The organism is Gottfriedia luciferensis (assembly GCF_001712755.1).
GTDB classification, from domain to species: domain Bacteria; phylum Bacillota; class Bacilli; order Bacillales; family Bacillaceae_G; genus Gottfriedia; species Gottfriedia luciferensis_B.
In genome coordinates this window covers 230,685-288,355 of the sequence record NZ_MDKC01000033.1, presented here as the reverse complement: position 1 = coordinate 288,355, position 57,671 = coordinate 230,685, and the positions used below count along the sequence as shown (strand labels likewise).

The following is a 57,671-nucleotide window of genomic DNA, read 5'->3' as shown; positions in this document are numbered from 1 at the left end:
GTGCCACTTCGAGAACCACTAGTTCCAAATTTTTCGATTGATGACTTATTCTCAGCAGGAAAGCGTAAAAATTCTGCTCACACAATACTTACTGAAACTCTAGCGACAATTTCAAATGAAACAAGTAATGAGTTTACCAAGCTTTTTCAATCAAAAAGAAAAGGCTTATTAGTTTGTGGACCTTATGTTGAAGAAGGCGCTTTAAAGAAGATTAAATCTTTAGGGAATTTATTAGACTACCCAGTTCTATGTGATCCTCTTTCAAATGGAAGAACGATTAATGGTAATGAAGACTCGAATGTAATTGATACATATGATACATTTCTTCGATTTGAAGACATTGTTGATTCGCTTGATTCCGAAGTTATCGTACGATTCGGGGCAATGCCTGTGTCTAAAACGTTTAGCCAATATATACAAAAGCAAAAAGATTGCGAGCTAATTGTAATTGATGAAGGAGACTTATGGAGGGATCCGACGTTAAAAGCAACGCAAATGATTTCTTGTGATGATATCCAATTTTGTAATGCAATTTTGGAGTCATATCAGAAGACAAATAATCAAGAATTAGATTGGTTGAATAAATGGAAAACAATTAATGAAAAAACAAAAAGTGGACTACAACAAGCAGAACAGTTTGATGAACTTTTTGAAGGGAAAATCGTTCAAGTATTAGCAAAAAATCTAATTGAAGAAAGTACATTGTTTGTTTCAAACAGTATGCCTATTCGTGATGTGGATACGTTTTTACATAATCAATCTAAAAAGTTAAAAATTGATTGTAATCGAGGGGTAAATGGAATAGATGGGACAATTGCAACCGCATTAGGGATGGCAGCAGCTGGAGAGAGTGTCACATTATTAATTGGAGATTTATCTTTCTATCATGATTTAAATAGTCTAGTCCTTTCAAAACTACATCATTTACCTTTAAGAGTGATTCTTGTTAATAATGATGGGGGTGGAATCTTCTCATTTTTACCTCAATCTAAAGAAGAAAAACATTTTGAAGACTTATTCGGAACTCCTTTAGGATTGGAATTCGAGCATGCAACTGCCCTTTTTGGTGGTGTTCATACAAAAATTCATAATTGGTTTGAACTTGAAGATGAATTAGCTAAAAAGAATAATGGATTACATGTAATTGAAATTCAGACAAATCGGAAAGAAAATTATGATCTTCATCAAAAAGTTTGGAGCATTGTAAAAGCAGAATACGAGAAATGAAATTAGGTGTTCTTGTTCATGGAAATTAAAATAAATGAGGTCACATATTCATACATTGAATCTGGCCAAGGGCAAACTATATTATTATTGCATGGTTTTACAGGTTCAAAGGAGACATGGGGAAGTTTAATAAGTAAACTAGAACGAAACTATCATGTAATAGCAATTGATTTATTAGGACATGGAAAGACAGATTGTCCGAAAAATGATGAGCGGTACAGAATGGAATTTGCTGCTAAAGATTTACATGATTTTTTAGAACAAAAGCAAATTGATTCTGTGCATCTATTAGGCTATTCAATGGGTGGTAGACTAGCCCTCTATTTCGCTTTAGCCTATCCAACAAAAATTAAATCGCTTATTTTAGAAAGCTGTACGGCTGGTCTTAAAACTGAAAGTGAAAGATTAGCTCGAATCGAACAAGACAATCATTTATCTTCAATGATCCTAAATGAAGGTATTGAAGTATTTGTTAATTATTGGGAAAACATTCCGTTATTTTCAACTCAAAAGAATTTGCCATCAGATTCACAACAAAAGATTAAACAAGGAAGATTAAATCAGTCACCAATTGGCTTAAGTAATAGTCTAAAAGGGATGGGAACGGGCATTCAACCATCTCTATGGGGTGACTTGAAGCAATTTAAAAAACCGACTTTATTAGTTTGTGGAGAATATGATGAAAAGTTTTGTTTAATAATGGGGAAAATGAACGAGAGGCTAGAAAATAGCGAAATTATTAAAATTCCACATGCAGGCCATGCAATTCATGTGGAACATTCGAAAAAATTTGCTACAATAGTAATTGGGTTTTTATTGAAAAGTGAAAAGGAGGAAATTTCATGACTATTGAATGGGTACAAGAAAGAAAATATGAAGAAATTTTATATTCTACATATAATGGAATTGCTAAAATTTCAATCAATCGTCCACACGTACATAACGCATTTACACCATTAACAGTATCAGAAATGATTGATGCTTTTGCTTATGCAAGAGACGACGAAAAAATTGGTGTTATTATTTTAACAGGTGAAGGTGGAAAAGCATTCTGTTCTGGAGGAGACCAAAGTGTTCGCGGACACGGTGGTTATGTTGGACAAGACCGCATTCCTCGCCTGAATGTATTAGATTTACAACGCTTAATTCGCGTTATTCCAAAACCTGTAATTGCAATGGTAGCTGGTTATGCAATTGGTGGAGGTAACGTATTAAACGTAGTATGTGACTTAACAATCGCAGCTGAAAACGCTAAATTTGGACAAACTGGTCCTAAGGTTGGTAGCTTTGATGCTGGTTATGGCTCTGGCTATTTAGCTCGTATTGTTGGGCACAAAAAAGCTCGTGAAATTTGGTACCTATGCCGTCAATATAATGCACAAGAAGCATTAGATATGGGCTTAGTTAACAAAGTAGTACCATTAGAAGAATTAGAAGCTGAAACAGTTAAATGGGCTGAAGAAATGCTTGAAAAAAGTCCAACTGCACTTCGCTTCTTAAAAGCAGCAATGAATGCAGATACAGACGGTTTAGCTGGACTTCAACAGCTAGCTGGAGATGCTACACTTCTTTACTACACAACTGAGGAAGCAAAAGAAGGCCGCGATGCATTTAAAGAAAAACGTACACCTGATTTCGATAAATTCCCACGTTTTCCTTGATTTGAAAGAAGATAGAAGCTTGATGAGAAATCATCAAGCTTTTTTTGCACATTAAATTTGCAACGGAGAAGAAACCTTAATGTAGTTGCTCATTTTATGAATTAAGTATAAGTATAACTACGCATCTCTCCGTCTAAATGCTCACCAATAGGAGAGCGTTTTTAAAATAAACTTTTGTAAATTTTGATAATAGTCAGGAAGTGTTTTTGATGAATCAAATTCCGAATTTTTTGCTTGAGAGAGTCAGATTAACTCCTAATCGAATAGCAATTGCAACAGATGGGGAAGAAATTACGTTTAAGGATTTACATAATCGAGTTATAAATCTTGCTTATAAATTTCACCATCTTGGCATAAAAGACGGATCCCACGTTTCGGTTTTAATGAATAATTCCATTGAATTTATAGAAGTTGTTTATGCACTTCATTATATCGGGGCAACATCAATTTTACTGAATATAAGATTAAGTGATGACGAAATAGTCTATCAATTAGAAAATAGTGATTCTGAATTTTTGATCGTAGCCAAATCAAATACGGTGAAGATTCCTGAAAATATAAAACTGTTAAATATAAATGAAATAGAGAACAGTAAATCAAAGGAATTTCCGATTAAGTCTAATTTTGATGGTGATAAAATCGCAACTATGATGTACACCTCTGGTACAACAGGTTTCCCAAAAGCAGTTTTACAAACTTATTTTAATCATTGGAGCAGCGCAATTGCCTCAGTATTAAATTTAGGATTAGATCATAAGGATGTATGGCTAGTCTGTTTGCCAATGTTCCATGTAGGTGGTTTATCTACTGTATATAAAAGTGCGATTTATGGCATGAAAATTGTGTTAACGAATAAAGCAGATGCACATACCATTAAGGACTGTGTCAAAAAGCATAATGTAACAATTCTATCTGTCGTAACAAAAGTATTAAATGACATTTTGACAATTGTTGAGGGTACAAATGAATTAAACAATGTAAGGGCAGCTTTACTTGGTGGAGGACCTGCTCCGTTACCTCTTTTACAAAAGGCAAGAGCATTAAATGTGCCAGTCTATCAAACATACGGCATGACTGAAACTTGTTCACAAATTGCAACGCTTTCTCCTGAATATATGCTTTCTAAAATTGGTTCGGCTGGTAAAGCTTTATTTGGATGTACGCTAGAAATAAGAGACGATCAACGAACTTGTTTACCAAAAGAAGTAGGAGAAATTGTAGTGAAGGGACCGAACGTGAGCAAAGGTTATTATAAACTTACTAAGTTAACTGATTCATCTGAGTATCTATATACGGGTGATTTGGGTTATGTAGATGAGGATGGTTTTTTATTTGTAGTTGACCGTCGAAGTGACTTAATTATTTCCGGTGGAGAGAATATATATCCAGCAGAGATTGAATCAGTATTATTATCGCATCCAGATATCATTGAAGCTGGTGTAACAGGCAAAGAAGACCCAAATTGGGGAAAAGTACCTGTTGGATTTGTTGTAAGTAAATCCTCTAATCCTCCGTCACAAGAAGAACTAATCGAGTTTTGTCGAGATAAAATCGCAGGGTATAAAATTCCAAAAGAAATATTTTATGTAGACAACTTACCAAGAAATGCAACAAACAAGTTAGTTAGAAGAGAGCTACTTAAGCTTCTATAAGGGGAATAAACATGTTGATAAGGCAAATTGAATTATTTTTAATAGAACAGCCTCTAAAAGTACCTTTTAAAACAAGCTATGGTACATATGAAAAACGTGAAAGTATTATTGTTAAAATTTTAGATGCTAATGGAATATGTGGTTACGGAGAAGTCGTTGCTTTTTCAGAGCCTTGGTATACAGAGGAAACGATTCAAACTGCACTTCATACTTTACAGGATTTCTTTATACCGATCTTATTTAAAAAACAGTTTAATCATCCAAGTGATGTCGCTACACGATTCAATCAATTTAAAGGCAATCAAATGGCTAAATCTGGGCTTGAAGGTGCAGTTTGGGATTTGTATAGTAAACTAAATTCAATCAGTTTAGCACAAGCTTTAGGGGGCAATAAGGCAGAGATACCAGTTGGGGTTGTAATTAGTATAGACGAGCCAATAAAAATGTTGAAACAAATTAGTGCATATATAACAGAAGGCTATGAACGATTTAAAATTAAAGTTTCAAAGGAAAATGATTACGAAATTGTCTCAACTATACGAAATAGCTATCCAACAATCCCTCTAATGATTGATGCCAATTCAGATTATTCAATTGAAGACATTCCGAAACTAAAAAAATTAGATGAATTTAATCTGTTAATGATAGAACAGCCCTTCGGCGACCGACAATTCATCGAGCACGCCATTCTTCAAAAGGAAATTTCTACTCCAGTTTGTTTAGACGAAAGTATTTGTTCATTAGAGGATATTCAAATAGCATATGAATTAAACGCTTGCAAAATTATTACCGTAAAGCCTGGAAGAGTCGGGGGATTAACTAAATCAATTGAAATTCATGATTATTGTGTTGAAAAGAATATTCCAATTTGGGTTGGAGGCATGATTGAAACCGGGATTTCAAGAATTCAAAACGTTGCATTAGCATCTCTTCCCGGATTTACAATACCTGGAGATATTTCGGCTTCATCTAGACATTGGGAGCATGATCTCATTTTTCCAGAGGTAGCTTTAATAAATGGAAAAGTTAAAGTACCAGTTGGCCCTGGTTTAGGGGTAGAAGTGGATGAAGAGAGAATCCGAAGCATTTCTAAAAAGATTTATAAATATACTTCTTTAGTTGAAATAACTAAGTAAAAAAATACGATCAAATTAAACTTGTTATTCATTTCAAGTTTCTTTGACCGTATCTTTTTTTGTTTCTTTATTTATTTTATCAGGTACTGGATCATATCCACCTGGATGTAGTGGGTGACACTTAAGTATTCTTTTAGTCGTTAAATAAGATCCTTTAAGTGCACCATGGGTTTGTATTGCCTCTAGTCCATAACTAGAGCAAGTAGGATAGAATCTACATGATGGTGGCGTTGCAGGTGAAATCCATTTTTGATAAAATCTAATGATTCCAATTAAAATTTTATTCATATACAAACCTTTCGTCTGCTAGAATTATTTCTCATCATGGTTATTTTTCATTTTTACGTCTTCTAGCTTATCGACTTTATGTTGGACACCATAGCCTTTATTTACAGTTAGAACGAAAGCACCGAATACAACAACGATAATAATTCCACTAACAACAAATACTCCAGTCATACTATATCCTCCTAAATAGTTATACTACTATGATATAGTATACTGTCCAATTTGCAAGGCAATCAAATATTTTCATAAAGTTTCAGGAATATTATTTCAATAATGATGAAACATTTTAATAGAAATAGTACAATGGAAAAACAAGTATGAATGTAGGAAGGTTAAAATGTACATATTTAAAGATTTTTACCATAATACAGTTGAATTATCGTTTGAGAAACATCCATTTTCACCCGCTCCAAAACATGTTTGGGTTATTTGTAAATACAATGACCAATGGTTACTTACAGACCATCAAAGAAGAGGATACGAATTCCCAGGCGGAAAAGTCGAGGAAGGTGAATCACCTGAAGAAGCAGCTAAACGTGAAGTTTTAGAAGAAACAGGTGGAAATGTATCTAAAATTAATTATTTAGGGCAATACCGTGTTACAGGTAAGGATAAAATTATCATAAAAAATATTTATTTTGCCGAAATAGGAGAACTTTTAACACAAAAGCACTATTTTGAAACAAACGGCCCTGTATTGTTAGACGAATTTCCACCAAACATAAAAAAAGATCGCCGATTTAGTTTTATCATGCGCGACGAAGTATTTTCACAAAGTTTAAGTTACTTAAATACTAAGAAAAGCTCACTTTTATAAGTGAGCTTTTTTAGTGTTTCATTATAAATTTTACATCGTAATATAAGATTCATGAGTAATCAATTATCATAATTTTGCTTTTGTACTTACTCATGAAGCCTTTATGAGTAACCAATTATCATGTTTTTGTTAATATAGATACTCATGAAGTCCTTATGAGTAACCAAATATCAAGTTTGTGCTAATATACATACTCATGAAGCCCTTATGAGTAACCAATTATCATGTTTTTGCCTTTGTACATACTCATGAAGCCCTTATGAGTAACCAATTATCATGTTTTTGCCTTTGTACATTCTCATGAAGCTCTTATGAGTAACCAAATATCAAGTTTGTGCTAATTACTTACTCATTGAGCCCTTACGAGTAACCAAATATCAAGTTTGTGCTAATATACATACTCATGAAGTCCTTATGAGAAGCCAATTTATCTTTTTTGTTTTTTAAGTTGATGTTCAATCTTAATTAACTTACAAACTGATTAAAAAATTACTGTTAGTGTACTCTAAGTAAAGGCTATTTGATTATTTTTTATTGCAGACTTCTTTTTGATGAATAAGTTGATTGGAACGGAGGGGTGCTCGACTCCTATGGGATAAGCGGGAAGGCTGAGACCCCGCAGGCTCGCCGAGGAGGCTCAGGTCTCGCCCCATGGAAAGCGAGCATCCTGTAGTGGAAATCAACATCACTCTACTCCTTTATGAAAATTTGGTAAGTTAATTGACAAGGTTGTTTTTCAACAGCGTGGAAAAAAGCTCACTAAATTAAGTGAGCTTTTTTATGTTCCTATACTTTTTCTCATATTACTCCAAATTACTTCTTTATTGTTTTTCTCTCAATATATTCAACAATAATATACATCAAAGCAGCACATACACTTATGATTAATACGCTCATTAGAACAAGAGTGAAATTAAATACTTGGAAGCCATATACGATTAAATAGCCAAGACCGTTTTTTGAAACTAAGAACTCTCCGACAATCACTCCTACCCAAGCTAATCCGACATTTACTTTTAATGTTGAAATGACGGTAGGTATACTAGCAGGAAAGATGACATTTTTAAAGATTTGAGTTTTTGTAGCACCAAAACTTTTAATCACTTTTACGTAATTTTCATCTACCTGTAAAAAGGCTTGATAAATTACCAGCGCTGTTATGACAAAGCTTATAATGATCCCCATTGCGATTATGGACGAATATGAGGGGCCAAAAATGACGATAATGATTGGACCAAGAGCGACTTTTGGCATGGCATTAAAGACTACTAAGAATGGATCAAGTACCTTTGAGGCAAATGGATACCACCAAAGTATGATTGCCAGAATGATCCCAAGAATTGTTCCTAAAATAAATCCAACGAGTGTTTCAGTGATAGTTGTCATAGCATCATGATAAATAGAGCCATCTCCTAATTTTGCACGGAGTAAATCGAAAATTTTAGTAGGTGAACTAAACAATAATGGATCAATTATTTTTCGATGACTTAAAAGCTCCCAAGCTATAAAAAAGATAATTATAATTAATAGTTGGACGAAAAATATGAGTAGCTTTTTGCGTCGATTTTTTTTGATGATACTGGCGTGATAAGATTTTAGTTCGTCATTTACTTTATCCACGTTTCTCCAACTCCTTCCAAATCGCAGAAACATAAGAAGAAAAGAGTGATTGGTGTCGTGTTTCAAAAGGAGAGCGAATACGTAATTCTTCTGGTAAATTGAAAATTTTTGATATTTTTGTAGGAGCATTTGTTAGTGTAATAACCCGATCACACATAGCTACCGCTTCTTCAATATCGTGAGTTACTAAGATAGCAGTAGTATTTAACTTCTTAAATAAATTGAAAACTAATTCTTCAAGCTTTACTTTATTCTGATAGTCTAGAGCGGAAAATGGTTCATCTAATAATACAATTGATGGGCTTGTAGAAAGAGTTCTCACTAATGCAACGCGTTGTCTCATCCCACCAGATAATTCTCTTGGATACGCATTTTCATAATCCTTTAATCCAACTTCCTTTAGCAATTCTAGCGTTCGATTTTTATTTTCTTCGGTATCCTTATCTAGAATCTGAAGACCTAGAAATATATTTTCTTTAATTGTTTTCCAAGGGAATAAATAGTCATGCTGAAGCATGTAACCAATTTCTCCCGATTTTATATCATAAGGCTTACCTTTAAACTTTACTGAACCGTCATATGGTGTAAGTAATGAAGAAATGATCGATAAAAGTGTGCTTTTTCCACAGCCACTTGGACCTAATACAGATACAAATTCACCTTTTTCAACTTCAAATGTTAAGCCATCCAATATTTTAATTGCCTTTTCCTTCGATAAAAATACATGAGAAATATCATTAACTGTTAGATAACTCATTTTGTTAACCTACTACTTCTCCGTAGATTTTTCGGCAAATTTTGTATCAACTAAAACTGAGTGTGGAACTTCTTTTGGTAATACACCAGAGTTCTTCATAATCTTTTGAAGATTATTCCACTCATCTTCTTCTAATATTGGATTTGTTGAATAAGAATTTTGAGACTTATAACGATCGATAACTTTAATTGAAATGTCTAAAGGTGTATCTTTAAAGAATGGTGCAACGCTTTTTGCAATCTCTTCTGCAGAATGAGTATCAACCCATTGTTCAGCTTCATAAATTGCATCTGTAAATTTTTGAGCTGTTTTAGCATTCTTCTTCAAATAACTTTCTTTTGCGATAAAAGCAGTGTAAGGAACTTTTCCAGACTCCAAGCCGAATGAAGCAACAATTTTACCTCTTCCTTCTTTTTCCATAATACTTGCTGTAGGTTCAAACAATTGAACATACTCACCAGTACCTGAAGCGTATGCATTCGCAATATTTGCGAAGTCAATATTCTGAATAAGGTTCAAATCTTTATGTGGATCGATCCCATGTTTACTTAAGACATATTCGCCAACCATTTGTGGCATTCCACCTTTTCTTTGACCTAAAAATGTTTTGCCTTTTAGTTGATCCCAATTAAATGGTACAGTTTGATTTCTAGCTACTAGAAATGTTCCATCAGTTTGAGTCAATTGGGCAAAGCTTTTTACTGGATCATTTGCGCCTTGAGCGTATACATAGATAGTTGTTTCTGGCCCAACTAATCCGATATCTGCACCGTTTGACAATACAGCAGTCATCGTTTTATCTCCACCAGCAGTAGTTGTTATTTCAACATCCAATCCATGCTTTTTGAAGATGCCTTCACTAATGGCCACATATTGAGGTGCATAAAATAATGAATGCGTTACTTCTGCAACTCTCACTTTTGTGGTACCATCTTTAGGTTTATCTTTCGAACATCCACCTAAAATAGAAGCAACTAATAAAAACAAAATAACGAGCCATTTGATTTTCATTTAATCCCTCCTAATCGAAAATATACAATTAGCCTATGCAATAGGAGAAAATGGGTGAATGCGGAGTACTGACTGTGCTAAAATCGCCCGGTTATCTAGGGTGTACAGGATAAGCTGGTTAAAAAAGAAAAACCGCTCTTACTTCCTTTTTAGGAAATTAGAGAGGTTTTTATCTACTCTTTGAAAAATAGTTTCTAGTATCTTCACGTATTTCGTTAGGCAAAACACTTTCTAATTCTTTGTTTAACCATGACAGTGTTTTACTGCGTAAATACTCATGCATTTTTTCTTCGGCAGAGAGCATGACTAAATTAATTGTGCAGGTGGCACTAGGAGTGCAACCTTTTTCTCTAAAAAGATAGCCGTTATCTTTAATATTTTTACATTGAAATATAGGCTTAGAACCTTCAATTGCTTCAATTACATCCCAAAAAGAAATTTCTTCTGGAGATTTAGCTAGTTTAAATCCACCTTTAACTCCTGGAACTGAACTGACAATACCAGCCTTAGATAGCTTGCTAAAAATCTTTGAAAGATATGTATCTGAAACACCTTGAAAGAAGGAAAGGTCTTTTATTCCAATCGGAGAATCTTCTGGAGTGTCAATTAGATAAACAAGGCAATGAAGTGCATACTCAACTCCAACGCTATACTGCATTAAAACACCTTCTTCATAAATGAGATTATTTTTAATTAATCTTAGAAATGTTTTATTTCTTTGTCAAACATTTACTTTTTAGGAGCAATTCTAAGTTAAAAGAAGTTTGACAGAATGAAATAAACGTTTTAATATGGATAATATAAATCGGCGATTAAATTTGTCGCTAATTTATGTATTTCCAAAAACGACATTTAATTTAATTATTTTTAGAATTTACTTTTTTAGGGGGAATTAAAATGGAAAAACAAATTAATTATTCAAAATTAGCACCAGAAGCACTTAAAATAATGATGGAAATGGAAAAATTTATTAAAGCAACTGGTATAGACCATAAACTTCGTGAACTTATTAAAATTCGCGCTTCACAAATAAATGGTTGTGCATTTTGCCTTGACATGCATACTTCTGAAGCGAGAGAAATAGGAGAAACTGAACAACGTTTATACTGTATTAGTGCATGGAAAGATTGCGATTTTTACACAGATGCAGAAAAAGCAGCTTTAGAGTTAACTGAGCATATTACACAAATTTCGAATAAAGGTGTATCTGAAGAACTATATAATCGTGTAAGTAAACACTTTAACGAAGCAGAATATGTAAATCTTGTATTCATAATCAATCAAATTAACAGTTGGAACCGTATCTCTATTTCTATGGGGAATAGACCAGCTGAAAAATAAGAATCTAATGAAAAAATAAAAAATGAGCCGAAGATTGGCTCATTTTTTTCAATTCTTATTAATATTTTGTACTTTTAAAACATCGCTTTTTATTAATTTATTTTTATTAGAATAAATTTTTATAGTGTAGAGACCATTGTTATTTTTAAGATAATTTTTCTGATTTATTGTCATATTTGAGGTAGCTATAGAACTAGAGATATTAAAAACCGCTCTACCATTTATAATTTCGTATACTTCATTATGATTTATTTCTTCAATATTGATTCCAAATATTGATTGGACTTTTTTAGGTAGTAGGATTTCTATTCGAGCATTTTTTATATCGTTTTTATAACGATCTGGTACTGATAAGGCCAAATAATATTCAACTCCATAAAGTAATTGATTATTCGTAGAATCTTTGATTTCATAATACCTTTTGGATAATGATTCAATAATGGGTTCACTTTCTTTAGAAGATAGTGAATCATGCTTATCTAATTTTTTAGAAGAAGAACTAGTATTATATAAAAAAAAGGTAGTTAATAAAATTGCAGTAAATGAAAAAATCAGGGTTAATATCTTTAAGGATCTCATTTTAATCCTCCATTTAATTCGATTAATAACTGGTGATTATTAATGATGTTCAGTTAAATTTAATGATACTTTAATCTTATTCTTTAAATGTAATGAATTTCCTTTTAATTAGTTATTTGAAGATTGTTAAATAAAAAAGGCTGCCAAAAAGTCATAATGATGACTTTTTGGACAGCCCTTACATTTTACATTATTAGATTATTTTAAAGGTCCACCAAGTTCAGCTAATTTTGCATCAAAGCCTTCAAATTTTTTGAAGTTTTCTTTGAATTTAGTTACTAATTCAAGAGCTTTTTGATCATAAGCTGATTTGTCTTCCCAAGTTGTTGAAGGAACTAATACGCTATCAGGTACACCAGGTACATGGGTTGGAATTGCTAAACCGAAAAACTCATCTTGTGTAGTTTCAATGTTGTTTAAATCACCTTCAAGTGCAGCGTGAACCATTGCTCTTGTGTAAGAAAGATTCATACGTTTACCAACGCCGTATTCTCCACCAGTCCAACCAGTGTTTACTAAGAATACATTTACATTATGTTTTTCAATTTTTTCACCAAGCATTTTTGCATATTCTACAGCTGGAAGCGGTAAGAATGGTGATCCGAAACATGTTGAGAATGTTACTTGTGGAGAAGTAACACCACGCTCAGTACCTGCTAATTTACTAGTAAATCCACTTAAGAAGTGGTACATAGCTTGCTCTTTTGTTAATTTACTGATTGGAGGTAATACTCCAAATGCATCAGCAGTTAAAAAGATAATTGCATGTGGATGTCCAGCAACGCTCGGCTCAATGATATTTTGAATTGCTTGCATTGGGTATGCAGCACGAGTATTTTCTGTTAAAGTTGTATCATCATAGTCAGCTAAACGGCTATCAGATTTAACAACAACATTTTCTAAAACTGTACCAAATTTAATTGCAGAGAAAATTTGTGGCTCTTTTTCAAATGTTAAATTGATACATTTAGCGTAGCAACCGCCTTCAATATTGAATACACCATTATCTGACCAACCGTGCTCATCATCACCGATTAGCTTACGATCTGCATCTGCAGATAATGTTGTTTTACCAGTTCCTGAAAGTCCAAAGAATAATGCTACATCGCCTTCACTACCAACGTTAGCAGAACAGTGCATTGGTAATACATTATTTTGTGGTAATAGGAAATTCATGATTGAGAAGATAGATTTTTTCATTTCTCCAGCATATTCCGTACCACCAATTAAGATAATTTTCTTTTCAAATGATACAATAACAAATGCCTCTGAATTTGTTCCATCAACTACAGGGTCTGCTTTAAATGTCGGAGCAGAAACAATTGTAAATTCTGCTTCATGCGTTTGAAGCTCTTGCTCAGTTGGGCGAATAAATAATTGATGAGCAAATAAGTTGTGCCATGCAAATTCGTTAATTACTTGGATAGGTAAACGATATTCAGTGTCAGCACCAGCAAATCCTTTAAATAAGAATAATTCGTTACGATCTTTTAAGTAGTTAAGTACTTTGCTATATAATTTTTCGAATACGTCAGCAGAGATTGGTTGATTTACTGAACCCCAATCGATTAAACTTTCAACAGATGCCTCTTTAACAATAAATTTATCTTTAGGTGAACGTCCAGTATATTTGCCTGTTGAAACGCTAACTGCTCCTGTTGACGTTAAAATTCCTTCTTGTCTTGTTAGGACTTTTTCAACTAACTCAGAAACGCTTAGTTGGTTATACATTTGATTACTAATAAGTAATTCGTTTAATTCAAAGTTTACATCAACTGTCTTCATATACTAATACCATCCTTTAAATATAATTTGTCTGCCATGTAGGTATCTCGATAAATAGTATAACACATTTATTTTAATAGTGTATACTATTAGTTAGCAAAATGTGTTATGAATTTGATTAAAAAATAAATTTGAGTAAAATTTACTTATTAAATGAAGTAAGTTATTTAAATGTAAATATAATAATTAGTAATTTCCCATTAAATAGAAATGAATGTAGAGATAAAGTTATTGTAGAATTATGTCTATGTTATGATGAAAATTGTTGACAAGAAAGTGAAATTTTAATATGATACTTTTCATACGGATACTCTCTTATCCCGAGTAGGTGGAGGGATACAGGCCCTACGAAGCCCAGCAACCTCACTTTTAGTGAAAGGTGCTGAACCTGATGCAAGACTTTTTTTTATGTCTTGGACGATAAGAGCGAAAGGCAAATAACCAAGAAACCTTTCCTCATGTAATATTTGATAAGAGGAAGGCTTTTTTTTTGCTCAAAACTTAAATACAGTGGCAATTTCGTAATTTACACTGAGTTATCTTTATCTTAAATGGGAAACATAGGAATAGGAACAAACTTTTTATTCTTATGTTGAGAAAAAAGAGATCCGTCAATTCAATTTAGGAGGGGACTCAATGTCACAACGTCGTTTATTTACTTCAGAATCAGTTACAGAAGGACATCCAGATAAAATCTGTGACCAAATCTCAGATTCAATTCTTGATGCAATTTTAGCAAATGATCCGAATGCTCGTGTAGCAGCGGAAACTTCAGTTACAACAGGTTTAGTACTTGTTGCAGGTGAAATTACAACTTCTACTTATGTAGATATCCCAAAAATCGTTCGCGAAACAATCCGTGAAATCGGTTATGACCGTGCAAAATACGGATTTGATGCAGATACATGTGCAGTTTTAACTTCTATCGATGAGCAATCAGCAGATATCGCTCTAGGTGTAGACCAAGCGTTAGAAGCTCGTGAAGGTAGCATGACAGATGAAGAAATTGAAGCAATCGGTGCAGGAGACCAAGGTTTAATGTTCGGTTTTGCAGTTAATGAAACACCTGAATTAATGCCACTTCCAATTTCATTATCTCACAAAATTGCTCGCCGTTTAACTGAAGTTAGAAAAAATGAAACAGTTTCTTACTTACGTCCAGACGGTAAAACTCAAGTAACAGTTGAGTATGATGAAAACAACAAACCAGTTCGTATTGATGCTATTGTTGTATCAACACAACATGGTCCAGAAGCTACTCAAGATCAAATTGAAAATGATATTAAAGAACTTGTAATTAAACCAGTTGTACCAGCTGAGTTAATTGATGAAAACACAAAATTCTTTATCAACCCAACAGGTCGTTTCGTTATCGGTGGACCTCAAGGGGATGCTGGTTTAACAGGTCGTAAAATTATTGTTGATACTTACGGTGGATATGCTCGTCACGGTGGTGGCGCATTCTCTGGTAAGGATGCAACTAAAGTTGACCGTTCTGCTGCTTACGCTGCACGTTACGTTGCGAAAAACATCGTAGCTGCTGGCTTAGCTGATAAAGCTGAAGTTCAATTAGCATATGCAATTGGTGTAGCTAAACCAGTTTCAATCGCTATTGATACTTTTGGTACAGGTAAAGTTTCAGAAGAAAAATTAGTTGAAGTAATTCGCAACAACTTCGACCTACGTCCAGCTGGAATTATTAAAATGCTTGACCTACGTCGTCCGATTTACAAACAAACTGCTGCTTATGGTCACTTTGGCCGTACAGATATCGATCTTCCTTGGGAGCGTACTGATAAAGCAGAAGTTTTAAAAACTGAAGCAGGTCTATAATAAAATGATTAAGGCTGAATATGGCATATGCTATATTCAGTCTTTTTTGTTTTGGTTCGAATCACACTGTTTTATTCTACATATAGGTATACTTAAAAATCATTTTTCATAGGTTTAAATGACTAAATTAAAGTTTGTAATGGAGGAACCTATGAAAGCGATTATATGTACAAAATATGGTCCACCAGAAGTTCTTCAAATAACAGAAGTTGAAAAACCAAAAATAAAAGATGATGAAGTATTAATAAAAATACATGCAACAACTGTGACCGCAGGAGATGTAAAACTACGAAGTTCCGATTTTCCGTATATGTATTGGCTACCTTCACGTCTTATGTTTGGCCTTACTAAGCCGAAAAATAAAATACCAGGTTGTGAACTTGCAGGAGAAATAGTCACGATTGGTAAAAACGTAAAAAATTTTAAATCAGGTGATCAAGTTTTTGGATATAGTGGATTTACTTTTGGGGCAAATGCTGAATATATCTCTTTACATGAAGAAGGTGTTCTAGCTAAAAAACCAATAAATATGTCGTTTGAGCAAGCTGCAGCTGTTCCAGTTGGGGCGCTTACTGCATTACACTTTCTAAGGAGAAGTATTATTCAAAATGGACAAAAAGTACTCATTTATGGTGCTTCAGGAAGTGTTGGAACATATGCAATTCAGCTAGCTAAATATTTTGGTACAGAAGTTACCGCATTATGTAGTACATCAAATTTAGAATTTGTAAGGGCTTTAGGGGCAAATGAAGTAATTGATTATACAAATGAAGATCTGGCTAAGTGTAAGAAAACCTATGATATTATTTTTGATACTGTAGGTAAAAGCTCCTTTTCTAATTGTAAAAGATTGCTTAACAAAGATGCGTCTATTTATTAAGTGCTGTATGGAAGCTTTCAGTTTATTTCCAAGCAATTTGGAGTAATTTGATTGGTAATAAAAAAGCCATATTTGGTGTAGCAAATATGAACTATGAAGATTTAAACTATATAAAAGCACTTATTGAAGCGGATAAGTTAAAAGCTGTTATTGATCGACAGTACCCGCTTGAACAATTTGTTGAAGCACATCGATACGTAGAAAAAGGGCATAAGAAGGGGAATGTCGTTATTAATATTAGAGGGAGTTAAGACTGTTGACAAATTCTCTCTTTCTTAGTTGCTGTGGCTTTATGTGCTTTACTATTACCATAAAGAAATCCCTCAAAATGACCTTTTGAGGGATTTCTTTTATAGATTTTCATTTTGTTGTCTGATTTCTTCTCCAGCTAATATTATATTGGCTGTTTCAATTTTACGGTGCTCATCCACGGAATGGCCTGGATCGAGATTATTAAGGTCTGCTTGTATTTTCATTTGCTCTTCGTTTCTGATGGGGTTATTTTTTTTGCTCAATTTTATTACCTCCATTTAGATAGTAGAAAGTAGGTGAAACTCTCGTTGTTTTAGTCTTAACGAAATGACTAACTTCATTCAAATTTATAGAAGTAATCGATTTACTCGCTTAATTCATTTATTAATTTTTTAAAAGTGAGATAAGCAGGCTTAATAGTATAATCATCCTTCATAATACCAAATTGATGAAATAGGTCGTCTTTTGAACTATTGGCATCCCTTAAACCAAAAAATTCATAATGAGTAATATTTAGTTCCTGACGCAAAGAATAGACTGTTCGAATAATTACCTCAAGTACGTTCGATTGTTGCTCATATGACCTTTCGATTTGTATAAATGGATTTTTCCCGGTAGGCCACCCATTCTCTGTAATGTGGATTGGAAGAGTGGAAGGGAAACCATTACAATCCAATGTTTTTCGAAATTTACGAAGTATGTTTTCTACTGAAACAGCAACTTCCTCTATTTTTAATGGTTCCTCAAATACATCCACATAAAAATTATGCCCTACATAATCAATTGAATGAATTAATTCATCCCCACCCATTTTTATTAACTTTTCCCAAAAAAGTGGAACTGTCTTTTCTCCCTCAGGAACCGAGCCGAATCCAACTTTGATCGGTAAATTACTTTTTTCAATTTCTTCTTTTACAGTTAGAACCCCTTGTACAAGCGCTTCTAATACATATGGTTTGGAACCATCCATAAACGATAAATTAGGCTCATTCGTGATTTGAATTGAATCAAGGAAGGTGCCATATTCTTTAATTACTTTACGAACAAAATGTAACCAATAGTCCAGTGATAGGCTTGGATCCATAAGACAGCCAATTGTTAAATCGCCTAATAAACCTGCGTTTTTATATCGATTTAAAGCGTTAAATACTCTTTCCTCTGTTTCAGGTCCCATATAGACAGCATACATTCTTGGTAAAAGTTGAGTAACATTACCCTTTAGCTCTTTAAGAGCAGATGCTATTTTTTCATAATTATCATCAGGACCTGTAGCTAATCCTATAGGTGTACCAGCTACACTAAGGGGATAGATACCAAAAGTTAATCCAGTTGAATTCATCTACTTTACTCCTTTGTTAGATAGTAAATATCTATTTACTTATTAGATTGGTTTAATTTATATAATTGTGATATTATAGAATTATATCTCGGTAAATAATAAACTTTTATTTACTATGTGTCAATTTTGATATTTTTTCCTAGAAAGGTTTGTAATAAAATGAATTCAAATCCAAATCAAATTGCAGAGAAGTTTATCCAACTACTTCCTCTAGTTTTTAATAAGTTTAACAAGCAGGGCACTAAAAACTCTTTAAAGAATAAGCAGTCCGAGTTAACTCATTTACAAAGTCATATACTAGAAGAGCTGTTTCAAACAGTAGATGGAATTTCAATTACAGAGCTAGCTCAAAATATAAGCATTTCTAAACAGCAAATGACGCCATTAATTAAGAAATTAGAAGAAAAAGAATATGTATCAAAAATTCAAGATCCGAATGATAAACGGAGTGTAAAAATTATACTTACTGAAAAAGGTAAAAAAGTTGTCACAAAACGATGGGAAGATTTTTATCATATTTTTTGTGAACGGATTGGTCAACTTGATGAGGAAGACTTACTTGATTTAGACTACTCGATGCACAAAATCATAAGAATACTTGGGAAATTAGAATAGAGAGTATATAGCTTTTATTTTTGTTAAATTATAGAAATCCTTGAACATTCCTTACTAATCATTTATTATGTTTTAATATAACAACATACAAAAATTGTATAACCTCATTGATATGGTATGAGGGTCTCTACCAGGAACCGTAAAATCCTGATTACGAAAAAGAATGTAATTTTATTTACATCCTTCTTCGTAATCAGGATTTTTTTATTTTTTACACAATTAAGAAAATGACTATGGAGGAAAAATAATGAAAACAGTCTATATAAATGCAACATTTTTTACAATGGATCAAGAAAATAAAATCTTTGAAAACGGTATGATGATTGTACAAGATCAATTCATTACTTATGTCGGAAATCATTCTGAAGAGTTAATGAAGGATGCAGAGCAAGTTGTTAATCTTCAAGGGAAATGGGTAATGCCAGGACTTGTAAATACACATTCTCATATTCTTATGACGCTTTTACGTGGTATAGGAGATGACATGCTACTAAAGCCTTGGTTAGAAACTAAAATATGGCCAATCGAAAGACAATATACAACTGAAATTGCTTCTGTAAGTGCACAGCTTGGTATTTTAGAAATGGTTAAATCGGGTACGACAACTTTCTCAGATATGTTTAACCCAAATGGAATCGATCCAAATGTTGTCATGGAGACAATTGGTGAAACTGGAATTAGAGGAGCATTTTCATATTCAATATTTAGCTTTGGAACTGAAGAAGAGCAAAGATTGAATCTTAAAGGTGCTGAGCAATTTTCAAAAGACTACAAAAGGTTTGCTGATGGCCGTCTAACAACGATGGTTGCACCTCATAGTCCATATGCATGTACACCAGAAGCTCTAATCGAAAGTGCACGTATTGCAAAAGAAAATGATTTAATGATGCACATTCATGTATCCGAAACAGATTATGAAATTCAAGATATTGAAACGCGTTATGCAAACCGACCTGTTGAACATCTTCGCAAATTAGGTGTATTTAATCAGCCGACAGTAATGGCTCACGGTGTAGTTCTAAATGATGAAGAAAGAGCGATACTAAAGGAATATGATGTACGAGTTGCTCATAATCCAATTAGTAATTTAAAGTTAGGTTCTGGGGTTGCTGATGTGGTTAGTTTATTAGACGCCGGAGTAAAAGTTGGTATAGCAACGGATAGCACCGCATCTAATAACAATCTTGACATGTTTGAAGAAGTGAGAATAGCAGCACTGCTACAAAAAGGAATGTATAAAGATGCTACGAAATTCTCAGCGCAAACTGCATTAACTTTGGCTACTCGAGGTGGAGCAGAAGCTATAGGAATGGGACATACTGGCTCACTTGAAGCCAATAAAAAGGCAGACTTTATTACAATTTATCCATTTGATAAAGAGCATTTACAACCATTAAGCAATGCCTATTCTCACTTACTATACGCTGCACGTGGTAGTGATGTATGTGATGTTTTCATTGATGGGAAAGCAATCGTAAAAGACCGTATTAGTTTAACAATTGATGAAGAAAAAGTAATTGCAGAAGTAAATCGATTACAGAGTAGATTTGCTTAGAAGTAAGTATACAAGGAAGAGCAGGAAAAGGATTTTCCTGCTCTTTCAACTTTTAAAAATATCGATCATTAATAATTTTTAAGTGATGCAACTCATGACCAGCAATAATATAAGCAATAGCACGAGGTGTCGTTGGGTGATTTAGCACATTACCTTCATTTTCTAATGTTTCATTAGATAAATTCTCTAGCATAGATAAAGTGGCTTGACGAACAGTTTGATATTCATAAATAATTTGCTCTAGTTCAAGTCGGTTAAAATTAGCATTTTCATTATAGGCATTCTCATCAAACGATGGTAAAGGAGTGTGATCACCTCTTGCAATTGCCAATAGACGATAGCACATTATCCTTTCAGTATCGACTAAATGTCCAAGAACTTCCTTAATACTCCATTTTCCTTCCGCATATCGATATTCAGATTTTTCTTTCGAGATTGCTTTAAAAAAACTGATTGATTCCTCTAATTGCTTCTTCAAAATAGTTTGTAAGTCACCTTCAGGAACTAGTTCAATATAACCTTTAAAATGTGGATTATATTCGTTTGGATTTGGTCTGGACATCAATTAATCACCCCAAAGTTTTTATTTAAGATCAACAAAAAAGAACACGTAGTACAATAAGAAATTATATCGTATGGTAAAATTATGTAAATAGAAGTTTGAAAAATAAAAATATTAAGGATGATTAGATGAATATTCAACTGAAGCAACGTTTTAAGCAATTTGCAAAAAATGAATGTGAAAATTCTAGTAGATTATATGAATATTTATCATTAAAAATTGCAGAAGACGAAGAGATACATGATTTATGTGCTTTTGCGCAATGTGGTCAGCCTATTCCAAATTTATTATTAGGTGCGATTCATTATTTATTAATGAATGGTAATCATCATCGGTTAAAAGAGTTCTATCCAAGCCTAGTAGAAACACCAAAGAAATTAGAAGATTCCTATCCATATTTTCAGGATTTTTGTAGAAAATTTAGAAACGAGATTATTCAGCTTATTCAAACGAAAATTGTCCAAACAAATGAAGTTAGACGTTGTGCTTATCTTTATCCATGTTTTTCTTACATTTATCAAAAGGTTAATAAACCAATCTCGTTAATAGAGATAGGTACTAGTGCTGGACTTCAACTATTATGGGATCAATATAAGTATTCTTATAGCTCAAGTGAAACTATTTATGGGAATAAAAAATCCAATGTTCTCATCAATTCGGAGGTAAAAGATAATGGCCCAACTATTCTCGCATTATTAGGCAAAGCGCCTCCAGTTGTTGATCGATATGGAATAGATTTACACGTAAATGATTTATCAAACGAAGAAGACTATTTGTGGTTAAAAGCCTTAATTTGGCCAGAGCATTTTGAACGAAGAGAACTATTTGAAAAAGCTGTTAGCTGTTTAAAAGAAAATGAAATCAATTTAATTGAAGCAAACGGAATTAAAATACTTCCAGAAGTAGTCAATCAATTATCAAAAGATACAATTTTATGTATTTTTCATACACATGTCGCAAATCAAATACCGGTTGAGGGGAAACAAAGTTTACTAAAAACGATTGAAGATATTAGTAAAAATAGGGATGTGTTTCATCTATATAACAATATTTGGGATCGAATGCTACATCTTGACTATTATATTAATGGCATAAAATATGAAGAAATAATTGGAGAAACGGAAGGTCATGGAAAATGGTTTGAATGGAGGATTTAGTAAATGGAGATAAAAGGGATCAATCATTTGTTGTTTTCTGTATCTAATCTTGAAACATCGATTGATTTTTATCGAAATGTATTTGATGCAACTCTCTTAGTGAAAGGAAAAACAACAGCATATTTTGATTTAAATGGTATATGGCTCGCTTTAAATGTAGAGGAGGGTATACCTAGAAATGAAATTCGTCAATCATATACCCATTTGGCTTTTTCAATAGACGAAGACTCATTCGAAAAAATGTATGATAAATTAGTTCAACTTAAGGTGAATATATTGAATGGTCGTGACAGAGATAAACGAGATAAAAATTCAATTTATTTTACTGATCCAGATGGACATAAATTTGAATTTCATACTGGTACAATGCGAGATCGGATTGAATATTATAAGCAAACAAAACCACATATGGATTTTTATATTTAGTCGTTGGATAGAAAGTTTATCTAAACTTTCTTCAAAAAATATCTTGAATTAAAGATATTTTTTGATACAATATAGGTAAGAGATCGGTAAAATGAAATAGAAAGTATCGTGTTAAACAAATGGATTTATAAGATATCTAGATAGGTTATTTTTTGGTAAATATCTCGAATTAAAGATAAAAATAAAAGGAGCGATAAACAATGTTCGAAAAAATCAATAGTAAACAATTAGGTCACGCTGATCACGGTTGGTTAAAAACAATTCATCATTTTTCATTTGCAAATTATTATGATCCAAGTAATATGAACTTTGGTGTATTAAGAGTATTAAATGATGATTTAATTAAAGCACACAGAGGATTTGGTACTCATCCACATAGTGATATGGAAATTATATCGTATGTCATTAATGGGAACTTGACTCACGCTGATAGTATGGGGAATAAACATGAAATTGGACGTGGCGATATACAATATATGAGTGCAGGAACAGGTGTTTATCACAGTGAACACAATATGGGCAGGGATTTATTAAGATTAATTCAATTATGGATTATTCCTGACAAAGCCGGTCATACTCCGAATTACGGAGACTTAATTTCAGATTGGGAAAAGAGAGAAGGAAAATGGTATCATATGGTATCTCCGGTTGAAGGGAGTGCCCCAATTAAAATTCACCAAGATGCAAATATTTACTCGCTTGCATTAAATGAAAATGAAGAAATTTCTTTTGAAATGAAAAAGGATCGACAAGCGTATTTAGTCTTATTAGAAGGAAATGCCATTGTGAATGGAGAACTATTGGAAGCTAGTGATGCTGCAAAAATAATTGAAGAAGATATTAAAATAAAATCAAAAGATTTTTCACATTATTTAGTAGTAGAAATGAAAAAATAATAGATGAAAAGATCTATTCAATGGAGGGGAAAATGGAATGAAAACAAGTATTAAATGGGATGGTAAATTAGCTTTTTCAGGAATAGCACCATCAGGCCATGAAATCAAAATGGATACTGCCGAGTCTTTAGGTGGAGACAATAGTGCACCTACACCAGTTGAACTTTTAATTAATGCGGTCGCAGGTTGTACAGCAATTGATATCGTATTAATCCTTGAAAAAATGAGATTAAAACTAACTTCATTCGAAATTGAAGTAAATGGTGAACGAGCTGAGGAGCACCCTAAACGTTTTACTGACATTCACTTGCATTATATATTAGGTGGAGAGTTAGATGCAGAAAAAGTTCGAAAAGCGATCAAATTATCAAAGGATAAATATTGCTCAGTAGCTCATTCTTTAAACGCTAACATTACAGCAAGTTTCACTTTAAATGGAACGAAGGATGAGGAAGTACTGTAATAAAATGTAGCTGTCCCTAAAGTAAAACTACTTTTAGGGCAGCTTTTTTAATTGCAATTTAAAAAACCAGCACATTGCTGGTTTCAGTGTGTAGAGAAAGTACTTTAAACTTGATTTTCAGACTGATTGCAAGCGCTTGTCTTTCGAGGCGCGAAGCCTAGTGAGGAGCGGAGTTACCCTAGACGGTAATGAGCACCGCAGAAAGGCGAAGTAACGAAGAAAGCGAGCGTTTGGCGGGCAGTCTGAAACCAGCAGATTGCTGGTTTCTTTACTTACTCTTCATTATCTAATTGTTTTTTTACATAAGTAGGAAGCATAAAGCACCCAACATGTAGATCGGTATTATAATATTTTGTTTCGATCCCTAGCTTATTCCATTCATCAGCTTTAATGTCTTTAATTGGATCGTATTTTTTTGAAGCAAATCCGAATAACCAATGACCGGATGGATAAGTTGGCATATGGAATTGATAGACTTTTGAAATCGGAAAAGTTTCTTTAATTTTGGAATGTGCACGTTTCATTTCGTGCGCGTAACTAGCGTAATATGGACTTTCGTGCTGATTAATTAGAATACCTTCTTCACTTAATACCCGTTTGCAATTGTTATAGAAAGCAACTGTAAAAAGCCCTTCACCAGGTCCAATAGGATCAGTTGAATCTACCAAAATCAGATCGTAATAACCTTCATCAGCTTCTTGTACGAATTTTAGGCCATCTTCAAAATATAAGGTTAATCGATTATCTTGATCTAATTTTGAGGCTGTTAAAGGTAAGTATTGTTGGCATAGCCTTACTACTCGTTCATCAATTTCTACCATATCAACAACTTCCACACCTGGGTATCGTAGTACTTCACGAGCAGTTCCACCGTCGCCACCACCGATAATTAGTACTTTTTTAATATTTGGATTAACGGCCATTGATACATGCGTAATCATATCATGGTAGATAAATTCATCCTTTTCAGTCACCATCATATAACCATCTAGAGTAAAGAATGTTCCAAATGTTTCACTTCTAAAGAAATCGATTTGTTGAAATTCACTTTTTTCAGAATGAATATGTTCTTGAACCTTTATGGAGAACTTCGTATCCTCTTGGTGATTCTCTGTATACCATAAATCCATTAAATTTTCCTCCAAACTTCGATCGACGACCTTTATGATATAAGGATCATCATCATCGTTGATTGTGATCGTTCCTTCTGATTTTAAATAAAGATAATGCTGAATTAATTCAGTTGAAATTAGTTCACCTGGTATACAAAGTGGGATACCAGGAGGGTAAATCATGATGGATTCACCACTTATTAATCCACTAGCATCATGAATTGAAATAATACGTTTTGGATGATAGTACGCTTCTCTAGGAGTCATGACCATTTTAGGATTTTTTAATGCAACACTTATATCTGTTTCAAGTTTCGGAAGTTTACCATAATATCGGTCACTAATATCTCTTAATGCATCAATTAAGGTTTGAATGGTGTCTTCATTATCACCTAGCGAGATAATTGCTAAAATGACATTAGGTTCGGCAAGTTCGATTTGAATTTTATATTCTTCTGCAAGCATGTCATATACTTTAAAACCAGACATGCCTAAATCTGAAACTTTAACGACGAGTTTTAACTCATCGTAATCGAATACTCCAACTCCATTTCGATATGTATCTTGCGTAATACATTTTAATCCTTTTATGGAGTTAATTTCTTCTTTAGCTTTTCTTGTTAAATTGAGTAATTTTTCAAAACGCTCTTGACCTTCTAAGACTAATTTCTTTCTTGCAACATCGATTGAACACATAAGTAAATAGGAAGCAGATGTTGTTTGAAATAAATTAATTGTAGATCGAACCCTATTTTTAGTAATGATCCCATCGTTATGTAGTAGAACTGATGCTTGTGTTAAAGCACCACCAGTTTTATGCAAACTAAGGGTAACAAGGTCAGCACCAAGAAGGGCAGCGTTAGTTGGTAAATCAGGGTGAAACGAAAAGTGAGCACCATGAGCTTGGTCTACTAAAACAGGAATCCCCTTGGAATGACCGATGTCGATAATTTGTTTTAGATCTGAAGTTGCTCCAAAATAGGTCGGATTTATAATCAGGATGGCTTTAACATCCGAATTTAAGTCTAGGGCATGAAGAACAGATTTTACAGAAACACCATTTACAATTCCATACTCATAATCGATTTCTGGTTCAATAAATACTGGTTTAGCACCTGCTAAGATTAATGCATTTATTGCGGATTTGTGTACATTCCTTGGTAGGAGAATTTTATCGCCATGTTCAAGGGCGCTCATAATCATATATTGAACGCCAGAAGTCGAACCATTTACTAACATATAAGCGTTATCTGAATGAAAGGCATCTGCTAATAAAGTTTCGGCTTCTTGGATTACACCTGTTGGATGCGATAAGTTATCAACACGCTTTGAAGAATTGACATCCATTTTAAGAGCCATATCACTCCAAAGCTCTCTTAATTCCTCGAGTGAATTACCTCTTTTATGCCCAGGAACATCAAAGCTTGTTATATCTTCCTTAGCATAACGGACTAATTCAGTTAAAAGCGGTGTTTTACTGTGATCCATCATCCATCAATATCCTCCACATCAGGACCATTCCATAAATTTTTACCGTAAAAGATTTCGTCCATCTCATACTTCACTTTTTCTTCTATTTGTGAAATTTCATCCGCGTCTAATTTTTCTTTTGTGTAGCCAAAAAGGTAATTATCTAAATTAAATTGTTTCAACTTACATTTCGTGTGGAAAATATTTTCTTGGAATACATTCACATCAATCATTTGATACATGTCCTTTATTTTTTGAGGAATGTAATTTTGGATTGAGTTTATATCATGATCAATAAATAATTTATAACCGCTAACATCACGAGTAAATCCTCGAACTCGATAATCAATTGTCATAATATCTGCATCAAATTGGTGTATTAAGTAGTTTAAAGCTTTTAAAGGAGAAATTTCTCCACAAGTAGATACATCAATATCTGCTCTGAATGTACTAATTCCATCATCCGGATGATATTCTGGGTAGGTATGAACAGTAATATGACTTTTATCTAAAGCTGCTACTACTAGCTCCGGTAATGGACCAGGTGATTCGGAAAAAGTTTCAGATGAAGGGTTATCAACCGGACCTTCTGAAACGAGAATTGTAACACTTGCTCCTTGAGGATCATAATCTTGTTTTGCAACATTTAAAATGTGAGCTCCGATTATATGCGTAACTTCAGTTAAAATTTTTGTTAAACGGTCAGCGTTATATTGTTCATCGATGTACTGTATATATGCTTCACGTTCTTCTTTTGTTTTTGTAAAGCAAATATCATACATATTAAAACTTAAAGATTTCGTTAAGTTATTAAAACCATAAAGTTGAAAATTATTTGACGATGAAATATTCATCTATTGTCCTCCTAATTTTGCAAAATTAAAAAAGTACGTACGAAAAAGTAAAAGCGACTGTACAATAGTCGCTAGTGTAACTACTCAATATATATTGTTTGTTTTTGAATTATTCATTATTCACGTAAGTTGATGATTGAGGAGTTACTAATCAATCTTATCCTTTGTTGTTTTATTTAAAATATTCAGATAATAAAAAACATGAAAATTTTTTTAAGCCTTCTTAGATATGAGGATTGGTGGTTGTGGTGTAAAGATTAGTTCAAATTCCATTACTAATTTTTTAAAGATACTATTCCAATCCTGTGTTAATGCATAATCTCTTGCTTTTTTTGACATATGCTTCAACATCTCGCTTCCATGTAAGCAATCCTCAATTGCCTGGCAAAATGAAGATGTATTTTGTGGCTCACAAAGGACACCAGTTGAATAATCTCTAATTATATTTTTAACTCCGCCTGCATTTGCACCAATGACTGGTGTTCCACATGCCATTGCTTCGAGTACTACATTTCCAAATGTTTCAGTATCAGAAGGAAAGACCATTAAATCAGACACACCATAAATCTCAACTAAGTCCTTCTTTTGAAGATAGCCTGTATAAATAATTTGATCAGTACCAGTTTTCTTGATCATTTCTTCTTTTTTTGGACCATCTCCTACGATTAACCAAGTTAAATTTTTGTTAAAACGTTGTTTAGTATAGTTTATTATTTTCGATAAGGTTTCTAAATCTTTTTCAGGTGCAATTCTTCCGACAAAACAAACCGTATATTTAGACGTAATATTATATTTTTGTTTAATCTCATTATGATTCAAAGTTGGACGAAAGATCGAACAGTCAACGCCATGTGTCCAAATTGAGAGATTATTAAATCCCTTTGTCACTAAATGATTGAATGTATCCTTGGAGGGAACAAATATTTTTTGAGTAGGTTTATGAAACCAGTCTAAATACTTCCATAAAATATTTTCTAAGAATGTTAAGTTATAGTACTGAAGATAATGATCAAAATTTGTGTGGTATGAAGCAACCAAAGGGATTTTCATTTTTTTAGCAATATGAAGACCGCTCAATCCAATTGTAAATGGCGTAGCGATATGAATAATATCTGGATTAAATTCTTTAAGCGTCTTTTTCATTTTAGAAAGGTTTGGAAATGAAATTTTACATTCAGGATAAATTTTAAATGGCACAGACTTTAATCTTGTTACATCTTCAGTTGAAGATAAACCGTAATCCTCAGGAGCAAACACATGGTATGAGTGGCCATGATCTTTTAAATAATTTGTAAATCGATTTAAAGTTTTGGCAACACCATTCACTTGAGGAATATAGGTGTCTGTAAAAATAGCTACTCTCATAACTTCTCCTCCTTACAAATGATAGATAAAAAATTGAGAAATAAATGTAGTAAAGATACCAAGTAAAATTCCGAAAAACACATCTGATGGATAATGTAAGCCAAGATAAATTCGAGAGAAAGAGACACACAAAACTAAAGGTAGTAAAATAAATGCTGTAAATGGTAAATAAATCATAATTGGAAGTGCAACAGAAATAATTGCCGTTGTATGACCAGAAGGGAAGGAATGATCTTTTAAAGGATTTTTTAACACAAAAGTACCTTCTAGTTTAAGATAAGGTCTTTTACGTGGATAAAAACGTTTAAGAAAATGAACAGGAATATGGCTAAGAGAAAGGGTACAACAACATAAAATTGATGCTTCATGCAATTCACCTTTGGAATAAAGTAATAAAATTAATGCTGATGCAATTGTAAAAGTAGCTCCACCAAGATGTGTAATATTACGGAAGAAAAAATTCAAGTAACGCTTCTGGAACAATGAATTAACGCGATAAAACAGTTGACATTCATAAGTGTGTATCTTTTGAAGAATAGCGCTCATTTTTCATCCTCCATTAATGCAGATATTTGTAACTTCATTATAAAAAGGGTTTATGGATTTAAATAGAATCTTTTGTAAATGAATAATTTAGATATGTAAATTTTTATTAAACGGATAAGCGGGGAGGGTTAAGGTAGCTGGGACAGTCACATCTGTCTGAGAGTGCAAAAGACAGCTAATTCAAGATAAAATATTGAGCAGAAAGCAAAAAAAATGAAAGAATTAACCCTAAAATAAATTCAGGGAAAATAAAAAGAGAAGGCATAAATTCCTTCTCAGTGTGGAAATACAAAACTTGATTTTTATATTGTTTTATAGAAAAATCCTCAATTTCAATTATTTTGACTGATTTTCTTCTTCTACCTTTTTATAGAATTGTCCTTTTTCAATATATTCTCTACGAATTCGATCCATATCAATGATGTCTTCCTCTGTTAATTCACGTACTACTTTAGCAGGTCTACCAAACGCTAATGTGTTAGGAGGTATTATTTTTCCTCCAGGAACTAAGCTACCTGCACCAATCATTGCACCTTCACCGATTTCAGCACCGTCTAAAACGATTGATCCCATACCAACTAATGCATTCTTTTTAACTGTACAACTATGTAAAATAACACTATGTCCAATTGTTACGCCATCTTCTAAAATTAGAGGGCATTTTGGACTTTGGTGGAGAACAGATAAATCTTGAACATTTACATCATTTCCAATGATTGTATCATTAACGTCGCCACGAATTACTGCACCAAAAAATACACTACTATTTGCTCCAATTGTGACAGAACCGGTAACAGTTGCAGTTGAAGCGATAAAAGCTGATGGTTCGATTTTGGGTTGCTTCCCTTTGTATGGTAATATCATACTATACCGTTGCCAAGAAAAATGAGATGATTGTTTAGTTGAAATTGTCTAAACAACAAGGCAACGTAGTTCACCTCCATAATATTTACTTCAATATGAGTATAACTTATTTAAACAATATGTAATAAATGAAAAATAGGGAGGAGTGAAAAAATGTCACTACCTAAAAATCCGATCCAATTAATGCCGAAAGTTTATAAAGCTGTTTTTCCTTTAGTGCATCAGGAATTGAACTATTGGAGAAATTTTGCAATGACAATCCCAGATCCAGAACTTAGAAAACAAGCATTAATGAGTATCGATACAAAAACATTCCATTGTGAAGGTGGTGCAATTTTAGCATTACTTTCTGAAAAGAATTTGAAACCAGTAATAGAATTTATCGTTGCATATCAAACGATTAGTGATTACTTAGATAATTTATGCGATCGAAGTACTTCGCTTGATCCAGTTGATTTTGAAGCACTACATGAGTCAATGATTGATGCAGTAAAATGCCAAAAATCCGATCAAATGTATTATCGCTTCCGAGAAGAACAAGACGATGGTGGATATTTAAGCGCACTAGTTTCAAAGTGTCATAGTAGTTTAAATCAATCGAAGCATTATGAGGGAATTAAAGAGTACTTAGTTCAACTTGCTGATTATTATTGTAAGTTACAAATACATAAGCATGTAAAAAAAGAAGAGCGAGTGCCTAGATTAACAAAATGGTTTGAAAAATATCAACCAGAACTTTCTGACTTAGAATGGTATGAATTTTCTGCGTGCGCAGGTTCAACTCTTGGGATTTTTTGTTTAGTTTCTTATTCATTTAATGAAATGATTACTGAAAAATTATTTGAACAAGTCTATAAGAGTTATTTTCCTTATGTACAAGGACTTCATATACTACTAGATTATGTAATTGATCAAAAGGAAGACGAGGAAGGCGGAGATTTAAATTTCTGCAGTTATTACCCGTCTAAAGATGTCATGTTAAATAGGATTGAGTATTTTTCAACGAAAAGTGATCAAGCCTTAAAAGATTTAAAAGACTATCGTTTTCATCGAATGATATGCCAAGGGTTACTAGGCATTTACTTAGCCGACAAAAAAATGGCAGGACCTGATGAGATGAAAAGGATAAGAAGAGGGATTGTTAAGAACGGTGGCTTAACATCATTCTTTTTCTATGGAAATGCTAAGTTATATTTTAAATTAAAAGAGTTAAAGGCGAGTAATAGAAGAGTGAAGGAATCGGTTTAAAAGGTAAGCACCACGCTGGCAAATAACTATGAAAACTGAGTGTTTGTACTCAGCAAAAAAAGGATCGTTAATTTCAAACGATCCTTTTTTGCGTTTATTAATTTATAGCTTCACTTTTTTTATTTAAAGTTTCACTCTTTTCAGAGAAAAATAACTTCATAAGTGGTGGAGTTACAATTGTTGTGATTAATACCACTATAACAAGGATCGCAAACATTTCCTTAGTTAATAGATTATTTGCTAAACCTGTTGATGCCATAATCAGTGCAACTTCCCCACGTGACACCATGGCTGAACCAATACCGAGTGAATTTTTAGTTGGAAATCCCGCTAGTTTTGCTCCTAGTGCTCCACCAATTAGTTTCGTTAAAATAGCAATGATACTTAAAATAATAATAGTTGGAATCGAATGACTTAACCCCGTAAATTGAACTGATACTCCAATTAAAGAGAAAAAAACAGGTACAAATACAGAGTAAGCAATCGTTTCGACCTTTTCAAAAACTTCTTGTTTAAACTTAGTAACAGATATCGAAATTCCAGCGATATAAGCTCCGATTATTGCAGCAATCCCTGTTTGATCTGCAAAAGCTGAGAATAAGAAGCAAACTATTAATGCAGCAGAGATTAGCGTTTCTGATACATTTAGTTTTATAAACTTTTTTAGGAACCAAGGGACAATCTTCCAACCGATTAATATGGCAAATGTAAAAAATATAAACTTTTTCAATAAAAGAATTGGTAAACTAACGGCGCTACCACTGAAACTCATTACAAATGCTAATGCTATGATGACAACAATATCATCAATTACGGCAGCACCTAAAATTGTTGCTCCATCTTTTGTTTTAAGTTTACCCATTTCTTTTAAAGTAGCCACCGAAATACTTACACTAGTTGCAGAAAGAACCAGCCCTAAAAAAATAGCTTCAAATTGACTTAAGTTTATGGAGATTCCATAAAGATAACCTGAGAGTAATGGGAATAGTATTCCGAGTACCCCTACATAAGATGAAGCTTTCCCAGTTCGTTTAAATTCATTAAGATCAGTTTCTAGACCTGCAATAAACATAAGTAAAATGACGCCAATTTCGCTCATTTCATGTAATGTTTCTGTTTCAGTAATGATTCCCAGAACAGCTGGCCCTAGTATAATCCCTATTAATAGCTTTCCTAAAACTGCAGGCTGACCAAGCTTTGTACTTAAATCCCCAAAAACTTTAGAGGCAATTAATATAATCGCAAGTTGCACATAAAGCATAAATTCATCTCCCGTCTGATCGCAAAAAAAGAACCTGCCACGATAGGGTAAGTAAAGTATTACATACTTATCCCTATCGTGACAGGCTCCTCCGAACAATGCATTAAATTTAATCTAAGTATAAACTATATTTGAATTAGAAAACAAGCCTAAGTATTAAAGTGGTAACAATTACATAGAAAATTAGTTTAATAGAATTAATAAGATAAGTGAAATAAAATAAGCAAAATGAAGGAATATAAACGATATGGCACTTTTAATTTTTCGAAAAAACAACATATGTTTTAGTACAAAAGAGTGTAAAAAAATTAAAATCATACTCCCGAAGAAGCCATAAAAATACCCATAAATTACCCAAAGAGTCATCTGATTTACTTGTGAAGATTCTGTATGAAATCCTCTATATAATGAAACAAGGTAAAAAATTGACCAGTAATTGATGAACGCAATTAATCCAATTAATAATAATATCCAATTCGAATTCCGTAAAATGAACTGAAAAACATTACGAAATATTTTATTCAAATTGTTTAGGTTTGTAGTCAACTCTTCACGCCCCTAGAGTTGGTTTATCTCAATTAACTACGAACTTGTTTGTATGAACAAATCAATTAAGTGGTTATATCTTTACATAATATTCAGTTGATTCCATGAATACGCCGTAATTAGATATTATTAATAATTTTTTGTGAATTTGGGGATATGTTCTTAATAAAAAAATGAACGTCTGTTTAATAAAATTCATTACTAAACAAGTTATTTAAACAAAGGCTCTGTTAAAGAAGATTGTTGATATTCTTATTGAACTAACTGGCAGTTTAGTTGAACAATGAAAGAGGAGAAAACAACTTTTTATAGAATTAATAATTGTAAAAAATTGGTAAAAATTATTTTTCGAGATGGATATACAATTATTTTAAATTTTTATACCGGAGGCTTTTATGGGAGAAGAATTATTTAATTTAGGAGGATCAAGTGAAGAATAAAAACACATTAAAAATGGTAAACTGGGTTATTTTTATCCTAGTTATGTTTGTAGGGGCTGTTACAGTAATCCTCACAGTCTATGAATTAAATACTAGACCTCTTACCACTTTTGGTGAAGAGGCACAATCTCGTATGGAATTTCGTTGGGGCTTATTACATACAATCATTTCGATTGCGATACTAGTCATTTCGACTTCATTAGCAATAGGTTGGAAACGATTATTTCCTTTTAACGTACCTGTTGCGATAATAATGGCTGGCTTTTGTTATGAATTATTTTTTCTAACATTCACCGTTGGATGGATTGGTATTCAAGGGATGGTTGGTTTTTTTATCGCTTTCTTTATAGGGATGATTTTAATAATATCTTATTTCGTTTCCACTCTTATTGAACGTAGTAAGAGCATTAAAGGTTAACTTATTCCATTTTCTTATTCAACTAACTAATGCGCTAGTTACATAAGAAAAAGCAGAATCTTCTACATGGAGATTCTGTTTTTAAAATAAAGGTTAAGTATTACGATTATACTTTGTTGCTCTTTTAAGTTCTTCAACTTCATCATTAGACAATTTTTCTTTACCAGTAAAGTGATCAATTATTTTATACAATCATTAGTGAGAGGAGGTTATTTTAATGACTGAAAATACGAAACAGGATGGTTTATTAAAAGGTGTAGTAAAAGGTCTCAAAGAAGGATTAACATTTGGTTCGGTTTTAGATCCAGATATGAGCCAAAAAAAAGTTGAAGAAACACGTGAATTTTCTACAAAAGAAAAAACAGTCTTTTTTAGTACGTAAAAATCAACATTTTATTTTAACAGAGCCTAAACAAAAAAAGAGGCCCAATAAGTATAATGACTTAAGGGGCACTCTTTTAAATTTAATTTTTAGTTGGTTCAATTTGAGTAAATATATCTCGATGAACTCTTTTCATTTCTTCAAAAAATTGCTCACGTTTAATATTATTATTATCTAATATTTCTTTAAATGAATTTGTTTTACCTTTTTGAGCGATGATATTTTCCAAAGGTTTATTTGAAAGTTTTGAGACAACTGCGATAAATATTAATTTCTTCATTTCCATTTTATGTTGCTCTACAGCTTTATTTATATTAGCTTCAGGTTGGTTTAAATAATTTGAAATATACTTAACAACTTCTTTTTTGTGGTTTTCTAACATTTTATTTGCTTTGTGATGGTGATGATGTCTATGATGCTCACCATCATCAGTTGTCGCATCATGATCATGATGTGGATGGACATAATAATTTGCTGCCGCGATGTTTTCGGCATTTACTGTGATTGTACTAAGTGTAAAAAGACTAACTACTGCACCTGCAAAAATTGCTTTTTTCATTTTGAAAACCTTCTTTCTTTTTTTTGATTTTTTTATCTTTACCAATTTTTCAAGAAAAATTTACCATTAATGAAATTTTAATGAATTTTTAAGGTGTTTATAATGGTTATGAGGGGATCAGAATAAAATTCTATAATTGTACTTTTGAATAATTGGGGAGACAACATAAAAAAACTGTCTAAAATTAGACAGTTTTTTTTTAAGCTCTTTTTTCAATTGCTAATATAAAAGGAGGATTATTTGCTTGATTAATAAATCGATAAGTTAATACATGAGCCAAGTCTTGGGGGATGTTTTGAGCAAAGTTCATTAATGCATCTTTTTCAATTTCTCCGCCTTCATGTCCATGATAAATCACTACTACGATAATCCCTTCTGGGGCCATCATTTCAAGTATTTGTTCTATTGATGAAATGGTAGATTCGGGTACTGTTACAACTGATTTATCACTACCAGGTAAATAACCAAGATTAAAAATTGCACCTTTTAATTTCTCGTGTAACGAAGCTGGGATTGCTTTTTTTACTTCTGCATGACTTGTTTGCAAAAGTGTAACTTGATTGCTTAAATTTTCATTATTTATTCTTTCAGTCGTCTTTTGAATCGCTAGTTCTTGGATATCAAATCCGTATACATGACCAGTTTCACCAACCAATTTTGCTAAAAATACTGTATCATGACCATTACCTATTGTGGCATCAATGGTAATATCACCTTCTTTAACAGTTGATTGGAGAAGCTTTCTAGCATACGGTAAAATACGATCTAGAATCATGTTAATTCTACTCGATTATTTGCGTATTTACCTTGCCAGCTATTTCTGCGTTCAAACTCACGATCAATTGCATTTAGTACTTCCCATTTCTTTAAGCTCCACATTGGTCCGATTAATAAGTCAGGTGGACCGTCTCCAGTAATACGATGTACGATTACATCACTTGGAATGATTTCAAGTTGATCAACGACTAAGTTAATATATGCGTCAAAATCCATGAATTCAACTAGTCCTTTTTCATATTGCTTCATCATTGCAGTACCTTTTAATAGGTGAAGTAAGTGAATTTTAATTCCTTGGATATCAAGTTTAGCAACTTCCATTGCAGTTTCCATCATCATTTCTGGAGTTTCAAGAGGTAAACCATTAATAATATGTGAACAAATACGGATGTTGTGCTTTCTTAATTTTTCTACGCCTTCTACGTAGGTTTTATAATCGTGTGCACGATTAATAATATTTGCAGTTTTTTCATGAACAGTTTGTAATCCTAGTTCAACCCATAAATAAGTTCGTTTGTTTAAATCTGCAAGATATTCAACAACATCATCTGGTAAACAATCCGGTCTTGTTGCGATTGATAAACCAACAACACCTTCTTGCTCTAAAATTGGCTCGAACTTTTGTTTTAATACTTCTACTGGTGCGTGAGTATTTGTATATGCTTGGAAATAGCCTAAGTATTTTCCGTTTTGCCATTTCTCATGCATTTTATCTTTTATTTTATGAAATTGAGTTACAACATCTTCAGCTCGATCTCCTGCAAAGTCTCCTGAACCAGATGCGCTACAAAAAGTACAACCTCCAAACGCAACTGTACCATCTCTATTTGGACAATCAAATCCTGCGTCGATTGAAACTTTAAAAACTTTTTCACCAAAGTGTTGTCTTAAGTGATAATTCCATGAATGATATCTTTTATGATCTATTGTATATGGAAAAGGATTGTTTTTTGTCATTCCTCATCCCTCCCTTAATTTAAGTCAATATTATCGATTTTATCATGCTCTATTAAGAAAACCAAATGGAAAAACCTTTCTTATTTGTAAAGAAATTATTGTACTCTGATTGAAAGGTTCGGAAATACTATCCTTGAGGTAACCTACATATCGGATACTTCATTAAAGTCTCAAAGGAGGTATTTTCTTGGGAATAACAGATCGCAATTTCGGACAAGAACAAGTACAACAAGCGCAACAAGCCTATGATTATGCAGTGCAACAATTAGAAATTGGCATGCGACAAGAGCATTTTAACGGAATCGAGTATTCTGAAGCACAGGCAGGGCTTGAACAAGCAATTATGCAGTTAGAAAAAGTTGAAAACCTTGCAAATTTAGAAAATAGAGATGAATTTAATCGTTTACGTAGACAATTAACAAAGCTACAACATCAAATGATTATTACTCCGCACTAAAGGAGATTAGAATATGCAAGAATACGTTCAAGAATATGCAATCCTTGGGAGGAATCCAAAAGTGGTAAAAAAGAAATCAAAAAGTAATAACCCTGAACAAACAACAAAGAATCAAACGAAAACAGAATTCTCAGGTGAACTTTCAGCTGTAGATCAAGTCAAAATGAATAACGCTAAAAAAGGTCAACCACAAAGATCAAAGCAGGGGTAAGGTAGAAAAAGGGAAAAGGAAGGCATGCCTTCCTTTTTTTATTTCATTTGGTAATTTTTGGGTTATGTGGTGCTTTTCTAATATTTTCTAGGTTTTTTGGCCTTGTTATCTCTCCTCACTCAAAGCATGCCTCTTGAAAGTAGGTCGATTCTCCTCTACAATTAATGAGTTAATGAGATAAAAATAGATAAAAAGGGACAGCTTTGAGGGGAGTAAGGGATGCCAAAAAAACTATGGTTTTTGTTAATCGGTATGATTTTAAATGTAACAGGTAATTCTTTTTTATGGCCATTCAATACAGTATACATCCATATATATTTAGGAAAGTCCTTGTCTGTTGCGGGGCTTATTTTAATGTTTAATTCATTGGCCGGTGTATTTGGTAATATGCTAGGAGGCTGGCTTTTTGATAAATTTGGGGGATATAGGTCAATCCTTACTGGTATTAGTATTACGTTTTTGTCAATATTAGGTTTGGTTATTAATCATTCTTGGGCATATTATAGTTTTTTCTTCGTAATATTAGGATTTGGTGTTGGTATTGTATTTCCATCAATGTATGCAATGGTTGGAGCGGCATGGCCAGAGGGTGGTCGTAAAGCTTTTAATGCAATTTATGTAGCTCAAAATCTTGGCGTGGCGATTGGTACGGCGTTAGGTGGAGTTGTTGCTGCCGCTAATATTAATTATATTTTCTCCGCTAATTTGCTATTATATATTATTTTCTTCTTAGTCGCTTTATTTGGATTTAGAGATATTGGAGTACCTAATGAAATAAAAGAAACTTCTCAAGTGGAAAAAGCAGAAAAACAAAAATTTTCATTTACTCCTTCAATGAAGGCTTTGATGATTGTTTGTTGTGCGTATGTTTTATGTTGGTTAGTTTATGTGCAATGGCAAACTACGATTGCTTCAGAAATGCAAAATCTACACATTGGCTTAACAAAATATAGCCAATTATGGACTGTAAATGGTTTACTTATTGTTATAGCTCAACCTGTAATATCAACTGCTATTCGCAAATATGATTTAAGTATGAGAAAGCAAATGTTATTTGGAATTGGATTCTTTATCGTTTCGACTATTTTTGTAAGTACTGCTGAACAGTTCTCAATGTTTATGACTGGTATGATCATCTTAACGATTGGAGAAATGTTCGTATGGCCTGCAGTACCAACAATTGCAAACATGCTTGCTCCAAAAGATCGTATAGGAATGTATCAAGGGATTGTAAATAGTGCAGCGACGGTTGGAAGAATGTTAGGACCTGTTATAGGTGGAGCACTCGTTGATACATTTAATATGAGAGTATTATTTATCATTTTAGTTGTCTTTTTATTAATAAGCATGGTTTTCTCTGTGCTCTATGAAAGATTAGCTAAAAAAGTAGTAAAAGCTGAAAATCAAACTTTTGCTTCTTAAAAATAGGCGATGTATAATTGACCTTTTTCTTTGGTTATAATAAAATGGTATAAATTAAATCTAAATGATCGGCAATGATTGGGAATAGTAGTGAATATGAAGAGGTTTAGAGAGTTGACGGTTGGTGAAAGTCAATCCATTCTATTCATGAACTCGCCCATAAGCCACATTTGTGAACGGTTTTAACCAAGTAATAAATGTCGTGTTCCACGTTACGGAAACAAGTGAATGTATTTTTACATTAATTTGGGTGGTACCGCGGGAAATCCTCTCGTCCCTTTTGGGACGGGAGGATTTTTTTATTTGTAGACCGCTAGGGCCACAGCCGAGCCATTTATACATGAAAAAAGGAGGCAATAATATGAGTTTTAATCATGGTTCTATTGAACAGAAATGGCAGAAGTATTGGTTAGAAAATAAAACGTTTAAAACGACTGACGATACAAGCAAGCCGAAATTTTATGCACTTGATATGTTCCCTTATCCATCTGGAGCGGGATTACATGTGGGTCATCCAGAAGGGTACACAGCTACTGATATCCTTTCAAGAATGAAAAGAATGCAAGGCTATAATGTACTTCATCCAATGGGGTGGGATGCATTTGGTCTACCTGCAGAACAATATGCTTTAGATACTGGGAATGATCCAGCTGAATTTACTGAAAAGAATATTAATACTTTCCGTAATCAAATTCAGGCACTAGGATTTTCATATGATTGGGATCGTGAAATTAATACGACTGATCCTAATTATTACAAATGGACGCAATGGATTTTCCTAAGAATGGTTGAAAAAGGATTAGCTTATGTAGATGAGATTCCAGTTAACTGGTGCCCAGCTCTTGGTACAGTTTTAGCTAATGAAGAAGTAATCAATGGGAAAAGTGAGCGCGGAGGACATCCGGTTGAGCGTCGTCCAATGAAGCAATGGATCCTAAAAATCACAGCTTATGCTGATAGATTATTAGAAGATCTAGAAGAATTAGATTGGCCAGAAAGCTTAAAAGAAATGCAACGCAACTGGATTGGCCGTTCTGAAGGTGCTGAAGTTTACTTTAATGTTGATGGATTCGATGAAAAAGTAACAGTATTTACAACACGTCCTGATACATTATTCGGTGCAACTTATGTAGTATTAGCTCCAGAACATGATTTAGTTAATCAAATTACAACAGCTGATCAAAAAGATGCTGTTGAAGCATACATCGATTCAGTTAAATCGAAAAGTGATCTAGAGAGAACTGATTTAGCCAAGGATAAAACAGGTGTTTTCACAGGAGCATATGCAATTAACCCTGTAAATAACGAAAAGCTTCCAATTTGGATTGCTGATTATGTACTTGCAAGCTATGGAACTGGTGCAGTTATGGCAGTACCAGGACATGATGAGCGCGATCACGAATTTGCAGTTAAATTTAAATTACCAATCGTTGAAGTTGTTGAAGGTGGAGACGTTCAAAAAGAAGCTTACGCTGGAGATGGCAAACATGTTAACTCTGATTTCTTAAACGGTTTAAATAAACAAGAAGCTCTTGAAAAAATAATAGATTGGTTAGATTCTTCAAAATCAGGTGAGAAAAAAGTTACGTATCGTCTACGTGATTGGTTATTCTCTCGTCAAAGATATTGGGGAGAGCCAATTCCAGTAATTTTCTGGGAAGATGGTACTATGACAGTTGTTCCTGATGAGGAATTACCATTAATTCTTCCAAAAACAGAAGATATTCGCCCAAGTGGTACTGGAGAGTCACCATTAGCGAATATTTCTGAATGGGTTAATGTAGTTGATCCAGTAACAGGTAAAAAAGGAAGACGTGAAACAAATACAATGCCACAATGGGGCGGAAGTTGCTGGTATTACTTACGTTATATTGATCCAAATAATAACGAAGCAATCGCAGATTCTGAATTACTAAAGCATTGGTTACCAGTTGATGTATATATTGGGGGAGCAGAGCATGCAGTTCTTCACTTACTATACGCTCGTTTCTGGCATAAATTCCTTTATGATTTAGGTGTAGTTCCTACAAAAGAGCCATTCCAAAAGCTATTCAACCAAGGAATGATCTTAGGGGAAAATAATGAAAAAATGTCTAAGTCTAAAGGGAACGTTGTAAATCCTGATGATATCGTTGCTAGCCATGGTGCTGATACATTACGTTTATATGAAATGTTCATGGGGCCATTAGATGCATCAATCGCTTGGTCAGAAAATGGATTAGATGGTTCTCGCCGTTTCTTAGACCGAGTATGGCGTTTATTTGTTACAGATAATGAAGAGCTTTCAGATAAAATTGTAGAGGGTGCTACTTCTAGCAGTCTTGAAAAAACATATCACCAAACAGTAAAGAAAGTAACAGAGGACTTTGAAGGTTTACGCTTTAACACTGCAATTTCACAAATGATGGTGTTTATTAACGAAGCATATAAAGCTGACCAATTACCAAAAGAAATGGTAGAAGGTTTTGTAAAATTAATAGCACCAGTAGCTCCTCATATCGGTGAAGAACTTTGGAGTAAGCTAGGTCATAGTGATTCAATTGCATATGCTACATGGCCAGCATACGATGAAGCTAAACTTGTAGAAGACGAAATTGAAATCGTAGTACAAATTAATGGTAAAGTAAAAGCGAAATTACTTGTTGCAAAAGATGCTTCTCGTGAGCAAATGGAGCAAATTGCATTATCAGACGATGCAGTTAAGGAACAAGTTGAAGGCAAAACTGTTCGAAAAATCATTGCTGTACCAGGTAAATTAGTAAATATTGTTGCTAACTAAATAGTTAATTCGAAAAAACCTCTTTTGAGGTTTTTTCTTTGTTTACTATTGATTTTTTACCACCCAAGTCCTTTTATGGGTAAGTAAATTTCGAGATATTACTTTTCTACTAACTTATGCACCCTTTTTGCGAGTTAGTAAATTTCATCAATTTGCTTAATTACTAATTCATCCTCGCCATCAAGGTGGAAAGAATGAAACGTACTTTTTGCATAGAAAATAATTAGTTGTTAAGATGTTGCTATAAAGAAAGGATGAGCAATGATGAATACGATTTCTGCAAATGAAGTTAAAGAGCGTTTAGAATCAGGAGAAACGCTATTTTTAGTAGATGTACGAGAGGACTATGAGGTTGAGTATGGGAAAATTCCGGAAGCAGTTCATATTCCAATGGGGCAAATTCCTAGCAAATTAGATGTTTTTAATAAAGAATTTGAATACATTTTTATTTGTAAGGCAGGCGTTCGAAGTGAGAATGTTTGTGAGTATTTAAATGAGCTAGGCTATAAGGCGATCAACATGGAAGGTGGAATGATGGCCTGGGAAGGCGAGATCAAATAAAAAAATTTATCTGTATCGATATTTTGTCTACCTACCTGAAATCCAACGTTTTTGTTGGATTTTTTTATTTATTTGGTTTAATTTAGGCTAATGTTTTTTAATATAAGGAATATTAAGCACGTGAGTTGTGACATATATTAAAGTAGAACCTCATATATTTTTTCATTGAGGTCTTTGCTTGTTAGAAAGGAGGGGGTTGATTTGCCTAAAACATTAAAAATTGATATTACCGATAAAATAATTGGTAAATTTAAAGATGGGCATATGGAGTTGTATTCTTCAAAGTATTTAATTGGAAAGTTTTACTTTAAAGACTTAAAACAATCTTTCCAATTGGCAGATGGGTATGTTGAAGAGGATGGACGATTCTATTTATTAGTGAACTTGCAACACGAACAATCGAACGCTCGCCTTTGACCTTAAATTAGGGACGGTGGATTTGTGCCAAAGAAAAATATAATAATTGAAAAGCATAAGTTAAAACTAGAAAATCAGTTTGATTGTTTTTCGAATACAACTATGGCAATAAGCTTGGCGAATAACAGTTTTACTTTTATAAAGTTTCTTAAGAATCAATCCTTATGCTTTTCGATATGTAAAGATTATAGGACCTAGCGAAAAAATGTATTCGTTCGGTCCTTTGTTTATTTCTTAAAAATTAGTTTGAGAGTAATCCGCAGCTGATGCTCCTGCTAATCTACCAGTTACCAAAGCAGCGGTAATATTATAGCCACCAGTGTAACCGTGAATATCTAATATTTCTCCACAAAAATAAAGGCCATTCATGATTTTAGATGACATTTCTTTTGGATGAACTTCCTTTGTTGAGACGCCACCACCTGTAACGAAGGCTTTTTCAATTGAAAGAGTTCCGTTTACTATAAATGAAAAGCCCTTAAATAATTGGACAAGCTCTCTTAATTTCATCGTAGCAATTTCATTACAAGGAGTTGCCTCATCAATTCCACATTTTGAAAGCAGAAATAGTAAATATCTTTCAGGTACATAACCTTTAAGAACGTTCTTAATCGCTTTTTTAGGTTCTTCTTTTAGAATTCTGTTTACGTCTTGAAATAATGACTCCTCGTTTTGCTCTGGGAAACAATCAATCGCAACTGATACATTTTTTGTTTTAAACTTTTGTTGTACTTTATATACAAATTGGCTACAACGTAGTGCGGCAGGGCCCGAAATTCCAAAATGAGTAAAAAGCATGTCCATTTTATGGGCGATCACTTTTTTGCCTTTTGGATTTAATACACTTAATTCAATGTCTCTTAATGCAAGGCCTTGAAGTGATTTATTTTGAATAAAATCTTCACTTGAAGTTATAGGTACTTCTGTCGGAAAGAGTTCAGTTATTGTATGACCAGCTTTTTTTGCCCAAGCATATCCATCACCTGTCGATCCTGTGTGTGGAACAGATTTACCACCTACTGCAAGGACAACACTTTTTGAGTGAATGACTGTTCGATCATCCAATATGATTCCGACTACTTTACCATTTTCATAGAGTACGTCTTTAACAGTTCGATTGGTCTGAATATCTACATGATGTTTTTTTAGTTTTTGCATTAATGCATTTAATACTGATTTTGAGTCATTTGATACAGGAAACATTCTCCCGTGATCCTCTTCTTTTAATGCGACTCCCATGTTTTCAAAAAACTGTATAATATCCTCGTTATTATAGATAGAGAATGCACTATATAAAAATCGGCCATTTCCAGGTATATGTTTAATAACTTCCTCTATAGGTAAGCGATTTGTTACGTTACAACGACCACCACCTGATATAAGGAGTTTTTGTCCTAATTTAGTTCCTTTTTCAAGTAAAAGTACTTTAGCTTTGTTTTCAGCAGCGCTAATTGCAGCCATCAGACCAGAAGTTCCGCCACCAATTACAATCACGTCATAAACCATTATTTCACTACTTTCGTTACAAATTCCTTTTAGTCAGTTTACCATTATTTCAAGTAAGCTCCAACTTCTTATCATTTTTTAATTTTTTCTTTGTATATGATATGGTAAGATAGATTAGTTAGTTTGATCGAGAATTGGTAGGAGGCAGTTTATGTCAGATTCAAAATTGCTACGAGGTACCTTCATATTAACTGCTGGTACGTTTTTAATAAAATTTCTAGGAATGATTTATACATTCCCTTTTTATGCGTTAGTTGGTTCAAAAGGGTCTGCATTATATAATTATGGTTACGTTCCATATACTTTGTTTATCAGTATAGCTACTGCAGGTGTTCCGTTAGCTGTAGCAAAGTTCGTTTCGAAGTACAATGCTATTGAAGAATATGAAACAAGTAGAAGGCTTTTTCATGCAAGTCAGCTACTCCTAATATGTACAGGTATATTTTCGTTTTTAACGTTATATATCATAGCACCTTATATTGCACCTCTTATGATTCCAAAGGATACAAAAGGTAATAGTGTAGAAGATGTAGTTTCAGTTATGCGAATAGTAAGTACTGCATTAATATTAGTACCTTCTCAGAGTTTATATAGAGGTTTTTTCCAGGGGCATCAATCAACAGGCCCAACTACTGTATCCCAGTTAATTGAACAAATTGTACGTATTGTATTTACGCTAGTTGGAAGTTATATCATTCTAAAAGTTATGGGTGGAACCATTACTCAAGCAGTAGGGTTATCGACGTTTGCAGCTACAATTGGTGCTGTAGGTGGTATTTTAAATTTACTATGGTATTGGAGAAAGCGAAAAGTTCATTTAGATGAACTTCTTCCAAAATCAAAAGGATTAATCTATCCTACTAAATTAGAAATGTTTAAAGAATTATTTTCTTATTCAATTCCATATGTCTTTGTTGGACTTGCTATCCCGTTATATCAATTAGTGGATCAGTTTACTTATAATAGAGCAATGGAAGCAATAGGATTAAAAGATATTGCAGAGAATACTTATGTAATGTTTTCATACACAAGTCACAAACTAGTTATGATTCCTGTTTCATTAGCAACGGCATTTGGTTTAACACTTGTTCCTGCTATAACTGAAGCATTCGTAAATAAAAATCATAAAAAGCTACAAAGTCAAATTACCCAAACCTACCAGGTTGTATTCTTCCTAACTCTTCCTGCTGTAGTAGGTATCTCAGTTTTGGCTGAACCAATTTATAGTGCATTTTATCAAAAAAGTACACTTGGTGGAAGTATACTAGGCTTTTATGCTCCAGTAGCTTTATTGTATTCACTTTTCACGGTAAATGTAGCGATTTTACAAGGTTTAGATAAACAAAAATATGCGATTATTGGTTTAATAGGCGGAGTAATATTAAAAATTGTTTTAAATGTACCATTAATTTATGCATTTAAAACATATGGCGCGGTATTAGCGACCGGATTAGGCTATTCATTTTCAATCGTATACAATTTCTATTATATTCGTAAAAATGCGCAGTTCTCTTTCAATAAAGTGTTTAGAAGGATTATCTTTATGATTATCTTATCTGGCTTAATGGCCGGAGCGGTTTATGCTGTAGAATACTTATTAGGATTCTGGTGGACTTATAAAGATGGTCGAATGATTTCAATGTTCCTTGTCATCATTGGAGCAATTGTAGGGTCTATTGTTTATTTAGGGGTTGCGTACAAATTAAACTTATTTGAAATTATTTTAGGAGCTCGTTTAAAGAATCGTTTTAAGTTTGGAAAAAGAGGATAAAAATATATGGTGAACCTTCTTTTTAGTGGTTCACCTTTTTTTACACATTAAGAGTGTTTAAATTGACAGCGGAGAGGAGAACGACGTAGAAGCTGATTTTCAAGAATTAAATATAAATGCAACTACGTCTCTGACTTCGCTAAAAAAGCTCGCTAATCGGCGAGTTTTCTTAAACTTTTATTTAGAAAGAAAAGGTGCTAATGAATGAGAATTGATAAAATTTTAGCCAATATGGGATATGGCAGTAGGAAAGAAGTAAAGTCTTTATTAAAACAAGGTGTTGTAAAAATTGGAGATAATGTTGTAAAAAGCCCAAAAGAGCATGTTGATATTGAACAGCAAGTTGTAACGGTTAATGGTGAGGTAGTAGAGTATAAAGAGTTTGTTTATTTAATGATGAACAAACCACCAGGTGTTATATCTGCTACAGAAGATTCGGAGCATGAAACTGTAATCGGATTATTAGAATATGAAGATATCATTTTCGAGCCATTTCCAGTTGGACGTTTAGATAAAGATACTGAAGGATTGTTATTAATAACGAATGATGGTCATTTAGCACATCAATTACTTTCTCCTAAAAAACACGTACCAAAGAAGTATTATGCTACGATTGATGGAGTAGTAACTGAAGCTGATATTAAAGCATTTGAAAAAGGCGTAACACTAGAGGATGGTTATTTAACGAAACCTGGTTATTTAACAATTCTTAAATCAGGAGAAGAATCTGAGATCGAATTAGTTATTATGGAAGGTAAATTCCATCAAGTGAAAAGAATGTTTGAAGCAGTAGGAAAGAAAGTTACTTACTTAAAAAGACTTGAGATGGGTCCTTTAAAGCTAGATGAAGATTTAGAGTTAGGTGAATATCGAGAATTGACTGATGAAGAGATTGACCTATTAAAGTCGGTTAACGAAGAGAAATAAATTTAATAGAGAGCCAAAAGAAAAACAAAAACCCTTGATTAGACGTCAGACAAGACAATCATAGGTTTTTGTTTTTCTTTTTTTACGAAGAAGCTTTTACTTTTTTCCCTGTTACGGCCCATTTTCCCCTACTTGGACTATAAACTAGATTATTAAACTCTAAAATGTTTAAATCTCGTTGGATTGTTCTAGGTGTAATACCAAACTCCTCCACTAGGTCTTTTGTAGAAACGGTGCCATTTTCACTAATATACATGTAAATGGCTTTAATTCGAGTCAGCATTCGAGAAGTTCCAGAATTCAAAAAACCACTCCTTTACCTACCGCATTGTTTCATAACAGGTTAGTTAAGTATATTACTAGTTAAGCTTATATTTTCATTTTACTCTTTTTCAGTAGTTTCATAACGAAATTTATGAAAATAATACAAAAATTTAATGAAAATTTGCGCAAACGTAATCATTTTGCAAGTTTAAGGTAATATATTCTACAAAGAGTGTCATATTCCTTCTTTTTTCGTTCCATTTATGAATAAATTATGTTTAAATTTTAAAAGATGTTAAACTATTTATATTAAAGGAGGTATTTCTATGACACAAATTAATTGGATGGAAGAAGTTTTAAAACGTAAAGAAGATTATTTAAAACAAACGATTGAACTTCTTAATATTGAAAGCGTTTATGATGAAGCGACAATTACAAAAGAAGCACCTATGGGTAAAGGTATTAATGAAGCACTTACATACATGTTAAATTTAGGTGAAAAAGACGGGTTTATTCCAAAAAATGTTGATGGATATGCTGGTCACTTAGAAATGGGAAGCGGAGAAGAACTAGTAGGAATTCTTTGTCACTTAGATGTTGTACCTGCTGGAGATGGCTGGTCTCATGATCCATTTGATGCAATTATTAAAGATGGAAATATTTATGCACGAGGCGCAATTGATGATAAGGGTCCTACAATGGCTGCTTATTATGCAATGAAGATTGTTAAAGAATTAGGTTTACCAATTAATAAACGTGTACGTATGATTCTTGGAACAGATGAAGAAAGCCAATGGCGTTGTGTTGATCACTACTTTGAAAAAGAAGAAATGCCAACAATGGGCTTTGCACCTGATGCGGATTTCCCGATTATTTACGCTGAAAAAGGGATATTGGATATTAATTTCAAACAAGTGCAGTTAAATGAAGATAACGAGAGTGAATATAAATTAGTTTCATTCTCTTCAGGTAGAAGAGTAAATATGGTACCTGATTATGCAAAAGCTATCGTTTCAGGACCTAACTTTGATCAAGAAGCATTTACAAAACATATTAGTGAGTTAGGATGTAAAGCTGAAGTTACTGAAGAAAATGGAAACCAAGTTTTAGCAGTAGAAGGCGTTTCAGTACATGGAATGGAACCTGATAAAGGTAAGAATGCGGGTATTGCATTAGCAAGCTTTTTAAATCAATTTGAATTTAATGTTAATGCTGATCGATTCTTAAAGTTTATCGTTGAAAACTTTAAAGGTGACTCTCGCGGTAAAAACATGGGCGTTGCGTTTAATGATGATATTACTGGTGATTTAACAATTAATTTAGGAATTATGCAATACGAAGAAAATAATGGTGGTTCATTTGGCTTAACTTTACGTTATCCAGTGACAACTGATATTGACTTTGTTATTTCAACACTTACTGAACGTGGAAGTAAATATAGCTTTGAATTTAATGAAATTAAAAATTCGAAGCCTCACCATGTTCCAAAGGATCACCCATTAATTCAAACTTTACAAAAAGTATATGAAGAGCAAACGGGTGAGGAAGCAACATTGTTAACAATCGGTGGTGGTACTTACGCACGTTCATTAAGTGCAGGTGTAGCTTTTGGACCATTATTCTTAGGGAAACCGGAAGTGGCTCATCAAAAAGACGAATATGCTGAAATTGATGATTTATTAAAAGCAATTGCAATTTATGCACAGTCAATTGCTGAATTAGTTAAGTAATGATAGTTTTAGACTGATTAAACGACCGATTTATTGAGACAATAAGGTGAAGCGAGCGTTTATCGGTTAGTGAGTAAGGGGAGATGATTTCCTCCCCTTTTTTATGTATTTTAGGAGTTGAGAATAATTTTGAACACATTAAAAGCACGTAAAAATAGCATCTTACTAATTTTTAAGAGCTATTATTTTTGTTTATTTTTTGCAATAGGATCACTAGGGCCTTTACTTTCTTCTTACTTTAAAAATGTGTTGGATTTATCAACTTCACAAATTGGAATATTAATGTCTCTAACACCAATCGTTGCTATTTTTTCACAGCCTCTATGGGGTATGGTTAGTGACATGACGCTTAATCCTAAAAAAATGTTGCTTATAGCGCAAATCTCCACAATCGTAATTGCACTTTTCTATTCTACAATCACTTCGTATGGCATGCTTTTATTTGTTGTCATCATGTTATCAATGACACAAAGTGCTTTAATTCCTCTTTCAGATAGTATTGCTCTGAATTATGTCCAAAAAATTGGTGGGAATTATGGAGCTATTCGATTATATGGCTCAATTGGTTTTGCTCTTGCTGTATTAGTTTCAGGAAGATTAGCTGAAGTTTTTGGTTTAGTCATTATATTTTTTGTATTTGCATTTTGTATTTTAGTCGGTCTAGGTATTTCAATCTTTATTCCTAACGCTATGACAATTAGTAAAAGGGAGCCCATCTTAAAAGGAGTCCCGATTTTGCTATCTAATAAAAGATTTTTATTATTTTTAATTTGTGCTTTTTTAGTTTTTGGACCAATTAGTGCAAATAATACTTACTTCGGTTTATATATTCAATCTTTAGGTGGAACATTAACAGGTGTTGGTATAGCATTCCTAATTTCTGCAGGTAGTGAAGCACCATTTTTGCAAGTAGCTAAGAGATTAATTAATCGTTTTGGGATATATAATATATTAATTGCAACCGCTTTAGTATCAGCTTTAAGATGGTATTTCTATTTTACAAATCCTCCGCTTTCGATTCTTTTTTTATCATGTCTTACACAAGGATTATCGGTTGGATTATTTATACCTGCAGCTCTCCAGTTTGTAAGAGATCAAGCACCGGATTCTTTAAAAGCAACGGCTGTTACAATTTATTCTGGTTTAGGTTTAGGGTTGGGAGAATGGTTCTGTACTTTCATAAGTGGATTTATATCAGAGGCATTTTCAATTAAAGCAATTTATATTTTATTTGGTTCTCTTAGTATAGTTGCAGTTGGAATCATGCAATACTTAAAAAAAGAATCTAACATAAAAGATAAAAAGGAGATTGCGTAATTTGAGTGAACATTATTTTCTTGCTGTTCCTTTGCCAATGCAAATAAAAGAAATTTTAGATGATTATTCAAAAAGATGGCATACAAAATTACCTTTAAAGAAATGGACTTTTAAAGATGACTTTCATATTACTTTATCATTTTTAGGTCCAGTTACATATACAAAAAGTGTAGAGCTTATGGATCAACTACAAAAAGAGCTTAATGATTTTAAAAGTTTTGATTTGTCGATTCAACAGTTAGGTATTTTTGGGAGTACAGTACAGCCTCGTGTATGGTGGTTTGGTTTAGAGGATAGTGTTGAATTATTGGCGTTACAAAATAGAATTAATAAGATATGTGAAGAAAGTGGTTTTTCAATTGATAAACGGCCATATAATCCGCATATTACTATCGCAAAGAAATATAATGATAGGTTCGATAAAGAATTTGAAATCCCACTTAGTTGGGAAGAAGAACCTTTAAAGTTCAAAGTGAATGAAGTCATTTTATATAAAATTCAACCTTCACAAAAACCAAGTTACCAAATTGCTGAATCCATTACATTAAAGTAAAAATATTATTTAAAATCATGAACAAATTGATGAAATAGAAGAAATATTTGAAGAAATAAACGAATACTTTCAGAAGAAGCATGAAAGCGGTAGGGCAACATTATTTTTGTTTTGAATCCATTTTAACTCTTTGTGAATATACTAATCATATCGATTTAATAAATAACGAGAATAGGTAGTTTTTATTTAAAAGTTTTAAATTTATAGTCTGGATGGTGAATAGCGTTGTTTCATATTAAAAGAGCTTTTGAAGCTTATATAGATGGATTTCAAGAAATAACAATGATTATTCCCAAATCGAACAAACAAACAGAGCAGTCATATTTTGAACTAATTGAAATGGATGGTCGGAAAACTAGGCTTCCTGTCGTATCTCGAATAGAGTTTGATCGTTTTTTTAAATATACTGTTTTGACTACTGAAGTCCTTTTGTTAGAAAAGAAGTATGAGATTGAAGATGAATTTGGTATTCGCACAGATTTACAAGTAGGTGGAGTTATTCGTTCAAAGGACTTTGATGAAAAATATGCCTATGATGGAGAAGATTTAGGTGCGGTTTATACAAGTAAATCTACACAATTTAAATTATGGGCACCTACTGCTTCTAAGGTTAAGTTAAGAATTTATCAAGAATACGGTGAAGAAGAAAAGTTTACTGAAATGTCTATGGAACGAGAAGGAAAAGGGACATGGAAAGCATTAATCGACCGTGATTGTGACGGTTTAGTTTATAATTTTTTAGTATGTGTGAATCTGATTTGGCGAGAAGCTGTCGATCCTTATGCAAAAGCAGTTACTGTAAATGGTAAACATAGTGTAGTAATTGATTTATCCAAGAGTAGCAAAGTTAGTAAGGTAAATAGTACACCACCAAGTAAGTATACTGATTGTATTATTTACGAAGCCAGTATTCGAGATTTTACTTCACATCCACTAAGTGGGATTCAAAAAAAGGGGTCTTTTAAAGGATTTCATGAAAAAGATACGATGTACAATGGTTTTTCAACAGGTTTGGATTATATATGCAAGCTAGGAGTTACACATGTTGAATTATTACCATTTTTTGATTTTGAAGGAATAGATGAAAATAACCCTTTCCAAAGCTATAATTGGGGCTATAATCCATTGAATTTCAATGCACCAGAAGGTAGTTATAGTTTAAAACCAGATGAACCAATCGAAAGAATAAATGAATTAAAGAAACTTATTTCGGTTTATCATGAACATGGTTTACGGATTATTATGGATGTTGTTTACAATCATGTTTATGAATTACAAACTAGCCAATTCGAAAAAATTGTTCCAGGATATTATTTTAGACAAGATGAACGTGGTTTACCATCGAATGGAACAGGAGTTGGGAATGACTTTGCATCTGAAAGATTGATGGCTAGACGATTTATTCTACAATCAATAAAATATTGGACTAAAGAATATGACATCGATGGGTTTAGGTTTGATTTAATGGGAATTTTGGATACGGATACAATGAATGAAATAGTAACTGAACTGACATTCTTAAAACCAGAAATAATCATTTTTGGAGAAGGTTGGGATTTAAATACATCATTAAGTCCATCTTCTCGAAAAGCAACGATAAACCAAAGTCATCAACTATCAATGGTTGGGTTTTTTAATGATAAATTTCGCGATGGAATCAAAGGAAGTACTTTTTCATTTCAAGAAATAGGGTTTATACAAGGCAATAATATTCATAATGATTACTTGTCCGATTTACTTTTAGGAAGCGTTGGGATTAATAAACAAGTAAATTTATTTAAAGAGCCATATCAATCGATCAATTATGTTGAATCACATGATAATCACACTATGTGGGATCGATTAAAGCTTTCCAAACAGAAAGAGAATGAGGAAATACTAAAGAAAAGGCATTTACTTGGAACAAGTATTGTATTATTTTCGTTTGGTGTACCGTTTCTGCATAGTGGTCAGGAGTTTTTTCGAACAAAAAAAGGGATCGAAAACAGTTATAATTCAGGAGACACAATAAATAGTATTGATTGGGCAAGAGCTGAACGGGAAGCGACATCGATTGAAATTATTAAAGAATTTATCGCAATTCGAAAGCGCTTTAATAGTTTCCGTTTTTCTTTGAAAGAGGAAATAGAAAAGTATGTAACGCCAGTTAATATTCATCGAGATCTAATTGGATACCGAATTAGCGGAATAGAAGAAATCGACCAAGTTAAAGAGATAATGGTGTTATTTCATAATGGTCTTTCTGATATTTACATTGATTTAGGGAATGAAGAAGACAATTGGGAATTTATATGGGATGGTCATAATCATTATGTTAAAAAAGGGATGAAAGTGGATTGTAATAAATTACCAATGCCATCGCTTTCGACCGTTGTATTAGTAAAATACTAGCAACTACTTGCAGATTCTAATTAAACAATGTAAACTTGTAAAAGATGGCTTATTGCAGCTGATTGTAATAGGCTATCTTTCTTTTTGTAATAAAATAATATTAAATACAAACATATATAACAACAAGGAACGGAAGAATAATGGATAATCATATACAAGAAATACTCGGAAAAGAATGGACAATCTCGCCAGCCGGTGGATTTACTGGTGAAGCGTATATAGCAGAAAATAATGATAAGAGATTATTTCTAAAACGAAATTCTTCTCCTTTTTTAGCAGTTTTATCAGCAGCTGGCTTTGTTCCAAAATTAGTTTGGACTAGAAGACTAGAAAATGGTGATGTACTTACTGCACAAGAGTGGGTGATTGCACGTAGTTTAGAACCTTATGAGCTCTCTGCGAAAGGGGTTGCGCAATTTTTATATCGTATCCATTCTTCCAAAGAATTGTTATATATGTTAACGAAGCTAGGGATTAATCCTTTAGAACCTCAGGAATTACTGCAAACAATTGTAGGAAATCTTACTGAAGAGTTTACACAAAGCCAGATCATTGTAAAAGGTATCGAATATTTAGAGGAAAATATGCCATCTTTTGATTCAGAGGATTTAGTTGTTTGTCATAGTGATTTAAATCATCATAATTGGTTACTTACTGAGACAAATAATCTATATTTAATAGACTGGGATGAAGCAATCATTGCTGATAAAGCTTTTGATTTGGGCATGTTTTTATTCACCTATGTAGAACAGAACGATTGGGACAAATGGCTTCGAAATTATGGAATAAAATTAACTGAAGACCTATTAAATCGAATGACATGGTATGTAGTCGCTCAAACAATCATTTGGATTAAATGGTATACTCTTCGTGAAAATGAAAAGCAGACCCAAAAAATGAAGAGCCTGCTAGAGAAGATATTAGATTAAATAAAAATTTCCTCGGAAATTGTCATATAGATTAAGAATAAGTATTAAAATCAGTCACCCATTGTGAGAGTTGATTTTGGTGGTTTGTAATGTGTTGATCTAAATCAGCAGAATACTTTCCAGACTGACTATAATAATAAACGTCATTTAACATGCTTTTCACATCATCTGTTATTTGGTCGTTCGTTAATAAGGATTGAACAAGTCTTTCCAATTGTTCACATTCTGATACAGTTCCACAACAGTCAGATTGGTGATTCATTAGAATATCTCGTAAAATTGTTAATTGATGTTCATGATTTAAAGGCATAAATTCACATCCTTTTTTTATTAAGTACACTTGAAATAGTTTGTGTTATACGAAATGATTTTATACTATACGTGAATAACCGAGTGCCATCGTGCTTGGTTTTTTCTTTGAGTAAATATAAATTGCAAAATCGAGAGGGAGTAAAATCTTATGAGATTAAGACATAAGCCAGGTGCGGCAGATCAAGTTAAAGAAAATGCTCATTATGTAATTCCAAATCCGTCAGAACAAAAAGGGAAATGGAATGAAGTTTTCCAAAATGATCAACCTATTCATATCGAGGTTGGTACGGGTAGAGGTCGTTTTATGGTCGGTATGGCTAAGGCCAATCCTCATATTAACTATATTGGCATTGAGAAATATACAAGTGTAATTTCTGATGCATTAGATAAATTAATTGAAGCTGAAGTTCCAAACTTAAAGCTGTTAAATGTAGATGCTCAAAAATTAACGGATTTCTTTGAGGACGGAGAAATAGATCGAGTCTATTTAAACTTTTCTGATCCATGGCCAAAGGTTCGTCATGAAAAACGTCGATTAACATATAAAACATTTTTAAACATGTATCAACAAATCTTGAAAAATGATGGGGAAATTCATTTTAAAACAGATAATCAAGATTTATTCGAGTTTTCAATCATGAGTATGGCGAACTACGGAATGACTATGCATTTCTTAAGCTTAGATCTTCATAATAGTGATTTTGAAGGAAATATTATGACTGAATACGAAGAGAAGTTTTCTTCAAAAGGTAACCGTATTTACCGAGTTGAAGCTGCTTATAGAAACTAATCTAATCAAAAGACTATCGTGATCTATTTATCATGATAGTTTTTTTATTTTGCTACAACACGCGAAATTTTAATAAGATTGTTTATTTTTAGGCAATCTAAAACGAATTTTCATTTCATATTCCTTATTGTTCCCTTTCTTTTACCTATTCCTGCTCTTGAAATATTCAGTAAATTCGAAAAGTGGTATAATATTTAGGTCTAGTAAAAAAGAAGGGGGATAAGTATGGAACAGTTAAAAATTGGAACTTGTACAATTCAGTGGCTTACTGGAGGAAATACCCATTTAGATGGTGGAGCAATGTTTGGAGTTGTTCCAAAGGCGCTTTGGTCAAAAAGATATATTGTTAATGAGAAAAACCAAATCCCTTTACGTACTGACCCGGTATTTATTCAAACAAGTGGTTTAAACATAATTATTGATAGTGGGATTGGTGTTAATAAATTAAATGAGAAGCAAAAAAGAAATTTTGGCGTTACCGAAGATTCAATGATAGAAGAATCATTAGCGAAGCATGGATTAAAACTAGACGATATTGATTATGTCATTATGACACATTTGCATTTTGATCATGCAAGTGGATTAACGAGGCTTGAAAATGGTGAATTCAAACCTGTATTTTCGAATGCAAAAATTATTACTTCTCAAATTGAATGGGATGAGATGAGAAATCCGAATATTCGTTCAAGTAATACATATTGGAAAGAAAATTGGGAAGCAATTGGGCACCAAGTAATTGCATTTGAAAAAGAATATTCTTTAACAGATGAGATTACAATTATTCACACAGGTGGACATAGCGATGGACACAGTATTATAAAAATTGAAACTGAAGACGAGCTATTATTGCATATGGGGGATTTAATGCCAACACATGCACATCAGTCACCATTATGGGTTATGGCATATGATGATTACCCAATGACATCTATTTACGCAAAAGAAAAATGGGTTAATTTTGGTTTGCAAAAAAAATCTTGGTTTACGTTCTATCATGACGATGTATTTAGAGCAATAAAATGGAGCGCTGAAGGACAAGTATTACAGTCGATCGAACGCTCCAAGTAATTTGGCTATTGTTGTTAAACAATTTGAGCAGAAATAAGCTCACCATTTACAGCATTAATGATGAATGAATAGTTTGTAGTGTCATTATCTGATTCTACTACTGTAAAACCACCTTCATAAACATCACCTTCATAATCAGGTAAATCTGCCCACTTTGGTTCTGAATGAATCCAAGTTCCAGTTACATTACCATATGAAAGAAATACTGGTTTAATTGTTTTTAATGCTTTTTCTGCTGGAATATATTGTGAAGATAATTTTTTTTGTAAATATAGTCCACCAGCAACACCTAAACCTAAGCCAATTAAGACACGTTTAAGTTTCATTTGTACCACCTCTATTTATGTATTATGCGCTTGAAAAAATATTCTACTACTTATCTTAGTCAAACTGGGGCAACATTTCAACGGTTAGCATTGGTATTATGAGTTATTTTTAGATAAAATAAAAAAAGAAGATATGTTTTGTACAGAGAGGAACTTTAATTATGAATCAAGACACTCTACAGCTTTTTAAATTTTTAACAGAATTACAAGGTGCACCAGGATTTGAGCATGAAGTGCGTCACTTCATGAGAAAAGAACTTGAAAAATATACAAATGAGATTGTGCAAGATCGTTTAGGAAGTATTTTTGGAGTGAAACGTGGAGCTGAAGATGGACCTACTGTAATGGTGGCAGGTCATATGGATGAAGTTGGTTTCATGGTTACTCAAATTACAGAAAATGGGATGTTACGATTTCAACCACTAGGTGGCTGGTGGAATCAAGTATTGCTTGCTCAAAGAGTTCAAGTAATGACAGATCAAGGACCAGTTATTGGTGTGATTGGTTCAATTCCACCGCATTTATTAAGCGATGAGTTAAGAGCTAGACCAATGGATATGAAAAATATGCTAATCGATATTGGTGCAGATAACAAAGAAGATGCACTAAATATTGGCGTTCGTCCTGGTCAACAAATTGTACCAGTATGTCCGTTCACTCCTATGGCTAATGAGAAAAAAATTATGGCAAAAGCATGGGATAATCGTTACGGTTGTGGACTTGCTATTGAATTATTAAAAGAAGTTCAAAACGAAACATTACCAAATATTTTATATTCAGGTGCTACTGTTCAAGAAGAAGTTGGACTAAGAGGGGCACAAACAGCTGCAAATATGATTAAACCTGATATCTTTTACGCATTAGATGCAAGCCCAGCTAATGATATGTCAGGCTCAAAATCCGAGTTTGGTCAATTAGGTAAAGGTGTTTTATTACGAATTTTAGACCGAACAATGGTTACTCATAAAGGAATCCGTGAATTTATTTTAGATACTGCAGAAACGAATAAAATTCCATACCAATATTTTGTTTCACAAGGTGGAACAGATGCTGGACGAGTACATGTTTCAAACGATGGCGTACCATCTGCTGTAATTGGTATCTGCTCACGTTATATTCACACTGCGGCATCGATTATTCATGTTGATGATTATTTAGCTGCAAAGGAATTACTTGTTAAGCTAGTTAAAGCGACTGATAAAACAACAGTTGAAACATTACGTAATTATTAAGAAAGTAAAAAAAGAAGCCTTAAAAAGAGGCTTCTTTTTTTATTGAAAATCCTTACC

At 33.0% G+C, this 57,671-nt stretch carries 57 protein-coding genes, 1 pseudogene, 2 riboswitches and 1 other annotated feature (1 of these 61 only partly in view); of the genes and pseudogenes, 34 read left to right on the top strand and 24 right to left on the bottom strand.

Features of this window, described 5'->3' with window-relative positions:
* From menD to menC, 5 genes are all read left to right on the top strand, one after another.
* Nucleotides 1-1,227: the 3' portion of a 2-succinyl-5-enolpyruvyl-6-hydroxy-3-cyclohexene-1-carboxylic-acid synthase gene (gene menD / locus BED47_RS17860; protein WP_069034761.1), read on the top strand. Its footprint begins 513 nt before the window's first position; 1,227 of the gene's 1,740 nt are visible here — the last part of the coding sequence; its start codon lies off the left edge, out of view; the stop codon is at nucleotides 1,225-1,227.
* Nucleotides 1,228-1,245: 18 nt separating this feature from the next.
* On the top strand, nucleotides 1,246-2,073 hold the full coding sequence (gene menH, locus BED47_RS17855) for a 2-succinyl-6-hydroxy-2,4-cyclohexadiene-1-carboxylate synthase (protein ID WP_139116371.1): 828 nt from the start codon (nucleotides 1,246-1,248) through the stop codon (nucleotides 2,071-2,073).
* The gene (menB, locus tag BED47_RS17850) at nucleotides 2,070-2,888 is read left to right on the top strand and encodes a 1,4-dihydroxy-2-naphthoyl-CoA synthase (protein ID WP_056473277.1); all 819 of its coding nucleotides are present in this window, start codon (nucleotides 2,070-2,072) and stop codon (nucleotides 2,886-2,888) included. The genes menH and menB overlap by 4 nt, the downstream gene beginning before the upstream one ends.
* Before the next feature lie 209 nt (nucleotides 2,889-3,097).
* Nucleotides 3,098-4,540 (top strand): o-succinylbenzoate--CoA ligase, encoded by a 1,443-nt coding sequence (locus BED47_RS17845; RefSeq protein ID WP_069034760.1) that lies wholly within the window; start codon nucleotides 3,098-3,100, stop codon nucleotides 4,538-4,540.
* Nucleotides 4,541-4,551: 11 nt separating this feature from the next.
* The gene (menC, locus tag BED47_RS17840; protein ID WP_069034759.1) at nucleotides 4,552-5,676 is read left to right on the top strand and encodes an o-succinylbenzoate synthase; all 1,125 of its coding nucleotides are present in this window, start codon (nucleotides 4,552-4,554) and stop codon (nucleotides 5,674-5,676) included.
* A gap of 33 nt (nucleotides 5,677-5,709) precedes the next feature.
* On the opposite strand, the gene yidD is transcribed toward menC, so the two are convergent.
* Together yidD and ytzI are read right to left on the bottom strand one after the other, a co-directional pair.
* Entirely contained in the window at nucleotides 5,710-5,964 is a 255-nt protein-coding gene (gene yidD / locus BED47_RS17835) for a membrane protein insertion efficiency factor YidD (RefSeq protein ID WP_069034758.1), read from the bottom strand.
* Nucleotides 5,965-5,988: 24 nt separating this feature from the next.
* Complete coding sequence (ytzI, locus tag BED47_RS23470; RefSeq protein WP_088013603.1) at nucleotides 5,989-6,135, bottom strand: YtzI protein; 147 nt, start codon at nucleotides 6,133-6,135, stop codon at nucleotides 5,989-5,991.
* A gap of 166 nt (nucleotides 6,136-6,301) precedes the next feature.
* Here ytzI and ytkD point away from each other — a divergent pair, with 166 nt between their 5' ends.
* The gene (gene ytkD, locus BED47_RS17830) at nucleotides 6,302-6,781 is read left to right on the top strand and encodes an RNA deprotection pyrophosphohydrolase (RefSeq protein ID WP_069034757.1); all 480 of its coding nucleotides are present in this window, start codon (nucleotides 6,302-6,304) and stop codon (nucleotides 6,779-6,781) included.
* 813 nt (nucleotides 6,782-7,594) lie between these two features.
* Here the strand turns inward: ytkD and BED47_RS17825 are convergent.
* The 4 genes from BED47_RS17825 to BED47_RS17810 form a co-directional block, all read right to left on the bottom strand.
* Nucleotides 7,595-8,401: an ABC transporter permease gene (locus tag BED47_RS17825; protein WP_069034756.1), complete on the bottom strand. Its 807-nt coding sequence runs from the start codon at nucleotides 8,399-8,401 to the stop codon at nucleotides 7,595-7,597.
* Complete coding sequence (locus tag BED47_RS17820) at nucleotides 8,394-9,158, bottom strand: ABC transporter ATP-binding protein (protein ID WP_069034755.1); 765 nt, start codon at nucleotides 9,156-9,158, stop codon at nucleotides 8,394-8,396. Before BED47_RS17820 ends, BED47_RS17825 begins: the two co-directional genes overlap by 8 nt.
* A gap of 12 nt (nucleotides 9,159-9,170) precedes the next feature.
* Nucleotides 9,171-10,163, bottom strand: coding sequence for an ABC transporter substrate-binding protein (locus BED47_RS17815; RefSeq protein ID WP_439097795.1), 993 nt, complete (start codon nucleotides 10,161-10,163; stop codon nucleotides 9,171-9,173).
* 175 nt (nucleotides 10,164-10,338) lie between these two features.
* Nucleotides 10,339-10,827 carry an RrF2 family transcriptional regulator gene (locus BED47_RS17810; protein WP_069034753.1) on the bottom strand — a complete coding sequence of 163 codons (489 nt, stop codon included), beginning with the start codon at nucleotides 10,825-10,827 and terminating at the stop codon, nucleotides 10,339-10,341.
* A gap of 239 nt (nucleotides 10,828-11,066) precedes the next feature.
* Between BED47_RS17810 and BED47_RS17805 the strand changes: the two genes are divergently transcribed.
* Nucleotides 11,067-11,510, top strand: a complete 444-nt coding sequence (locus BED47_RS17805) for a carboxymuconolactone decarboxylase family protein (protein ID WP_069034752.1) — start codon at nucleotides 11,067-11,069, stop codon at nucleotides 11,508-11,510.
* 48 nt (nucleotides 11,511-11,558) lie between these two features.
* On the opposite strand, the gene BED47_RS17800 is transcribed toward BED47_RS17805, so the two are convergent.
* Both BED47_RS17800 and pckA read right to left on the bottom strand, forming a co-directional pair.
* Nucleotides 11,559-12,089 carry a hypothetical protein gene (locus BED47_RS17800; protein ID WP_069034751.1) on the bottom strand — a complete coding sequence of 177 codons (531 nt, stop codon included), beginning with the start codon at nucleotides 12,087-12,089 and terminating at the stop codon, nucleotides 11,559-11,561.
* A gap of 198 nt (nucleotides 12,090-12,287) precedes the next feature.
* On the bottom strand, nucleotides 12,288-13,874 hold the full coding sequence (gene pckA, locus BED47_RS17795; protein WP_069034750.1) for a phosphoenolpyruvate carboxykinase (ATP): 1,587 nt from the start codon (nucleotides 13,872-13,874) through the stop codon (nucleotides 12,288-12,290).
* 312 nt (nucleotides 13,875-14,186) lie between these two features.
* A riboswitch (SAM riboswitch) is annotated at nucleotides 14,187-14,301 on the top strand.
* 209 nt (nucleotides 14,302-14,510) lie between these two features.
* On the opposite strand from pckA, the gene metK reads away from it, so the two are divergent.
* On the top strand, nucleotides 14,511-15,707 hold the full coding sequence (metK, locus tag BED47_RS17790; protein WP_069034749.1) for a methionine adenosyltransferase: 1,197 nt from the start codon (nucleotides 14,511-14,513) through the stop codon (nucleotides 15,705-15,707).
* 151 nt (nucleotides 15,708-15,858) lie between these two features.
* Nucleotides 15,859-16,838, top strand: a pseudogene (locus tag BED47_RS17785) (NAD(P)-dependent alcohol dehydrogenase).
* Nucleotides 16,839-16,937: 99 nt separating this feature from the next.
* Here the strand turns inward: BED47_RS17785 and BED47_RS23795 are convergent.
* Both BED47_RS23795 and BED47_RS17775 read right to left on the bottom strand, forming a co-directional pair.
* Entirely contained in the window at nucleotides 16,938-17,102 is a 165-nt protein-coding gene (locus BED47_RS23795) for a hypothetical protein (protein WP_175403511.1), read from the bottom strand.
* A 101-nt stretch (nucleotides 17,103-17,203) separates the two neighbouring features.
* Nucleotides 17,204-18,178, bottom strand: coding sequence for a hypothetical protein (locus BED47_RS17775; RefSeq protein ID WP_069034747.1), 975 nt, complete (start codon nucleotides 18,176-18,178; stop codon nucleotides 17,204-17,206).
* 159 nt (nucleotides 18,179-18,337) lie between these two features.
* Between BED47_RS17775 and BED47_RS17770 the strand changes: the two genes are divergently transcribed.
* A complete protein-coding gene (locus tag BED47_RS17770) occupies nucleotides 18,338-18,793 on the top strand; it encodes a MarR family winged helix-turn-helix transcriptional regulator (RefSeq protein WP_069034746.1) in 456 nt (151 codons plus the stop codon).
* 74 nt (nucleotides 18,794-18,867) lie between these two features.
* A riboswitch (purine riboswitch) is annotated at nucleotides 18,868-18,967 on the top strand.
* A gap of 73 nt (nucleotides 18,968-19,040) precedes the next feature.
* Nucleotides 19,041-20,348, top strand: a complete 1,308-nt coding sequence (locus tag BED47_RS17765; RefSeq protein ID WP_069034745.1) for an amidohydrolase family protein — start codon at nucleotides 19,041-19,043, stop codon at nucleotides 20,346-20,348.
* Between the two features lie 52 nt (nucleotides 20,349-20,400).
* Here BED47_RS17765 and BED47_RS17760 read toward each other — a convergent pair whose 3' ends face one another.
* Nucleotides 20,401-20,910 carry a DinB family protein gene (locus BED47_RS17760; protein WP_254664614.1) on the bottom strand — a complete coding sequence of 170 codons (510 nt, stop codon included), beginning with the start codon at nucleotides 20,908-20,910 and terminating at the stop codon, nucleotides 20,401-20,403.
* Nucleotides 20,911-21,038: 128 nt separating this feature from the next.
* Here BED47_RS17760 and BED47_RS17755 point away from each other — a divergent pair, with 128 nt between their 5' ends.
* The 4 genes from BED47_RS17755 to BED47_RS17740 all read left to right on the top strand — a co-directional run bounded on the left by BED47_RS17755 (nucleotide 21,039) and on the right by BED47_RS17740 (nucleotide 23,852).
* Nucleotides 21,039-22,067, top strand: a complete 1,029-nt coding sequence (locus BED47_RS17755) for a DUF2332 domain-containing protein (protein WP_069034743.1) — start codon at nucleotides 21,039-21,041, stop codon at nucleotides 22,065-22,067.
* A gap of 3 nt (nucleotides 22,068-22,070) precedes the next feature.
* Nucleotides 22,071-22,493 (top strand): FosM family fosfomycin resistance protein, encoded by a 423-nt coding sequence (gene fosM / locus BED47_RS17750; RefSeq protein ID WP_069034742.1) that lies wholly within the window; start codon nucleotides 22,071-22,073, stop codon nucleotides 22,491-22,493.
* A 200-nt stretch (nucleotides 22,494-22,693) separates the two neighbouring features.
* Nucleotides 22,694-23,389 (top strand): pirin family protein, encoded by a 696-nt coding sequence (locus BED47_RS17745; protein ID WP_069034741.1) that lies wholly within the window; start codon nucleotides 22,694-22,696, stop codon nucleotides 23,387-23,389.
* A gap of 37 nt (nucleotides 23,390-23,426) precedes the next feature.
* On the top strand, nucleotides 23,427-23,852 hold the full coding sequence (locus BED47_RS17740) for an OsmC family protein (protein WP_069034740.1): 426 nt from the start codon (nucleotides 23,427-23,429) through the stop codon (nucleotides 23,850-23,852).
* Between the two features lie 272 nt (nucleotides 23,853-24,124).
* On the opposite strand, the gene speE is transcribed toward BED47_RS17740, so the two are convergent.
* The 5 genes from speE to BED47_RS17715 all read right to left on the bottom strand — a co-directional run bounded on the left by speE (nucleotide 24,125) and on the right by BED47_RS17715 (nucleotide 30,063).
* Complete coding sequence (gene speE, locus BED47_RS23890; protein WP_217493008.1) at nucleotides 24,125-26,455, bottom strand: polyamine aminopropyltransferase; 2,331 nt, start codon at nucleotides 26,453-26,455, stop codon at nucleotides 24,125-24,127.
* The gene (speD, locus tag BED47_RS17730) at nucleotides 26,452-27,288 is read right to left on the bottom strand and encodes an adenosylmethionine decarboxylase (protein ID WP_069034739.1); all 837 of its coding nucleotides are present in this window, start codon (nucleotides 27,286-27,288) and stop codon (nucleotides 26,452-26,454) included. Before speD ends, speE begins: the two co-directional genes overlap by 4 nt.
* 213 nt (nucleotides 27,289-27,501) lie before the next feature.
* Nucleotides 27,502-28,653, bottom strand: coding sequence for a glycosyltransferase family 4 protein (locus BED47_RS17725; RefSeq protein WP_069034738.1), 1,152 nt, complete (start codon nucleotides 28,651-28,653; stop codon nucleotides 27,502-27,504).
* Nucleotides 28,654-28,665: 12 nt separating this feature from the next.
* Nucleotides 28,666-29,199, bottom strand: a complete 534-nt coding sequence (locus tag BED47_RS17720; RefSeq protein ID WP_069034737.1) for a phosphatase PAP2 family protein — start codon at nucleotides 29,197-29,199, stop codon at nucleotides 28,666-28,668.
* 336 nt (nucleotides 29,200-29,535) lie between these two features.
* A complete protein-coding gene (locus BED47_RS17715; RefSeq protein ID WP_069034736.1) occupies nucleotides 29,536-30,063 on the bottom strand; it encodes a gamma carbonic anhydrase in 528 nt (175 codons plus the stop codon).
* 153 nt (nucleotides 30,064-30,216) lie between these two features.
* Between BED47_RS17715 and BED47_RS17710 the strand changes: the two genes are divergently transcribed.
* Entirely contained in the window at nucleotides 30,217-31,311 is a 1,095-nt protein-coding gene (locus BED47_RS17710) for a tetraprenyl-beta-curcumene synthase family protein (RefSeq protein ID WP_069034735.1), read from the top strand.
* Nucleotides 31,312-31,408: 97 nt separating this feature from the next.
* On the opposite strand, the gene BED47_RS17705 is transcribed toward BED47_RS17710, so the two are convergent.
* Nucleotides 31,409-32,572, bottom strand: a complete 1,164-nt coding sequence (locus tag BED47_RS17705; RefSeq protein ID WP_069034734.1) for a cation:proton antiporter — start codon at nucleotides 32,570-32,572, stop codon at nucleotides 31,409-31,411.
* 975 nt (nucleotides 32,573-33,547) lie between these two features.
* Between BED47_RS17705 and BED47_RS17695 the strand changes: the two genes are divergently transcribed.
* On the top strand, nucleotides 33,548-33,976 hold the full coding sequence (locus tag BED47_RS17695) for an RND transporter (RefSeq protein WP_069034732.1): 429 nt from the start codon (nucleotides 33,548-33,550) through the stop codon (nucleotides 33,974-33,976).
* 217 nt (nucleotides 33,977-34,193) lie between these two features.
* A complete protein-coding gene (locus tag BED47_RS23790) occupies nucleotides 34,194-34,358 on the top strand; it encodes a hypothetical protein (RefSeq protein WP_175403519.1) in 165 nt (54 codons plus the stop codon).
* Between the two features lie 82 nt (nucleotides 34,359-34,440).
* Here the strand turns inward: BED47_RS23790 and BED47_RS17690 are convergent, their stop codons facing one another.
* The 3 genes from BED47_RS17690 to BED47_RS17680 all read right to left on the bottom strand — a co-directional run bounded on the left by BED47_RS17690 (nucleotide 34,441) and on the right by BED47_RS17680 (nucleotide 36,651).
* A complete protein-coding gene (locus BED47_RS17690; RefSeq protein WP_069034731.1) occupies nucleotides 34,441-34,917 on the bottom strand; it encodes a hypothetical protein in 477 nt (158 codons plus the stop codon).
* A 199-nt stretch (nucleotides 34,918-35,116) separates the two neighbouring features.
* Nucleotides 35,117-35,692 (bottom strand): class I SAM-dependent methyltransferase, encoded by a 576-nt coding sequence (locus tag BED47_RS17685; protein ID WP_069034730.1) that lies wholly within the window; start codon nucleotides 35,690-35,692, stop codon nucleotides 35,117-35,119.
* Complete coding sequence (locus BED47_RS17680) at nucleotides 35,689-36,651, bottom strand: TIGR01212 family radical SAM protein (RefSeq protein WP_069034729.1); 963 nt, start codon at nucleotides 36,649-36,651, stop codon at nucleotides 35,689-35,691. The genes BED47_RS17685 and BED47_RS17680 overlap by 4 nt, the downstream gene beginning before the upstream one ends.
* 193 nt (nucleotides 36,652-36,844) lie before the next feature.
* Here BED47_RS17680 and BED47_RS17675 point away from each other — a divergent pair, with 193 nt between their 5' ends.
* The 6 genes from BED47_RS17675 (at nucleotide 36,845) to BED47_RS17650 (ending at nucleotide 42,498) form a co-directional block, all read left to right on the top strand.
* On the top strand, nucleotides 36,845-37,108 hold the full coding sequence (locus BED47_RS17675) for a DUF2524 family protein (protein WP_069034790.1): 264 nt from the start codon (nucleotides 36,845-36,847) through the stop codon (nucleotides 37,106-37,108).
* Nucleotides 37,109-37,169: 61 nt separating this feature from the next.
* Nucleotides 37,170-37,319 carry a glycogen biosynthesis protein GlgD gene (locus BED47_RS17670; protein ID WP_254664619.1) on the top strand — a complete coding sequence of 50 codons (150 nt, stop codon included), beginning with the start codon at nucleotides 37,170-37,172 and terminating at the stop codon, nucleotides 37,317-37,319.
* Nucleotides 37,320-37,538: 219 nt separating this feature from the next.
* On the top strand, nucleotides 37,539-38,741 hold the full coding sequence (locus tag BED47_RS17665) for an MDR family MFS transporter (protein ID WP_069034727.1): 1,203 nt from the start codon (nucleotides 37,539-37,541) through the stop codon (nucleotides 38,739-38,741).
* Between the two features lie 65 nt (nucleotides 38,742-38,806).
* Nucleotides 38,807-39,023 (top strand) — a binding site (T-box leader).
* Nucleotides 39,024-39,102: 79 nt separating this feature from the next.
* On the top strand, nucleotides 39,103-41,520 hold the full coding sequence (gene leuS, locus BED47_RS17660; protein ID WP_069034726.1) for a leucine--tRNA ligase: 2,418 nt from the start codon (nucleotides 39,103-39,105) through the stop codon (nucleotides 41,518-41,520).
* A gap of 264 nt (nucleotides 41,521-41,784) precedes the next feature.
* Complete coding sequence (locus tag BED47_RS17655) at nucleotides 41,785-42,081, top strand: rhodanese-like domain-containing protein (protein ID WP_254664613.1); 297 nt, start codon at nucleotides 41,785-41,787, stop codon at nucleotides 42,079-42,081.
* Between the two features lie 201 nt (nucleotides 42,082-42,282).
* The gene (locus tag BED47_RS17650; RefSeq protein WP_069034724.1) at nucleotides 42,283-42,498 is read left to right on the top strand and encodes a DUF2553 family protein; all 216 of its coding nucleotides are present in this window, start codon (nucleotides 42,283-42,285) and stop codon (nucleotides 42,496-42,498) included.
* A gap of 234 nt (nucleotides 42,499-42,732) precedes the next feature.
* Here the strand turns inward: BED47_RS17650 and BED47_RS17645 are convergent, their stop codons facing one another.
* Nucleotides 42,733-44,004 carry an NAD(P)/FAD-dependent oxidoreductase gene (locus tag BED47_RS17645; RefSeq protein WP_069034723.1) on the bottom strand — a complete coding sequence of 424 codons (1,272 nt, stop codon included), beginning with the start codon at nucleotides 44,002-44,004 and terminating at the stop codon, nucleotides 42,733-42,735.
* 151 nt (nucleotides 44,005-44,155) lie between these two features.
* Between BED47_RS17645 and BED47_RS17640 the strand changes: the two genes are divergently transcribed.
* A complete protein-coding gene (locus tag BED47_RS17640) occupies nucleotides 44,156-45,775 on the top strand; it encodes a putative polysaccharide biosynthesis protein (RefSeq protein ID WP_069034722.1) in 1,620 nt (539 codons plus the stop codon).
* Nucleotides 45,776-45,979: 204 nt separating this feature from the next.
* Nucleotides 45,980-46,702, top strand: coding sequence for a pseudouridine synthase (locus tag BED47_RS17635; protein ID WP_069034721.1), 723 nt, complete (start codon nucleotides 45,980-45,982; stop codon nucleotides 46,700-46,702).
* An 82-nt stretch (nucleotides 46,703-46,784) separates the two neighbouring features.
* On the opposite strand, the gene BED47_RS17630 is transcribed toward BED47_RS17635, so the two are convergent.
* Nucleotides 46,785-46,985: a DeoR family transcriptional regulator gene (locus tag BED47_RS17630; protein WP_056473526.1), complete on the bottom strand. Its 201-nt coding sequence runs from the start codon at nucleotides 46,983-46,985 to the stop codon at nucleotides 46,785-46,787.
* A gap of 307 nt (nucleotides 46,986-47,292) precedes the next feature.
* On the opposite strand from BED47_RS17630, the gene pepV reads away from it, so the two are divergent.
* The 5 genes from pepV (at nucleotide 47,293) to BED47_RS17605 (ending at nucleotide 53,886) form a co-directional block, all read left to right on the top strand.
* Nucleotides 47,293-48,696 carry a dipeptidase PepV gene (pepV, locus tag BED47_RS17625; protein ID WP_069034720.1) on the top strand — a complete coding sequence of 468 codons (1,404 nt, stop codon included), beginning with the start codon at nucleotides 47,293-47,295 and terminating at the stop codon, nucleotides 48,694-48,696.
* A gap of 129 nt (nucleotides 48,697-48,825) precedes the next feature.
* The gene (locus BED47_RS17620; protein WP_069034719.1) at nucleotides 48,826-50,013 is read left to right on the top strand and encodes an MFS transporter; all 1,188 of its coding nucleotides are present in this window, start codon (nucleotides 48,826-48,828) and stop codon (nucleotides 50,011-50,013) included.
* Nucleotide 50,014: 1 nt separating this feature from the next.
* Complete coding sequence (gene thpR, locus BED47_RS17615; RefSeq protein ID WP_069034718.1) at nucleotides 50,015-50,566, top strand: RNA 2',3'-cyclic phosphodiesterase; 552 nt, start codon at nucleotides 50,015-50,017, stop codon at nucleotides 50,564-50,566.
* A 225-nt stretch (nucleotides 50,567-50,791) separates the two neighbouring features.
* Nucleotides 50,792-52,957: a type I pullulanase gene (pulA, locus tag BED47_RS17610; RefSeq protein ID WP_069034717.1), complete on the top strand. Its 2,166-nt coding sequence runs from the start codon at nucleotides 50,792-50,794 to the stop codon at nucleotides 52,955-52,957.
* Between the two features lie 140 nt (nucleotides 52,958-53,097).
* Nucleotides 53,098-53,886, top strand: coding sequence for a phosphotransferase family protein (locus BED47_RS17605; RefSeq protein WP_175403518.1), 789 nt, complete (start codon nucleotides 53,098-53,100; stop codon nucleotides 53,884-53,886).
* Nucleotides 53,887-53,917: 31 nt separating this feature from the next.
* Here the strand turns inward: BED47_RS17605 and BED47_RS17600 are convergent, their stop codons facing one another.
* Entirely contained in the window at nucleotides 53,918-54,196 is a 279-nt protein-coding gene (locus BED47_RS17600) for a YtzH-like family protein (protein ID WP_069034716.1), read from the bottom strand.
* Nucleotides 54,197-54,346: 150 nt separating this feature from the next.
* Here BED47_RS17600 and trmB point away from each other — a divergent pair, with 150 nt between their 5' ends.
* Together trmB and BED47_RS17590 are read left to right on the top strand one after the other, a co-directional pair.
* Nucleotides 54,347-54,988, top strand: coding sequence for a tRNA (guanosine(46)-N7)-methyltransferase TrmB (trmB, locus tag BED47_RS17595; protein ID WP_069034715.1), 642 nt, complete (start codon nucleotides 54,347-54,349; stop codon nucleotides 54,986-54,988).
* 225 nt (nucleotides 54,989-55,213) lie between these two features.
* On the top strand, nucleotides 55,214-56,056 hold the full coding sequence (locus tag BED47_RS17590; RefSeq protein WP_069034714.1) for a YtnP family quorum-quenching lactonase: 843 nt from the start codon (nucleotides 55,214-55,216) through the stop codon (nucleotides 56,054-56,056).
* Nucleotides 56,057-56,070: 14 nt separating this feature from the next.
* Here BED47_RS17590 and BED47_RS17585 read toward each other — a convergent pair whose 3' ends face one another.
* On the bottom strand, nucleotides 56,071-56,382 hold the full coding sequence (locus BED47_RS17585) for a PepSY domain-containing protein (protein ID WP_056473349.1): 312 nt from the start codon (nucleotides 56,380-56,382) through the stop codon (nucleotides 56,071-56,073).
* Nucleotides 56,383-56,543: 161 nt separating this feature from the next.
* Between BED47_RS17585 and BED47_RS17580 the strand changes: the two genes are divergently transcribed.
* Nucleotides 56,544-57,614, top strand: a complete 1,071-nt coding sequence (locus BED47_RS17580) for a M42 family metallopeptidase (protein WP_069034713.1) — start codon at nucleotides 56,544-56,546, stop codon at nucleotides 57,612-57,614.
* Nucleotides 57,615-57,671 lie beyond the last annotated feature (57 nt).

Excerpts from the sequence above, each read along its gene's own strand:
- yidD (WP_069034758.1), bottom strand. The coding sequence starts at position 5,964 with ATGAATAAAATTTTAATTGGAATCATTAGATTTTATCAAAAATGGATT.
- BED47_RS17580 (WP_069034713.1), top strand. The coding sequence starts at position 56,544 with ATGAATCAAGACACTCTACAGCTTTTTAAATTTTTAACAGAATTACAA.
- BED47_RS17605 (WP_175403518.1), top strand. The coding sequence starts at position 53,098 with ATGGATAATCATATACAAGAAATACTCGGAAAAGAATGGACAATCTCG.
- BED47_RS17720 (WP_069034737.1), bottom strand. The coding sequence starts at position 29,199 with ATGAGCGCTATTCTTCAAAAGATACACACTTATGAATGTCAACTGTTT.
- BED47_RS17715 (WP_069034736.1), bottom strand. The coding sequence starts at position 30,063 with ATGATATTACCATACAAAGGGAAGCAACCCAAAATCGAACCATCAGCT.
- BED47_RS17585 (WP_056473349.1), bottom strand. The coding sequence starts at position 56,382 with ATGAAACTTAAACGTGTCTTAATTGGCTTAGGTTTAGGTGTTGCTGGT.
- ytzI (WP_088013603.1), bottom strand. The coding sequence starts at position 6,135 with ATGACTGGAGTATTTGTTGTTAGTGGAATTATTATCGTTGTTGTATTC.
- BED47_RS17820 (WP_069034755.1), bottom strand. The coding sequence starts at position 9,158 with ATGAGTTATCTAACAGTTAATGATATTTCTCATGTATTTTTATCGAAG.
- menC (WP_069034759.1), top strand. The coding sequence starts at position 4,552 with ATGTTGATAAGGCAAATTGAATTATTTTTAATAGAACAGCCTCTAAAA.
- ytkD (WP_069034757.1), top strand. The coding sequence starts at position 6,302 with ATGTACATATTTAAAGATTTTTACCATAATACAGTTGAATTATCGTTT.
- BED47_RS17800 (WP_069034751.1), bottom strand. The coding sequence starts at position 12,089 with ATGAGATCCTTAAAGATATTAACCCTGATTTTTTCATTTACTGCAATT.
- BED47_RS17740 (WP_069034740.1), top strand. The coding sequence starts at position 23,427 with ATGAAAACAAGTATTAAATGGGATGGTAAATTAGCTTTTTCAGGAATA.
- menB (WP_056473277.1), top strand. The coding sequence starts at position 2,070 with ATGACTATTGAATGGGTACAAGAAAGAAAATATGAAGAAATTTTATAT.
- pepV (WP_069034720.1), top strand. The coding sequence starts at position 47,293 with ATGACACAAATTAATTGGATGGAAGAAGTTTTAAAACGTAAAGAAGAT.
- BED47_RS17640 (WP_069034722.1), top strand. The coding sequence starts at position 44,156 with ATGTCAGATTCAAAATTGCTACGAGGTACCTTCATATTAACTGCTGGT.
- BED47_RS17645 (WP_069034723.1), bottom strand. The coding sequence starts at position 44,004 with ATGGTTTATGACGTGATTGTAATTGGTGGCGGAACTTCTGGTCTGATG.
- BED47_RS17755 (WP_069034743.1), top strand. The coding sequence starts at position 21,039 with ATGAATATTCAACTGAAGCAACGTTTTAAGCAATTTGCAAAAAATGAA.
- BED47_RS17630 (WP_056473526.1), bottom strand. The coding sequence starts at position 46,985 with ATGCTGACTCGAATTAAAGCCATTTACATGTATATTAGTGAAAATGGC.
- BED47_RS17805 (WP_069034752.1), top strand. The coding sequence starts at position 11,067 with ATGGAAAAACAAATTAATTATTCAAAATTAGCACCAGAAGCACTTAAA.
- BED47_RS17690 (WP_069034731.1), bottom strand. The coding sequence starts at position 34,917 with ATGAAAAAAGCAATTTTTGCAGGTGCAGTAGTTAGTCTTTTTACACTT.
- BED47_RS17725 (WP_069034738.1), bottom strand. The coding sequence starts at position 28,653 with ATGAGAGTAGCTATTTTTACAGACACCTATATTCCTCAAGTGAATGGT.
- BED47_RS17665 (WP_069034727.1), top strand. The coding sequence starts at position 37,539 with ATGCCAAAAAAACTATGGTTTTTGTTAATCGGTATGATTTTAAATGTA.
- BED47_RS17635 (WP_069034721.1), top strand. The coding sequence starts at position 45,980 with ATGAGAATTGATAAAATTTTAGCCAATATGGGATATGGCAGTAGGAAA.
- BED47_RS17705 (WP_069034734.1), bottom strand. The coding sequence starts at position 32,572 with ATGCTTTATGTGCAACTTGCGATTATATTAATTGCCTCTAAAGTTTTT.
- trmB (WP_069034715.1), top strand. The coding sequence starts at position 54,347 with ATGAGATTAAGACATAAGCCAGGTGCGGCAGATCAAGTTAAAGAAAAT.
- BED47_RS17680 (WP_069034729.1), bottom strand. The coding sequence starts at position 36,651 with ATGACAAAAAACAATCCTTTTCCATATACAATAGATCATAAAAGATAT.
- pckA (WP_069034750.1), bottom strand. The coding sequence starts at position 13,874 with ATGAAGACAGTTGATGTAAACTTTGAATTAAACGAATTACTTATTAGT.
- BED47_RS17760 (WP_254664614.1), bottom strand. The coding sequence starts at position 20,910 with ATGTCCAGACCAAATCCAAACGAATATAATCCACATTTTAAAGGTTAT.
- BED47_RS23790 (WP_175403519.1), top strand. The coding sequence starts at position 34,194 with ATGACTGAAAATACGAAACAGGATGGTTTATTAAAAGGTGTAGTAAAA.
- speE (WP_217493008.1), bottom strand. The coding sequence starts at position 26,455 with ATGATGGATCACAGTAAAACACCGCTTTTAACTGAATTAGTCCGTTAT.
- leuS (WP_069034726.1), top strand. The coding sequence starts at position 39,103 with ATGAGTTTTAATCATGGTTCTATTGAACAGAAATGGCAGAAGTATTGG.
- speD (WP_069034739.1), bottom strand. The coding sequence starts at position 27,288 with ATGAATATTTCATCGTCAAATAATTTTCAACTTTATGGTTTTAATAAC.
- BED47_RS17685 (WP_069034730.1), bottom strand. The coding sequence starts at position 35,692 with ATGATTCTAGATCGTATTTTACCGTATGCTAGAAAGCTTCTCCAATCA.
- BED47_RS17590 (WP_069034714.1), top strand. The coding sequence starts at position 55,214 with ATGGAACAGTTAAAAATTGGAACTTGTACAATTCAGTGGCTTACTGGA.
- BED47_RS17655 (WP_254664613.1), top strand. The coding sequence starts at position 41,785 with ATGAATACGATTTCTGCAAATGAAGTTAAAGAGCGTTTAGAATCAGGA.
- BED47_RS17710 (WP_069034735.1), top strand. The coding sequence starts at position 30,217 with ATGTCACTACCTAAAAATCCGATCCAATTAATGCCGAAAGTTTATAAA.
- BED47_RS17770 (WP_069034746.1), top strand. The coding sequence starts at position 18,338 with ATGAATTCAAATCCAAATCAAATTGCAGAGAAGTTTATCCAACTACTT.
- BED47_RS17845 (WP_069034760.1), top strand. The coding sequence starts at position 3,098 with ATGAATCAAATTCCGAATTTTTTGCTTGAGAGAGTCAGATTAACTCCT.
- fosM (WP_069034742.1), top strand. The coding sequence starts at position 22,071 with ATGGAGATAAAAGGGATCAATCATTTGTTGTTTTCTGTATCTAATCTT.
- BED47_RS17810 (WP_069034753.1), bottom strand. The coding sequence starts at position 10,827 with ATGCAGTATAGCGTTGGAGTTGAGTATGCACTTCATTGCCTTGTTTAT.
- BED47_RS17745 (WP_069034741.1), top strand. The coding sequence starts at position 22,694 with ATGTTCGAAAAAATCAATAGTAAACAATTAGGTCACGCTGATCACGGT.
- menH (WP_139116371.1), top strand. The coding sequence starts at position 1,246 with ATGGAAATTAAAATAAATGAGGTCACATATTCATACATTGAATCTGGC.
- BED47_RS17775 (WP_069034747.1), bottom strand. The coding sequence starts at position 18,178 with ATGAATTCAACTGGATTAACTTTTGGTATCTATCCCCTTAGTGTAGCT.
- metK (WP_069034749.1), top strand. The coding sequence starts at position 14,511 with ATGTCACAACGTCGTTTATTTACTTCAGAATCAGTTACAGAAGGACAT.
- BED47_RS17600 (WP_069034716.1), bottom strand. The coding sequence starts at position 54,196 with ATGCCTTTAAATCATGAACATCAATTAACAATTTTACGAGATATTCTA.
- BED47_RS17765 (WP_069034745.1), top strand. The coding sequence starts at position 19,041 with ATGAAAACAGTCTATATAAATGCAACATTTTTTACAATGGATCAAGAA.